The organism is Streptomyces sp. UW30, from assembly GCF_008042075.1.
Classification (GTDB): Bacteria; Actinomycetota; Actinomycetes; order Streptomycetales; family Streptomycetaceae; genus Streptomyces.
Genome location: NZ_RDBN01000027.1, coordinates 57,672 through 115,196 on the forward strand (window position 1 = coordinate 57,672; position 57,525 = coordinate 115,196).

Here is a 57,525-nt window from a genome sequence, read left to right on the forward strand (position 1 = left end):
CCGGCGCTTCGCCTTCACCTCGGCCGACCGCAGCGCGGTGGTGTGCAGCCAGAGTTTCGACGCCTCGCTCCTGGAGATCTGGCCGGCGCTGACCGCCGGAGCATCGGTCACGATCGCCGACGAGGAGGTCCGCAGGGACCCGCTCGCCCTGGCCCGGTGGTACGCCGAGCAGGGCGTCACCTTCTCCATCCTGCCCACGGCCCTGGGCGAGCAGCTGCTGAAGCTGCCTGCGCGCGACCAGCCGCCGCTGCGTCATCTGCTGCTGGGCGGCGACGTACTGCGCACCCGGCCGCGCCCCGAGGCTCCGTACGAGACCGTCAACGTGTACGGGCCCACCGAGACCACCGTCCTGTGCACCGTGGAGACAGTTGCCCCGCACAGCCAGGACTCCGCCGCACCGATCGCGATCGGACGTCCCGTCGACAACGTCCGGCTGAGCGTGCTCGACGAGTCGGGCAGCCCGGCCCCCGTGGGCACGGTGGGGGAGTTGTACGTCGGCGGCCCCGGTGTGGCCCTCGGCTATCTGCACCGCCCCGAGCTGGGCGCGGAGCGGTTCCTGCCGGACCCGGGAGTCGGCGAGCACGCCCGCAGATACCGCACCGGCGATCTCGTCCGCTGGACCGGCGACGGGAAACTGGAGTTCTGCGGCCGGGCAGACGACCAGGTCAAGGTCCGGGGTTTCCGGGTCGAGCCGGAGGAGGTCTCCCGCGTACTCAACGCCCTCGACGGCGTGCGCGAGGCGGCGGTACTGGCCCGGCGCAACGACCGCGGCGAGGCATACCTCGCCGCCTACGCCGTCCCCGCCGACCCGATCGGCGCGTCGGCCGACGACCGGCAGGCCCACGCCGACCTCCTGACCGAGGAGTTGGCGGCCCGGCTGCCGGAGTACCTCGTGCCGCGCGCCTGGCGCATCCTGCCCGCCCTGCCCGTGTCGGGCACCGGCAAGCTCGACCGGACCGCGCTGCCGGCACCCGACCTCGTCTCCACGGCACCCGGCCGCAGGCCGAGCGGCGGCGGCGAGGCGGAGGCCGGTCACCGAACCGGCATCGAGCGACGGGTCCGGGAGCTGTGGGCGGACGAGMTCGGCATCGACGCCGACGGCATCGCGGGGGACGCCTCGTTCTTCGACCTGGGCGGGCACTCGATCACCGCGATGCGGCTGGTGAACCGGGTCCGTGAGGAGTTCGGCACCGAGTACCCGATGCTGACCTTCTATCAGGACCCCACGCCGAGGGCCATGACGGACCAGCTGGCGGGCGGTGCCGAGCCGAGTCGGCCGACCGAGGCCGATGACGGACCGGGCAGCGTGGAATGCCGCGCGCCCGCCACCGCACAGCAGTCCCGCTTCGCCACGGTCCACGCCGACCACCTCCTGCCGCAGGTCTTCAACGTCGCCCTGCGGATCACCCTCTCCGGTGACCTGGACGTGGCGGCGCTGCGGACCGCCCTGACCCGGCTGGTCGAACGGCACGAGGGCCTGCGGACGCGCCTGGCCCGCAGCGGCGACGGCTGGGAGCAGCAGGTACTGCGGCCCGGCGCGGTGCAGCTGCCGGTCGAGGACCTCACCGCGCGGCCCGAGGAGGAGCGGCACGCCGCCGTGGAAAGGGTCAGCGCCGAGGCTGCCGAGACGCCCCTCGATCCCACCGAGGGCACGCCGATGGCGCTGCGCCTCCTGCGGACCGGCGAGAGCACCTGGGTCCTGCTCCTCGTCCTGCACCACTCCGCGTGCGACGGCTGGTCCGTCAGCCTCCTGCTGAAGGAACTGGCCGCGCTCTACGGGTCCGCCGCGCAGGGCGAACCCGACACCCTCCCGCCCGTGGGGTGCCAGCCCGTGGCCTACGCCCGGTGGCAGCTGGAGCAGGCCGACGAGGCCGCCGACGAGCGGAAGCTGGAGTTCTGGCTGCGCGAACTCGACGGGGTCCCGTTCACCGTCGACCTGCCGCTGGACCGGCCCCGGCCCGAGAGCCCGAGCGGGCGCGGCGGGGCCCTGGTATTCGGCGTGCCGGCCGAAGTGAGGTCCGGCATCGAGCGGTTGGCGAGACAGCGGGCGACGACGCCCTTCGTGGTCACGGCCGCGGCCCTCGGGCGGATGCTCGCGCAGAAGTCCGGACAGCCCGACGTGGTGTTCAACGTCTCCTACGCCAACCGGGAGCGACGCGCGTTCGAGTCCCTGCTGGCCTGCACGATCACCGGCTTCGCGCTGCCGGTGCGGGGCAGCGCCACCGGTTCCTTCGCCGCTCTGACCGACCAGGTCGCCCGGACCGCGGTGGAGTGCATGGACCGGGCCATGCCGGTGCGCCGGATCGCCCCGGCGATGCGGGAGCGGGGCGGCGTCGACGTACCGGACCGGCTGGACGTCGGCTTCGCCTACCAGAGCTCGCTGGAGGCGGAGGTCGAACTGCCGGGGCTGACCACGGCCATCGAGGACCTGGCGCCCGCCGCTGCCCGGGCCGAGCTCACCTTCGGACTGGTCCCGGCCGGGGACGAACTGCGCGGCTTCGTGGAGTACTCGTCCGACCTGTGGGACCACGCCACGATCGAGGGCTGGACCCGCGACTACGTCGCCCTGCTGCGTGAGGAGGCCGACCGGGCGTCGCGGAGTTGAACCCCGCCCGCGACGCCGCCCTGAGGCGCGCCGATGCCGGCGCGTCGCGCGGGACGGCGTCGCGGACGCTCACGCCGCGCTGCTGCTGCGCGGCATCCAGTGCCGGCACGTCAGCTCGTGCTCGGTGCCGAGGCTCGTCCACCAGCGCTCGCAGCACGCGGAGTCGAGCTCCGCCCGCACGATCGCGTCGGCGGCGTCGCCGCTGCTGCGTGAGGCCCGCGCGATCAAGTCCAGCAGAATCTGCCGCTGTTCGCCGATCACCGTCTCCCGTACGACGGCGATGACCGGCACGAGACTGGCGGCCGCGAACAGACAGGCGGCCCAGACCGGGCCGTAGCGGACTTCGAGGATCGAGGTCCAGGCGAGCCCCGCGCTCGTGGCGACGTAGAGGACACACAGCAGGCGGCTGGAGCAGTTCATGGGCGTACACCGTCCTTTGGGGCGGATCGAATCGCCCTGTCCAACTGCTCACCGCCCTCGGGGATTCGGGTGAATTATCCCACCGTGACTGACTGGAGGCGGTCCGCCGCCGACGACGGGGCGGCGTCGACCGTGGCCTTCCCCTGGAAAGCGGACCGATAGGAGTGCGGCGTCGTGCCCACCACCCGGCGGAAGCGCTCACGGAACGCCGTCGGTGAACCGAACCCCGCCTGGCGTGCGATTCGCTCGATCGGATGGTCGCTGTTCTCCAGCAGATACTGGGCTCGCCGCACCCTTGCCCGCAGCAGCCACTGCAACGGAGTCGTGCCGGTCTGCTCACGGAACCGGCGGCTGAAGGTCCGCTCACTCATCCCGGACCGCTCCGCCATCGCCCCCAGGGTGACCTCGCCGGCCAGGTTGTCCTCGATCCACTCCAGCAGGGGTTCCAGCGCCGAGCCGCGTGGCACGGGCGGGTGCTCGTGCACGATGAACTGCGCCTGCCCGCCCTCCCGTTCCAGCGGTACGACCGACATGCGGGCGGTGTGCGCGGCCACGGCCGAGCCGAGGTCGCGCCGGATCATGTGCAGGCACATGTCCAGTCCCGCGGCGGCTCCGGCGGAGGTGAGGATCTGCCCGTTGTCGACGTACAGCACGTCCGGCTCCACGTGGACGTCCGGGAAGCGCCGGGCCAATTCGTCGGCCGCCATCCAGTGGGTGGTGGCGCGCAGCCCGTCCAGCAGTCCGGCCTCAGCCAGGACGAACGCGCCGACGCACACGGACGCGATCCGTGTGCCGGCCTGCGCTGCCTCACGCAGGGCCGTCGCCACGCGGGCGGAGGGCGGTCCGGTCTCGTCGCAGCCCGGCACGATGATCGTGTCCGCGTCCGCCAGCCCGTCGAGCCCCCGGTCGATGCGCAGGGCGAAGCCCTCCGTGCGCACCTCGGGAGTCTCGGCGCACAGCCGGACCCGGTAGGGCCGGCGGCCGTCCGGCAGTCGCGTCCACCCGAACATCTGGAAGGGCGCCGCCATGTCGAACGGCACCACGTTGTCGAGAACCAGGATCGCCACGGTGTGCATGAGTGCCACCTTAGGCGGGTTCCCGCCATCATCAGAAGCCCAGGTCGCAGGAGTGGGCTTTGGCGTGGGGCCGGACAGGGATGGTGGCGGGAATCCGTTGGATCCTGTCATTTCAGCCCCTGTGCGATCGGCCGGAAGATCCCTAACGTGGGCGAGGCCGCCGCCCCGCACGAGCCGGGCCGCGGCCCCGATGCCACGCCGACCCGGAGACCGACACCCCCCGATGACCAAGATCCTTCTCATCCTTCACGTCCTTGCCGCCATCGTCGCCGTCGGCCCCGTCACCGTCGCGTCCAGCATGTTCCCGCCGGCCGCGCGCCGCGTCCCGGCGACGGACGGCGCCGTCGCCGTCGGCACCGTCCGGCTCCTGCACCGCATCTGCCGCATCTACGCGGCCATCGGCGTGTCGGTCCCCGTCCTCGGTCTGGCCACCGCCCTGGCGATGGGGGTCCTGGGCAGCGGATGGCTCATCACGTCCATCGCCCTGACCGCCGCGGCCGCCGGCATGCTGATCGCGTTCGTCCTGCCCCGCCAGGAGGAAGTCCTGGAGCAACTGGGCGCCGAACAGCCCGTGGAGCGCTCCGCCACCGTGCAACTCGCCATGGCCACCGGCATCTTCAACCTGCTGTGGGCGACCGTCACCATCCTGATGATCGTCCGGCCCGGTTCGACGACCGGAGCCTGAAGGCGGGCAGGTCGGCGGCCCGCGACCACGCTTCGGGGCCGTCATAGCACCCGTTCGTCGCCCGTGAAGCGCTCTGGCAGAATTCGTACTTCAGTGTGCGTCGGCGCCTAGACTCGACAGCCGTGCCCATATGCACACAGGGGCCACGACATGAAAGGCGCGTTGACGGGTGTTTCAGGATTCCCCCATTTACGACCGGCTGATCGCGGAACGCGGCGACATCCCCACTCAGGTGCGCAGGGAGGCCGAACGCGTCAGCCGGGACCTGGAGTTCGTGATGCAGCCGGGGCCGCCGCTCGGCCACGCGCCGGCTCCGGTACGTCCGACGCCTCCCCCTCCGACCTGGCAGCGCAGCGCTCTGCCGCCCGGTCCGCACGCCGGCTGAGCACGGTCAGACCACCCTCGCGCTCGCGCCGTTGACGTGGGACTCCTGCCCGGCGACGGGCCGGGCGAGCCACTCGGCGATGGTGCGTGCTATCGGCTGGCCCGTCTCCACCTCGACGAAGCCGAACTGGCCCGACTGGTTGCACTCCAGGAACCACCACATGCCGTCGGCGTCCTCGACGAAGTCGAAGGCGCCGTAGGACAGTTCGGCGTCCCGCAGGTACGCGCGGACGGCCTCCGCGACGCGCGGCGCGACGTCGACGGGCTCCCACAGCGCGTCGGACGTCGCGAAGCGGACGTCCACCTCGACCTCCGTACCGGTCGCCTTGCGAGCGGCCAGCAACCGGTCGCCGACCGCGGTGAGACGGATGTCGGCCCGCTTGGCGACGCGTCGTTGCAGCAGGGTGGGTCCGTACGCGACGGCGGAGAAGTCCGTGTCCGGGGCGACCCTGCTGGTCGGCACCGCGCGGGGCGGGTTCTGGGGATGCGCGCCGGACACCGGTTTGACCACCAGATCCGGGTAGCGCTCGGCGAACTCGCGGGCGGCCTGCGGGAAAGTCGTGATCAGCGTGGCCGGGACGGGCAGTCCGCAGCGCTGGGCCAGCCGCAGCTGCCAGGGTTTGTGCCGGGCCCGGCGGGCGGCGTCGGGGTGGTTCATCCAGCGGGCCTCGCTGCCGCGCAGCATGCCGTACAGCGCCTGCCCGGCCTCTTCCGTCAACCAGGTAGAGGGGCTGGCCGCCCGCTCGGCCGCGGTTCCCGGCCTGCGCAGCCAGACCGAGCGCAGCCCGGCGATGCTCACCAGGCGTCCCGCGGACGACAGATGGCCGCGGAACGCTCCGTGCACATATTCGCCCGACAGGGACACCCCGTCGGTCAGGTCGGCGGGGTCGAGTCGGAACACCGGAACGCCGGACGCGTTGAGGTGCACCACCACCATGTCCGCCGTCACGTCTTCTTCGCTCGTCAGAATCAAGACGGTCATTGTCGGCCGCCTGCGTTCAGTCGTCGAAGTGAGTCTTGGAGCCCGCTGTGGACGTCGTGGTGCCCAACTCCCGCATCAACGCGTGATCACAGGCGGCTATGCGGCCGTCACGGAGCACGTTCAACTGCATACCGGAGTCGTAGACGTACGGAGCGGTGAACTCCAACTCCGCTGCCGGCCGTGCATAGTTGAGCGCGAACGGTTGCATCGTCTCTCCCTTACAGGTGCAGCTCCGATCGAGCCTGGTCACCCGGCGGCGGCCCTCGGTCACCGACGCCGTTTGGTTTCCACTTACTTAAACGAATCGAACGAGTGATTGGTTTCGTTACTTTCCGTAATCAATGGCGTCCGGCGGTTCCGCCTCGGGAGAGCGGCGCAAGGTACGCAGTGCCAGCAAGAGCACGCCGATGTCGTCCAGATACACCGGATCGGGCAGCAGATCGGTCGGCAGCACGAAGTACAGGACGGCGCCCCAGAACACCCATCGCGGCCCGGTCGGCAGCCCGGAGCGGCGCAGCAGCCGGCGCGTCCGCACGAGCCGCGCCAGCACGCCGACGGCCACGGCGAGCACGACGGCCGCGAGGGCCGCGACGGCGATGATCACGGCGGTGGTGGACTCCACTGACCCTCCTCCTGCCGGTGTCGCGTGTCACACGCACTGTTAGTCGGATGCCCGCTCAGGTCGTGCATGTTGCATGACGACGGTCACCCGGCGGCATCACGTCACCCGTCAGGACGGAAGACGCACAAACGGCCCGGTCACCTGCTCGCCCCGCCCCACCGACGCACCGAACGGCACCCGCCCGACGCAGTAGTCCGCCCCCACGAAACCATCGCATCCGCAGTACGCGCCCCGCCTGCAGCCGCCCGGCTCCCGCGCCGCGCCGGCACTACCGGTCCGACGTCTCCCGCCGGACCTCGACGGCCCCGACGGCCTCGGGCGTCCGCTCGTCACCGGTGTCGGGCGAGGCCTTACGGGGCCGGGTCGAGCTCTTGAGGCGTTCGAAGGTGCGGGTCAGGTGCTGGAGGGGGGACGGTGCCGCGGTGGTGGCCGGCTGGGGCTGCCGCTCGGGTTCGGCGTCGGCGGACTCCCGGTAGGCGGCCAGGGCCGCGTGTGCCTGTTCGGCGGCCTCGCGGTACAGGTCGCGGGACTTGGTCATCGCCTCCAGGGCGTCCGCGTACATCGCCACGAGCTTGCGCTCGCGTGCGAGCTCCTCCTCCAGGGTCAGCAGCCGCCAGTCCTCCCGCAGGGCGGTCAGTGCCTCCCCGCCGCCCTCGGGCACCGGCCGCGGCAGAGCGGCGAAGCGCGTCACGGCGTGGATGAGTTCGGCCGGCTCCGAGCCGTCGAGAAAGACACTGCGTACGGCGAACCCGTCGGCGTCGTAGTCGGCCGGCGCCGGAGCGCCGGGCAGCACCACTGCGCCGCCGCGCGGCACCTGTACGCCGACGTCCCGCAGGGCCCAGTTCACGACGCGCAGTTGGCTGGGTGCGGCGCGATGCTCGACCACCCGGTGCCGCAGGCTCTGCGGCAGCATCCCGGCGAGCGGGACGCGCCCGCGCTGGTCGGTGGTCATGGCCTCGTGGACGACGACATGGATGCTCCACGTGTCCCGTGCGGAGTCCCGCAGCACGCGCCGTACGGCCTTGTCGTCCGAGGGGAGGGGGTTGATGTCCCGCAGGCGCAGACCCGTGACCGCGTCATGGTCCCAGGTCGACTCCGGCTCCTGCGGCCAGAACATCGCGGCCGGCGACGGCCACCGGGGATCCCACGGCGCCTCGGCCTCCGCGACCAGCACCCACTCCTGGCCGCTGTCGGCGCCGCGCTCGACGGTCAGCCGGGCGCGTACGGTCACCGACCGGGCGACCCGCCAGCGGGCCTCGAAGATCCACTCCTGGGCGGCCTCGTCCTCGGGCACTTCCAGGAAGTCGTCGATGGTCAGGCTGTCCTTGAGCCGTCGCAGGCCGGTCCGGACCGCGTCCTGCGGAGCCGGACCTGGGTGGCGGCCGCGGGCCGACCACACTGTCGGAGGAGTCGTGGGGCGGGTGCTGGAGGAGCTGGGCATGGGTCCATCTGTGGGCGGGGGCACGTGCTCGTACAAGTATCGTCGCCGCATATGGATGCCCACGGACCGGGGTCCGCACACGGGGTGTGCTCGATCCGCACCGGACGATGGACGCTCACCCGTGGCCCGCGCCCTGTCCCGTCATGACAATGACTCGGTGAGCAGGACCCGCCCACCATCCGCATTGGGGCGGGTCCTGCTCATCGGCGCGCGTCCGCTCAGTTGTGGTACCCGATGTAGCCGTTGCCGTCCCGGTCGTTCTGGGTCTTGGTGTAGGCGTGCGAGTCCGCCCCGGCGCCCGAGGGCTTGTAGAAGTAGATCGTGTCCTTGTCGTTGTTCCACATGAAGTTGCAGTTGTCGCGGTACACGACGTTGCTGCGGTCCGAGTCGGTGCCGTTGCCGCCGCGCAGCTTCACGTAGTCGCCGGGCTCGAGGTTGTGGTTGGCGGTGAAGGTGAACCGGTTGCCGGTCTTGTCCTTCACGACGTAGCCCTTGAGGTTGACCGTGGTACCGGACGAGTAGTTCTTGATCGTCAAGTATTCCTCGTCGGTGTTGCCGGTGCGGCAGTTGTTGGAGTCGCGGCCCGGCGCGTCGTACTGGATGCCGCGGATCTTCAGCGCGGACGAGTACTCGGTGGCCTGGGCGGGCGCGGCGGCGAGCGCGCCGAGCGTGCCGGCGGCGACGGTGATTGTGGCGAGAATGCGTATACGCATGGAGAAACATCCCCCCTGTGTGGTGCTTCTGTGAAGATCAGGAGTGTATCCACGTGAAACGGCAGCTGTGCCGACTTCACCGAAATGCGAGACGCGGGTGCGTCAGTGCGGGTAGGCCCGAGGTGGCCGTCGACGGGTGAGCTCGTCGCGGAAGTCCGAGATGACCGAGCTGATCTGACGCATCAGGGCGGTGTTCTCGAGCCGTTCGAGATAGAGGTTGTGCCGGGCGAGGGCGGGGGCGTCGACGCAGAAGTAGAGCGCCATGAGCGGGTTCACGAACAGTTCGCCGCCCTTGGTCCGCTCGGTGAACCTGACGTCGCCGAAGTCGCCGCGTACGGCGGCGGCGACGGAACCCTGCACGATGCTCGGATGGTCCGGCGTGCATGACTGCGCGTGCGCCACCGCGTCGAGATAGAGGCGCCCCTCGCGGCTGTCGCGCGGCAGCGAGAACGCGCCCAGGTAGCCGCCCTCGCGATCCAGTGCGGCGAGATTCTCCAGCACCAGGGAGTGGTTGACGCCGTGATACGCGTCCACCCCGAACCCGAGGCACGCCACCAGTCGCACGGCGACCTCGTCCAGCCCGGCCACGGCGCCCAGGCTGGCCATGTCCTCCTCCGGCGTGCCCAGCCCGTCCTCGTCCCCGCGCATCAGGATGTCGGTCCCGCCGTCCACCAGCACGACGGCGTCCACGCCGCCCAGATGCGTCAGGAGGGCACGGTAGGCGGCCCTGAGCGGCTGCACGCCCGTGCGGGCAAACGCGTACACCGTGTCGGGCAGGTCCTGCTCGGCGAGCCACCGCGCGAGGGTGCGCTCGGGGAAGTAGTCACCGCGCGCCGCGGTGTCCGGGCGTATCGCCGCTATGTCGTGGTCCACCCACACGTCGAGGTCCAGCCCGTACAGGTCCGAGAACGACAGGTTCGCCAGGTGGACCTCCTTGCCGGCTGCCCGCAGCGCGAGGGCGAGCGGTAGCCCGGCGTACACGTCGAAACCGCCGCCCGCGCCGGCGACGAGGACCCGCCGCGCGTCGCGCAGGCGGGTGAGAAAAGGGGGCTCAAGGAGTGAGAACACCGGGGGACGCTAACAGGCCGCGATCACCGGGGAGAGGGAAAAAACCCGGAGGGCCGGGGAATGAACCCCCGGCCCTCCAGGTCGGCGTCGGTCGGCGTGTTACGCGCCGCTCTCGCGGAGCATGTTCTCGCGCTCGACGATCTTCACGCGCTCACGGCCCTGCGGCTCGCCCAGCGCCTTCTCGGCGGCGTCGAGCTTGTACCAGCCGTCCCACGTGGTGAACCGGACGCCCCGCTCGGCGAGGAAGGCGTCCACGGCCTCCGGCTCGGGCGAGACGGGCGTCTGCAGACGGTCGTTCGCGAAGTCGTCCAGCAGGTTCGCCACCGTCTCGTTGGCGTCGCCCTTGGTGTGGCCGATCAGACCCACCGGACCACGCCGGATCCAGCCGGTGACGTACGTCGACTGGAGGCGCTCGCCGGACTCCTGGACGACCCGGCCGCCCTCGTCCGGGACCGTGCCCGAGTCGATGTCCCAGGGCAGCTTGGGGAGTTTGTCGGACAGGTAGCCGACGGCGCGGTAGATCGCGGTGAGGTCCCAGTCCTTGAACTCGCCGSTGCCCTTGACGTTGCCGGTGCCGTCGAGGGCGGTGCGCTCGGTGCGCAGGCCGACGACCTTGCCGTCCTCGCCGAGAACCTCGGCGGGCGACTCGAAGAAGTGCAGGAACAGCTTGTGCGGCCGGTCGCCGACGTCGCGGATCGCCCAGTTCTCCAGGGTCTTGGCGACCATGTCGGCCTGCTTGTTGCCGCGCCGGGTCTCGATCGAGCCCTCGTCGTAGTCGATGTCCTCGGGGTCGACGATGACCTCGATGTTGGGGGAGTGGTCCAGCTCCCGCAGCTCCATCGGGGAGAACTTCGCCTGCGCCGGGCCACGGCGGCCGAACACGTGTATCTCCAGCGCCTTGTTGGCCTTCAGGCCCTCGTGGACGTTCGGCGGGATCTCCGTCGGCAGCAGCTCGTCCGCCGTCTTGGCCAGGATGCGGGCCACGTCCAGCGCGACGTTGCCGACACCGAGCACGGCGACCTTCTCCGCCTCCAGCGGCCAGGTGCGCGGCACGTCCGGGTGGCCGTCGTACCAGGAGACGAAGTCCGCCGCGCCGTACGACCCGTCGAGGTCGATGCCCGGGATCGACAGCGCACGGTCGGCCGTGGCGCCCGTCGAGAAGATCACGGCGTCGTAGAACGCGCGCAGGTCGTCCAGGCTGAGGTCGGCCGGGTAGTCGACGTTCCCGAAGAGACGGATCTGCGGCTTGTCGAGGACCTGGTGCAGGGCCGTGATGATGCCCTTGATGCGGGGGTGGTCGGGGGCGACGCCGTAACGGATCAGTCCGAACGGCGCGGGCATGCGCTCGAACAGGTCGATGGACACGCCGGGCTCGGCGGCCACCTCGGACTTGAGCAACGCGTCGGCGGCGTAGATTCCGGCGGGGCCGGCTCCGACGATGGCTACCCGCAGGGGGCGGGGCATGATCAGGTTCCCTTCGAGAGGCGATAGATCGACTCGAACGGGAAGCCTAAACTAAGGCAAGCCTAAGTCGGTACGCGGGTCCAACCTATGAGCTCATAAATCAATTCTATGGGCTGGAGGAGGGGAAGGGGACCGGGGTCGTCGCCTCGCGCCCGCGCGAGGCGACGACCCCGGCTCTGTGTCAGTCGATGTGGAAGCTGTCCCCGTACACCTTCCAGTCGAGCGGCGTATTGAGGTCGAGGTTGCCGTTGCGCAGGAACACCCGCTGGGCCGTGTCGACCCGGCTGGTGTCGCTGTGGGCCTCCTCCTGCTTCATGGCCCACACCCGCGCGTCCAGGAAGGCGTTGAGGTACGTGACCTCGTCACCGCCCTGCGCCGGCGGCCGGGCCCGGTCCAGGGCGCGCCCCCGGATGTTGCGGAAGCTGGTGGGGTCGCTGCCGTCGCCGTGCATGACGATGGCGTCGTAGTAGGCGAACTGGCCGAGGACGCGCAGCCCGTCGGTCTTGCCCTGTTGTACGGCCGGGTTGAAGTACACCCGGTCGCGCTCGTCGTTCTGCGCCTGCTTGAACGCCTGGTCCTGTGCGGCCCGGGCCCAGTCGCGGGGGTAGTTCGGGTCGAGTCCGTCGTGCGAGTCGGTGCCGTCCACCCGGCGCAGCGCCGGCAGGTACGGGGCGAGGATGTTGCCGGGGCTGCGGTCGGCGTACAGCTCGACCAGGTCGAGCATGTCGCCCGTGCCGGAGCAGAAGCCGATGATGCCGGCGGTGTAGCCGCGGCCGTCGCCGATGTCCTCGATGTACTTGTACTGGGCCTTCCAGTCGAGCGAGGAGTTCTCCGCGCTCGACACCAGCTTCATGGCGATCTCCTTCTTCGCCGGGTCGTCGAGCCCCAACGCGGCGCAGAGTGCGGCGGCGTGCGGGGAGTTGAGGAGGGGGGCCGATACCACCGACGCGCCGATGAGGGCGAGAAGGGTGCGGCGTGAGGTGTGCGAGGGGTGCTTCACGGCGGCTCCAAGTGGAGGTGGGGGGTGGGGAGTTGGCCGTACGACACTGATAGGAAGGTTTCCTATCAGACGCCGCGCGTGAGGGGCACCGGTCGCGTCAAAGGTTCGTACCTACCTACAAGCCGGCCGCGGCTACGGCAGCGGCTGCTCCGCCCAGATCACCTTGCCCGCCGGGAGATACCGCGTGCCCCAGCGCTCGGCCAGCTGCGCGACCAGGAACAGACCGCGCCCGCCCTCGTCCGTCATGGCGGCGTAGCGCAGATGCGGCGAGGTGCTGCTGGCGTCGAAGACCTCGCAGATCAGACTCCGGTCGCGCAGCATGCGCACGCGGATCGGGTCACCGCCGTACCGGATTGCGTTGGTGACCAGCTCGCTGAGCATCAGCTCCGTGGCGAACGACAGCTCGTCCAGCCCCCATGCCTCAAGTGTCCGCGTCACCGCGGAGCGCAACTCGGCCACGGCCGCCGGGTCGGACGGCACATCCCATTCGGCCACGTGGTCGGCCCCGAGCGCCCGCGTCCGCGCCACGAGCAGCGCGATGTCGTCGCTCGGCCGGGCCGGCAGCCGTGCCTCGAGGACCGCCTGGCAGGTCTCCTCCGGCGAGCGGTCCGCCCCGGTCAGCGCCTCGCGCAACTGCGCCAGGCCCTCGTCGATGTCGTGGTCCCGGTCCTCCACCAGGCCGTCCGTGTACAGCACGAGCCGGCTGTCCTGCGCGAGCTCCAGCTCGGCCGACTCGAACGGCAGCCCGCCCAGGCCCAGCGGGGGACCGGCGGGCACCTCGGGAAACTCGACGGTGCCGTCCGGCCGGACCAGGGCCGGCGGCGGATGGCCGGCGCGGGAGATCGTGCACCGCCGGGAGACCGGGTCGTAGACCGCATACAGACAGGTCGCGCCGGTCACCGGGGCGCTGTCGCCCTCCTGGGCCTCGTCCTGGTCGATCCGGGCCACCAGCTCGTCCAGCAGCCCGAGCAACTCGTCGGGCGGCAGGTCCAGGGCGGAGAAGTTGTGCACGGCCGTACGCAGCCGCCCCATCGTGGCCGCCGCGTGCAGCCCGTGGCCCACGACGTCCCCCACCACCAGTGCGACCCGGGTACCGGACAGCGGCAGCACGTCGAACCAGTCACCGCCCACTCCGGCCTGCGCCGGCAGATACCGGTAGGCGATGTCGAGGGCGTTCTGCTCGGGGAGGCTGCGCGGCAGCAGGCTGCGCTGGAGCGTGACCGCCATGCTGTGCTCGCGCGTGTACCGGCGGGCGTTGTCGATGGACACCGCCGCCCGGGCGACCAGCTCCTCGGCGAGCGCCACCTCGTCGGCGTCGAACGGCTCGCCCTTCTGCGACCGCCAGAAACTCACCACGCCCAGCAGCAGCGACCCCGCCCTCAGCGGCACCGCGATCAGCGAGTGGATGCCGAAGTCCACCACCTGCGCCGAGCGCTCCAGATCCTGCGCCCGCCAGCCCGGCGCCTCCAGCAGCCGCGGCTCGATGACGGCATGCCCGTCGCTCAGCGCCCGGGCCTGCGGTGAGGAGTCGACGAACCGGATGTGCTCGCCCACCGGATACAGCGGCGCGGCCTTGCGTATCCCGCTGAACGCCGTACGCCGCAGCCGGGTCGTCGCCTCCGGCTGCCCGCCGCCCAGCACGGCGTCGAAGAGGTCGACGGTGGCGAAGTCCGCGAAGCGGGGCACCGCCAGCTCCGCCAGTTCCTCGGCGGTGCGGGTGACGTCCAGGCTGGTGCCGATGCCCACCCCGGCGTCGTACAGCATGTTGAGGCGCTCGCGGGCCTCCTCGGCGCGACCGGACAGGGCCCGCAGCTCGGTCGAGTCGCGCAGGGTGGCCACGCTGCCGGAGGGGCGGCCCCTGAGATGGGTGGGGCGCTGGTTGACGGCGAGGAGCCGGTCCTTGACCAGGTGCACCTCGTCGGTGGCCATCCGGCCGGAGTCCAGCAGCTCGGCGGTGTCGGCGGCGAGGCCGAGCTGGAGCACCTTGCGTCCCTCGGCGTCCTCGGGCAGGTCGAGGAGGCGGTGTGCCTCGTCGTTGGCGAGGAGCAGCCTGCCCTCGTCGCCGACGATGATGACGCCCTCCCGCACGGCGTGCAGGACGGCGTCGTGGTGCTCGTACATCCTGGTCATCTCGTCCGGCCCGAGGCCGTGCGTCTGGCGCAGCAGCCGTCTGCTGACCAGTGCGGTGCCGCCCGTGGACAGGGCGAGCGCGACAGCGGCGGCGCTCAGGACGAGCGGCAGCTGCCGGTCCGCGGTGCCGCCCACGGTGTCCGTCGTGATCCCGGCCGACACGAGGCCGACGACCTTCCCGTCCGGATCCTCGATCGGGACGACGGCCTGCACGAGCGGGCCGATGGTTCCCGTGATCTGCTCGGTCACCACCTTGCCCTCGAGCGCGGGCTCCAGGTTCCCGACGAAGTGCTTGCCGATGCGGTCGGGCTTGGGGTGGGTGTAGCGGATGCCGTCGGTGTTCATGACGACGATGAAGTCCACGCCGGTGGCCTCGCGCGCCGCCTCGGCCCGCGGCTGGAGCACGGCGGTGGGATCCGGGCTCTGCAGCGCCTCCCGGGTGCCCGGCGCGTTCGCGAACGACTCGGCCACCGCGACCGAGCGGTTGCGCGCCTCCTGCGTGCTGTCGTACCGCACCTGAAGCACCAGCGCGACCACCGCGGCGACGACCAGCAGCAGCACGATCACGACCTGGAGCAGGAACACCTGACCGGCGACGCTGCGCCCGCCGACGGTCGCCCGCAGCCAGCCGAGCGGGCCCTTGCGCGACCCCTCGTCGCCGGGATCGAACGGCATTCCCCGCTCGGGCACCACAGTGCCGCGGTCGGGCGCACGCCGGGTGCGCGGACCGCTGGGACGACGTGCCGACCGGGCCCCGGATCGACCCGATAGTCGGACCATGTGCCCATGTCTACACTGCTGCGCCGCCGGAGGCGAGGGACGTCACGGACCGTGACAGGAGCTGTTTCCCGATCCACACGACGATCACCGCCGTGATCCACCGAAACCGGGCAACTCCCGTCCCCGTCACGGCAGTACGACACCGAAGGCGCCGGGCACCGGCCCCTCACTTCCGGCGCAGCGGTGTGGCGCGCCGGGTGGCGAGCAGCAGCGCGATGTCGTCGGGGCGGTCCGCCATGTGCCGGGCCGTCGCGGTCAGCCGGTCCGCGAGGCTCGCCAGCGAGCGGCCGCCCGGGCGGGCACCGGGTCCACCGGCCCTCGCGAGCGCCACCCGCAGCGCGCTGATGCCGTCGTCGATGTCGACACCGGGCCGCTCGACCAGCCCGTCCGTGTACAGCGCCAGCACGGCACCGGGCTCCATCCGCAGCTCCTCCACCGGGTACTGCGCCTGCGGGTCCACACCGAGCACCACTCCGCCCGGCAGGTCCACGAGTTGCGTACGGCCGTCCGGGCGGCGCAGCAGCGGGCGCGGGTGCCCGGCCACGACCGCCTGCGCGACGCCGGTCGCGGGGTCCAGCCGGATGTAGCAGCAGCTCGCGAACAGACCGGGGTCGAGGTCGATGAGCAGGTGGTTGGTGCCGCTCATGACCTCGTCCGGGGGCCGGTCGCCGAGGGCGAAGGCACGGACGGCGCTGCGCAGCTGGCCCATGGTGGCCGCCGCCTGCACGCCGTGCCCCTGCACATCACCGATGACCAGCGCGAGAGCGTCCCCGGCGGGCACGACGTCGTACCAGTCGCCGCCCACCTCCATGCCCTGGGTGCCCGGCAGATAGCGCCCCGCGGTCTCCAGCAGCGGGTGCTCCGACAGCCGTCGGGGGAGCAGCGCCTGCTGGAGCCCGCGGGCGAGCGCGGCCTCGCTCTCGTAGCGCTGGGCCTTCTCCAGGGCGTGTGCGATCAGTCCGGCCATGGCGGTGAGCACCGCGCGCTCCTCGCCGCTGAAGCTGCGCGGCCGGTCGAAGCCGAGGATGCAGGAACCGACGGGGCGGCCGGAGGCGATCAGCGGCAGGAAGGCGCGGGCGCCCTCCGTCGCGTCCAGCGCGATGCCCGGGTAGGCGTCGGCGAGCTGCTGCATGTCGTCGAAGAACAGTGGGCGCCCGGTGGTGAGCGTCTCCACGCCCGGCAGCCCCTCGTCCAGTCCCACACCGTCGAACGGGGCGAGGAATCCCTTGGGGAAGCCCGTCTCCCAGGCCAGGAACAGATGCCGCTCCTGGAGCAGGTAGATGGCCAGCCGGCGGCCGCCGAACACGGGGAGCAGCTCCCGCATCACCACGGCGGACACCTGCCGGGGCGTGACCGCCTCCGTCAGTGCGATGGCGAGGACTATGGGGCGGTACAGGGGAGCGAGCGACTGCGCTCCGGCGGGCTCCGGCGTGCCGGGCGCGTCCGGGAGATCGGCGGGGGTGTCCGTGACCCCGTGCCCCGGGCGGATCGTGATGGTGAGCAGGTCGGGGCCGGGATACGCGGACAGGGAGAGCAACTCGTCCCCGAACGTGCGGGTGGCGGATTCGTGCTGGTCGTCGGACGGTTTGCGGACGTGGAAGTGCACCGGCTCCGGGGACAGCAGGGCCACCCGCAGATGGTCCTCGACGGCGGGCTGGTTCAGCCAGGGCACGCTCTCCCACAGAGTCCGGCCCAGCAGCTCGCCGCGCGGCACGCGCAGCAGCTGCGCCGCGTGCGGATTCGCGTAGACGACCGCCCCCAGCCGGTCCAGGCAGAACACCCCGTCCGGCAGCAGATCCGCCGCGACCTCCGCCACCGCGCCCGCCCCCGGGTCGAGCACGACACCGCGTACGTGCGCCGCACCGAAGGGAGCCGATTCGTCGTACGGCCCCCAGACCTCGACCAGTCGCGGCGCGCCGTTGGCCGCGCGCACATACAGCGGCAGGGCCGGTGGCCGCCCGCCCGCCGCCTCCCGCAGCGCGGCCAGAATCCGGTCCGTGTCACCCGGGGCGACGGCCCGCACGAACTCCTCCACGGTGGCGTGGGCCTCGCCCGGGACGGCACCCAGGACGACGTTCAGCCGCTCCTCGGCGGTGACGACGTTCGTCGCCGGGTCCCAGGCGAACCGGCCCAGGTAGCCGGAGGGCCGACGCCTGGCCGGCGGCCTTACGCACAGCGGCCCGCCGTCCCAGGACACCGCCGATGCGCCCTCGTCCTCCAGGGGCCGCAGCGCCGACCCCAGTTCCTTCGCCAGCTGGGCCATCCGCTCGCGCACGGGCAGCAGCTCCGTGGCGTCCTGCGCCGACGGCCGCAGCACGGTCAGCACACCGAAGATCGACGATCCGCCGGTCACGGGGACGTACAGGGATCCGAACTGGAACGGCAGACCGGCGGCGAACTGCGGGTAGCGGCGCATCGTCTCCGTCGCGTTCGGCAGCACCACCTCGACGCCCAGCCGGTAGGCGTCCGCGACGGGGAACGGCCGGTCCACATGCAACCGCCACCACGGCCGGAACAACGGCCCCGGCAGCCCTTCCAGCACCGCCAGACGGAGCAGTCCGGGCGTGCTGGAGCGCAGGTAGACCCCTCCCGCGTGGCCGCCGGCTGCGCTGATCGCCTCTGCCGAGGCATCGATCAGCAGCGCCGCCAGCCTGCCGGGCGTCCGCTCTGCGCCCTCGGCGCTCCCAGTCATCGGCCCTACCTCGTCAGTACGCCGTCACGCGCGCGACACAGCAAGAATGCGCCACGACGCACCTCGCCCGCACCTGGGCGGCGAAAGTCCGACGGCGCCCAGGGTGCCGCCGAGCCGCCGGAGCCCCGGTCATCACGGGGGAGAAGCCCGGTGGATCCCGGGCATCCACCCACTGCGGCCCGGCATGCACCACAGGCGAAAACCGGACGTCATGGCCAGGGGTACCGCGGTCGCCGTTCCACCAAGCCTCGTCCACCCGCGAGTACCCGCAACCGGCCCGTCCCCTCCCCGTTGTCTCTGCGGAACACTCGGAAGCAACCCGGCCGGTCCGGCACAGGCAGGAGAGCAGTCGCATGGAGTACTACGACCTCGGCACCCACACCCGCTCCGTCACCACATCCTGCGCACAGGCCCAGCTCTGGTTCGACCGCGGCCTGGTGTGGACGTACGCCTTCCACCACGAGGAGGCCGTCGCCTGCTTCGAGGCCGCCGCCGCGGCCGACCCCGACTGCGCCATGGCCTACTGGGGCATCGCCTACGCGCTCGGGCCGAACTACAACAAACCCTGGGAGTTCTTCGACGACCAGGACCTCGCCCGCACCGTCGACCGCACCCACGCCGCCGTGGAGCTGGCCCACGAGAAGGCGGCGCACGCCACGCCCGTCGAGCAGGCCCTGATCGCCGCACTGCGCGCCCGCTACCCGCAGGCCAAGGCGGTGGAGGACTGCTCGGTCTGGAACGCCCCCTACGCCGAAGGCATGCGCGCGGTCTACGAGCTCGCCCCTGACGACCTCGACGTCGCCACCCTGTACGCGGACGCCCTGATGAACCTCACGCCCTGGCAGCTGTGGGACCTCAGGACCGGCGAACCGGCCGAGGGTGCCCGCACGCCGGAGGCCAAGGCCGTCCTCGACCGGGCCCTCGCCCGCCGCGCCGGGCGCGATCACCCGGGGGTGGTCCACCTGTACATCCACCTCATGGAGATGTCCCCGACCCCGGAGGCGGCCCTGTCCGTCGCCGACCGGCTGCGGGGACTGGTGCCGGACGCCGGGCACCTCAACCACATGCCCTCGCACCTGGAGGTGCTCTGCGGCGACTACCGGCGGGTGGTGTCCGACAACACGGCGGCGATCGTGGCCGACGAGAAGTACCACGCGCGGGCCGGGGCGATGAACTTCTACACCCTGTACCGCTCGCACAACTACCACTTCAGGATCTACGGCGCGATGTTCCTCGGCCGCTCCGACGTCGCCCTGGAGACCGCGGCGCAGCTGGAGGCGTCCATCCCCGAGGACCTGCTGCGGGTGCCGAGCCCGCCCATGGCCGACTGGCTGGAGGGCTTCCTCGCCATGCGCGTCCACGTGCTGATCCGCTTCGGCCGCTGGGACGACATCCTGGACCTGCCGCTGCCCGCCGACCCGGAGCTGTACTGCGTCACGACGGCGATGCTGCACTACGCCCGCGGCGTCGCCCTCTCCGCGACCCACCGCGTCCCGGAGGCGGAGGCGGAACGCCGGCTCTTCCTCGCGGCCGTCGCCCGGGTCCCTGAGACCCGCATGCTCTTCAACAACACCTGCGCCGACATCCTCGCCATCGCCTCGGCGATGCTCGACGGCGAACTGGAGTACCGCAAGGGCGACCACGCCGCCGCCTTCGCCGCACTGGAACGCTCCATCGACCTGGACGACAACCTTCCCTACGACGAACCGTGGGGCTGGATGCAGCCCACCCGGCACGCCTACGGCGCCCTCCTGCTCGAACAGGGGTGCGTCGAGGAGGCCGAGGCGGTGTACCGCGCCGACCTCGGCCTGGACGGCAGCCTCCCGCGCGCCCTCCAGCACCCCGGCAACGTCTGGTCCCTGCACGGCCTCCATGAGTGCCTGATGCGTCTGGGCCGGACCGGGGAGGCGCAGCTGGTGGCCCAGCAGCTGCGTCTCGCCGCCGCGCTCGCGGACGTACCGATCGAGGCCTCGTGCTTCTGCCGGCTCGACACGACCGCCCAAGGGGCCGCTGAGGGCGGCTGCTGCGCCGACTGAGCGGTGCGTCCGGTCAGCGGTCGCCGGGCGTGCCGGGCAGGGGCTGCTCGAACCAGACCACCTTGCCCGTGCTCACCCTGGTCGCGCCCCAGCGCTGAGCGAGCTGGTCGACCAGGAACAGTCCGCGGCCGCCCTCGTCGCTCAGCTGGGCGTGCCGCATCCTCGGGACCACCGGCGAGTCGTCGCCGACCTCGCAGCGCAGCACGTCCGTGTGGAGCAGCCGCAGGGTGATCGGCCGGGAGGCGAAGCGCACCGCGTTCGCCACGATCTCGCTGACCAGCAGCTCGGTGGTCTCCACCAGGGCGTCGAGCCCCCACTCGCCGAGTGTCCTGCGGGTCAGCCGACGGGCCTGTCCCGCGGTCTGCGGACGCGGCGCCATGTACCAGTACGCGACGGTCTCCGGAAGGATGCCCTCGAACCGGGCGGCCAGCAGCGCGATGTCGTCGTCGCGCCCACCCGACCCCAGTGTGCCGAGGGCCGCGTCGCACAGTTCCTCCAGCGACGGGGGAGCGGATCCGCGGGCGGCCGCACGCAGCCGTGCGCACAGCCGCTCCACCCCGTCCAGGACGTCCGAGTCGCGGGACTCGACCAGGCCGTCGGTGTACAGCAGCAGCGTCGCCCCGGCGGGCGCGTGCGTCTCGACGGACTCGAAGCCGCCGTTGCCGACACCGATCGGCGCTCCGGGCGGGACGTCGAGCACCTCCACGCTGCCGTCGGGACGCAGCAGCACCGGCGGCAGATGGCCGGCGTTGGACACCAGCAGCCGGTGCAGCACGGGGTCGTACATGGCGTACAGGCAGGTCGCCGTGTGCTCGCTGCCCAGCCGGCCCGCCTGGTCGTCGAGGTGGTGCAGCACCTCGTCCGGGGGCAGATCGAGCCCGGCGAGGGTCTGCACGCTGGTGCGCAGCTGGCCCATGATCGCGGCCGAGGTCATGGAGTGGCCCATCACGTCGCCGATGACCAGGGCGACACGGTTGCCGGGCAGCGGGATCGCGTCGTACCAGTCGCCGCCGACCTGGGCGGTGCGCGAGGACGGCAGATAGCGGCTGGCCATCCGGACGCCGGGCGTCTCCGGGAGCGACGGCGGGAGCATCGTGCGTTGCAGGGTGTTCGCGATGGAGGCCTCACGCTCGTACAGACTCGCCTTCTCCAGCCCGAGCGCGGTGTGGGTGGCGAGCTGGGAGGCCACGATCAGGTCATCGGCGGTGAAGTCCGCCCGGCCGGGTTCACGGACGACCACGACGCTGCCCAGGACGTGGCGGCGACCGTGCAGCGGGGCGATGATCAGCCGCCGCCCGGGACGCTGCTGCGGCGTCCCGAGCAGCTCGGCCGCGGCGGCGGCGACGCGCTGGGTGTCGCCGAGCACCGGCCGCCCCTCTTGGAGCAGACCGGCGAGCGGGCTGCCGGGGGCCGGGCGCAGGACCTCCGCGGCCGCGGTGGCGGGCGGGCCCGTCGAGGGCGGTTCGGTGGCCGGGGCTGCACCGGGCGCCGGACGTACGGAGCGGTCCGAGCAGTGCAGCCGCAGGACACCAGGGTCGGTGACCGTCTCGTCGCCGACCGGCAGCGGGGCGTAGAGGTGGACGAACGCCCGGTCGGCGAACGCCGGGACGGCCGCTCGGCACAGTTCCCACAGGGTCTCGTCGAGGTTCATGCCGCGGGCGATGCGGCGGGTGGCGGCGTCGAGGTAGCGGAGCCGGTCGGTGAGCGGCTGGGCGAGGTGCGGCCCGTCGCCGGGCGGGGCCGCGGGAGGAGCCTGTGCGGACGGGGGAGACGGGTCGGGGTGCTGCGGGCGTTGCGCCGGAGCAGCACGTTCACGCATGCCGGGTGTGTGCTCCCGGATGCCGTCACCACCTCCGAGCTGTTCGGCCATGCCCGTCCTCGTGCCTGCCTTTCCGGCTGTGCGGCCCGCGTCGGAGCGCGCGGATCAGAAGTCGCTCAGGTCCGCCGTCCGCACCGCAGGAAGATCTGCACCTCGGGCTGGATGTCGGCGGCCGCCGGCGCGTAGGTGTACGAGGACTCCCCGACGATCTCGAAGCCCGCTTTGTCGACGACCTCGCGCAGCTCGTCCCCCAGATAGCCGGAGACGCGGATGGTCCTTCCGATGAACGGGATCGCGAAGTCGTCCACATCTGCCTCCACCATCGACAGCGCGAACAGACCCCCCGGAACCAGCAGGTGGCGGACGGTCCGTAGGGCGAGGGGGATCTCGGCGCGCGGCAGCATGAGCAGCGAGAAGAAGGCGGTCACCGCGTCGAAGCGGCCGAGGTCCAGGGAGCCCGCGGGCCGCAGATCCGCGATGTCCGCCTGATGGAACACCGCGCCCGGCACATGGCCGCGGGCCAGCTCGATCATGCGGTCCGACAGATCCACACCGACGACCTCGAAGCCCGCCCGAGCCAGCTGGCGCGCGGTCGGCAGCCCGGTGCCGCAGCCCAGGTCCATGACCCGGGCTCCGGCCGGCAGGGATCCGATGAGCCATTCGGCGGCCGCGACCTGGCCCTCCTTGTGCGGGAAGGCCTCGTCGTAGCGGTCGCCGATCGCGTCGAAGGCCGCGGCCTGACCTGTGCGGTCGAGCCGTAGGGCTCCGTAGTCGAGCTCGTCGGCGGGGTTGCTCACAAGGATTCTCCTCGGAGGCATTATGGTCTATTTCTTGGATTTCCTATAGATGTGACCCTGTCCATACGGACATGACCATAATGCCGGACCTTGCCCTCGGTCCGCCGCCGGGATCCCCTGGATCCCGGCGGGACCGTCGCCTACGGTGCCACGTCCTCCAGCTGTCGTCCGGTCGTCTCCTCCGCGGCCACCGCCGCCGTGACCGCCCCGAGCAGGGCGACCGCGGCGAGCGTCACGAAGACGGTGCCGAGCGCGCCGCCCGCGTACACCGCGCCGACGACGATCGGGCCGAGGATGACGCCGAGGCGGTTCACCGCGCCGCCGAGGCTCGTGCCGAGGGCGCGCATCCGGGTCGGGAAGAGCTCGGGCGTGTACAGGTACAGGCAGATGTTGGCGCCGAAGAAGAACACCGCCGACAGGGACGTCCAGATCAGCACGCTGCTCGCCGAGTCACCGGCGAAGAGGCCGAGGAGCAGCAGGCTCAGGGCGGCGCCGCCCAGGCACCAGGTGACGGTGTGGCGGCGGCCGACGCGGTCCACGGTCAGGGCCACGGCGAGGCAGCCGAGGAAGCCCGCGCAGGACGTCACGGTCGAGTACAGCAGCGCGTCGGACAGGTCCAGGAGGAAGCGGGTGCCGTAGATGGTGGGCAGCCAGGACGAGATGCCGTAGTTGACGAAGTAGCCGCTGAACCACAGGGCGCAGACCACCAGCGTGCGCTTGCGGTAGCGGCCGGAGAGCAGCTCGCGCAGCCCGCCCCTGGCGGCGGGCTTGCGGGTGACGGGCGCCGCGGGTGCCGGCTGCGGCAGGGGCTCGCCGGTGATCTTCTCCACCTTCGCCTCGATGGACGCCATCGTCGCGAGCGCCTCCTCGTGCCGGCCGTGGTCCGCGAGCCAGCGCGGCGACTCGGGCACACGGCGGGCGACCAGGACGCACAGCACGCCGGGGATCGCGGCGAGGCCGAACATCCAGCGCCAGCCCAGCAGCGGCATCAGCCACCAGGCCAGCACGGCGCACGCGGTCAGACCCGCCGGGAAGACCAGCTCGTACAGCAGGACGAACCGGCCCCGTTTGTGGGCGCGGGTGATCTCGGCGATGAAGGTGGCGGCGACCGGCACCTCGCCGCCGATCGCGAGACCCTGCACGAAGCGCAGCGCCATGAACGGCCCCGGTGACGTGCACAGCGTGAGCAGCAGGCTGCACACGCCGGACAGGGCGATGCACAGCGCGATCACCTTGACCCGGCCGATGCGGTCGGCCAGCCGGCCGGACAGCAGCGCGCCGACGAGCATGCCCACCGACCCGACCGTGATCAGGGAGGTGGTCTGCCCGGTGGTCAGCTGCCACTCGGCGCGCAGCGCGGGCAGGGCGTAGGCGATGAGCAACTGGTCGAAGGCCTCGAAGAAGGTCACCGCGCCGATGATGAGCCGGACGGTGACGTGCCAGCGGCACAGGGGCAGCCGTTCGAAGCGGGCGCCGATCGCGGCGACGAGTGTCGCCGTGTCCGCGGGGCGGCCCGCGGTGGCATGGGGAGTGTCGGTGGTCATGGAGGGGTCCTCCGGACCCGCGCACTGGTGCTGTGAAAGGCACAGGATACGCACGGGAGGGTTCGGGCCGGTCGGCGACGGCCGCAGGGCCGCACGCCGGCTGGGCGGCAGAGGGGGACGAGGCCAGCTGGCTAAGCGCTAAATCTCTCAGCGCTCAAGCTTTATCCCCTCTGCGAAGCGGGCAGTCAAGGGTTCGTCCTCACGTCGGTCAAAAAAACTTTGCCGGGTCCTCTTGCGGCAGAAATATTTAAGCCCTTAGATATTGAGCACTTCGATACACGTCCATCCGGAGGTTCTGCCATGTCGCGCACACCAGTCGACGAGATCCTCATCGCGGGGTGCTTCAGACGCGGCACGGGCGCGCCGATCGTGACCGTGAACCCGGCCGACGGCCGCCCCATCACCACCGTCCATGCCGCCTCGCCCGCCGATGTCGACGAGGCGGCCCGCACCGCCGCCGAGGCCGTCGCGGCACCCGGGTGGCGGGACCTGCTCCCGCACCGGCGCGCCCGAGTCCTGCACCGGATCGGCGACCTGATCGAGGAGCACGCCGCCGAGCTGTCCGCCCTCCAGAGCGCCGACACCGGCAAGACCCTCGCCGAGACCCACGCCCTAGCACTGAGCGCGGCCGGCACCTTCCGCTATACGGCGGCAGCGCTGGAGACCGCCGAGGACTCGATCACCCCCGCACGGGGGCCGTACGTCACGATGAGCGTCCACGAGCCGATCGGCGTCGTCGGCGCGATCAACCCGTGGAACTCGCCGATCGCCTCCGACGCGCAGAAGGTCGCCCCGGCCCTCGCCGGTGGCAACGCGGTCCTGCTCAAGCCCGCCGAGTGGACCCCGCTCGTCTCCCTCGCCTTCGGACGCCTGGTTCACCGGGTGCTCAGCGAGGAGGGGCTGCCGACCGCGCTGCTGTCCGTGCTGCCCGGCAAGGGGCGCGTCGTCGGGGACGCGATCGTCCACCACCCGCTCGTGCGGCGCATCGGCTTCACGGGCGGCACCGCCACCGGCCGCGCCATCGCCCGCAGTGCCGCCGACAAGCTCGTCCCGGCCTCGCTGGAGCTCGGCGGCAAGTCGCCGACGATCGTCCGGGAGGACGCCGACGTCGAGCAGGCCCTCGCGGGCGTGATGTTCGGGGTCTTCTCCTCCAGCGGGCAGTCCTGCATCGCCGGCTCCCGGCTCTTCGTGCACCGGTCGCTGTACGACTCCTTCGTCGGCGAGCTCGTCGAGCGCGTGCGCAAGCTGCGCGTGGGCCCGGGCACCGACCCCGACACCCAGGTCGCCCCGCTCGTCCATCACCGGCACCGGGACGCGGTCGCCGCGTACGTGGACCTAGCGCGAGAGGAAGGCGGGCGCGTGCTGTGCGGCGGCGCGATCCCGGCGGAGGAGGAGTACGCCGCCGGCGCCTACTACCTGCCGACCGTCATCGACGGCCTGCCGAACTCGGCACGCACCTGCCAGGAGGAGATCTTCGGACCCGTCCTCGTCGCGCTGCCCTACGACGACGAGGACGACCTGGTCCGGCAGGCCAACGACAGCGTGTACGGCCTCGCCTGCGGCATCTGGACCCGCGACGCACGCGCCGCCTGGCGGCTCGCCCGGCGCATCGACGCGGGGACCGTCTGGATCAACACCTACAAGCAGTTCTCCATCTCCACCCCCTTCGGCGGGATGAAGGACAGCGGCCTCGGCACCGAGAAGGGCCGCGACCTCATCCGCTCCTACCAGCGGCAGAAGTCCCTGTACTGGGGCACCGACTCCACGCCCCTGCCCTGGGCCCACTGACGCACACCCCGGAGACCCTCACCATGACGCACCCCCCGATAGCCAGGCTGCGCGCACTGCGCTCGGTCGAGCTGCTCACCCCCGAGTTCACGCAGGCCACCGACTTCTACGAGGAGGTCTGGGGACTGGAGGTCGTCGAGGCCGAGCCCGGCACGAGCTGGCTGCGCGGCACCGGCGAGGAGCACCACGCCCTCCAGCTCACCCGCGCCGACCGGATCGGCCTGGGCCGCCTCGCCTTCGCCGTGGCCGCCCCCGCCGAGATCGACGAAGCCGCCCGGCGACTCGAAGCGCGCGGCATCACGCCGGTCACCGGGCCGGGGCCCCTCGACCAGGTCGGCGGCGGGTACGGCCTGCGCTTCCACGACCTCGACGGACGGCTCGTCGAACTCTCCGCCGACACCTGGGCCGTGACCGCCCGCGGACGCGACGCCGCCGTACCGGTCGGTGTCACCCATGCCGTCCTCAACACCCCCGACATCGACGCCTCGGTCGCCTTCTACCGGGACGTCCTCGGCATGCGCGTCTCGGACTGGTCCGAGCACCAGATGGCCTTCCTGCGCTGCAACCCCGACCACCACTGCATCGCCTTCAACCAGGCGCCGTGGGTGTCCCTCAACCACGTGGCCTACGAGATGAGTTCCGTCGACCACTTCATGCGCGGCCTCGGCCGGCTCCGGCACCACGGCGTCACCCCCGAGTGGGGCCCAGGGCGGCACGGGCCGGGCAACAACACCTTCTCGTACTTCACCGACCCCACCGGCCTCGTCTGCGAGTACACCTCCGAGGTCGCCCAGGTCGTCGAGGACGCCTGGATCTGCAAGGTGTGGCGGCGCACCCCCGAACTCTCCGACGTCTGGGGCACCGCCGGCCCGCCCTCGACACGCATCCGCGCCCACATGGCGGGCACGCCCGACGGCAGCCCCGTCGCCGCGCCCGTCGACGCCGAAGCCGCTGCCGAAGGAGTCCCCGCATGACCCGCTCCACCACCCGCCGAGTCGGCCTCATCGGCTGGGGCGCCATCGGCCGCGTCGTCGGCGGCGCCCTTGCCACGGGCCGGATACCCGGCGCCGAACTGGTCTGCGTGGTCGACAACCGGCCGCTCGGCGACTCGGTCCCGGCCCCGCAGCGCACCCTCGAACAGGCCCTGGAATCCTGCGACCTGATCGTCGAGGCCGCCGGGCAGGGCGTCGTACGCGAATGCGGCGCGACGATCCTCGCCTCCGGCACGGACCTGCTCGTCGCCTCCACCGGGGCGCTCACGGACGAGCAGTTGGCGAAGGAACTCCTCGACGCGGGGCCGGGCCGGGTGTACTTCACCGGCGGCGCCGTCGGCGGACTGGACCTGCTCCAGGCCGTACGCGCCATGGGCCGCCTGCACGAGGTGCAACTGACCACCACCAAGCTGCCGTCCACCCTCGAACAGCCGTGGATGGACGCAGAGTTGCTCGACCGGATGCGGTCGGCCACAGCGCCGGTGGAGGTGATGGCCGGCACCGCGCGGGACGTACCCGTGAAGTTCCCGAAGTCCACCAACGTCGCCGCGTCCGTGGCCCTCGCCGTCGGCGACCCGGACGCCGTACGGGTCAGCGTCGTCGCCGACCCCGCGGCCCGGCACACCTCCCATGTGATCGAGGCGAGCGGCACCCACGGCTCGTACCGCTTCGAGATGCGGCACCTGCCCGACACCGCCAACCCGGCCACCAGCCAGGTCGTCCCGTACGCGGTGCTGCGCTCACTGGCCGCCCTCGCCGGACGCACGGGGCAGATCCTGTGACCGCGTACGACCCGGCCGGGCTCCACCTGGAGGAGGCCGGCGACAACGGCCCGCTGGTGCTGTGCCTGCACGGCATAGGCTCGTCCTCGGCGGCCTTCGCACCGCAGTTCGCGGCGCTGAGCGGGTCGTACCGCATGCTCGCCTGGGACGCGCCCGGATACGCCAAGTCGGCCGACCCGACCGGCCCGTTGACGATGGACGACTACGCCGACCTGGCGGCGGACGTGATCCGCGCCCGGGGCGACGGCGCCCACGTCCTCGGCGTCTCCTGGGGCGGCGTGATCGCGCTGCGGCTGGCGACCCGGCACCCCGACCTCGTCGACTCGCTGATGGTCGTCGCCTCGACACCCGGCTCCGGAACCGACCCCGACAAGGCGGCCGCGATGCGGGCCCGCACCGGCGAACTCGCCCGGCTGGGCCCGGACGCTTTCGCCGCCGCCCGTGCCCCACGCCTGCTGTCCCCCGAAGCACCCGCGGACCTCGTGGAACGCGTCACCGCCACCATGGCCGCCTCCGTTCGGCTGCCCGGCTACGGCCACGCCGCCGACGCCATGGCCGGCACGGACCTGCGCGGCGAACTGCACCGCGTCACCGCGCCCACCCTCGTCCTGTGCGGCGACCAGGACCGGATCACCGGTCCCGACGCCTCACAGGTCCTGGCCGGCGGTCTGCACCGGACCGCGTACGTGATCGTCAAGGACGCCGGTCACCTGGCCAACCAGGAGCAGCCCGAGCACGTGAACGCCTGGCTCGCCTCCCATCTGCACATCGCCACCCACCGCTAGAAGGGCCCCTCCCATGCCTCTGACCAGCACCGAGTACGACAACAACGGCGACCTCGCCAAGTACACCGACTCCCTGATCGCCACCAAGGACTCCCGCGACCCCGACTGGGGCACCCTGTCCTTCCAGGAGAAGGCCGGCCCGCAGTTCAAGCGCGCACAGATCCGCTACGTCGGCTCCGGCGCCACCGGCAACCACGAGAACGACAACCGCATCCTCCCGTCCGGCGGCTTCACCTTCTCCAACATGCTGCTGCCGCCCGGCGCGGAGGGCCCGGCCCACACCCACCACGACGTCGAGGAGGCCTTCTTCGTCCTGGAGGGCCAGGTCCGCGTCGGTATCCACCGCGGCCCCGACGAGGTCGAGTACCGCACCCTCGGCTACCGCGACATGATCGTGGTGCCGGCGGGCGTCACCCGCTCCCTGAAGAACGAGGGCGACACGGACGCGCTGTTCTGCGTGATCATCGGCACCCAGAAGCCGCAGGTGCCGACCTACCCCGAGTACTCGCCGCTGTACGGCGTCACCCGTGACTGAGCAGCCGGGCACTGTCGTCGTCACCGGCGGGGGCCGTGGCCTGGGGGAGGCCATGGCCCGCCGGGCGGCCGCCGACGGATTCCGGGTCGTGGTCGCCGAGCTCAACCAGGAATGGGGCGAGCGCACCGCCGGCCGGATCCAACAGGAAGGCGGCACGGCGGAGTTCGTACCGCTCGACGTCGCCGACCCGGAGTCGGTCACCGCGCTCGCGGACCGGCTGGCCGCGACCGGCCCCGTCTACGGCCTGGTCAACAACGCGGCCCTCGCCAACGGCGTGGGCGGCAAGGAGTTCCAGGACATCGACATCGAGACCTGGGACCGGCTCATGGCGGTCAACGCACGCGGGCCCTGGCTCGTCGCCAAGCATGTGCTGCCGCTGATGACCGACCCCGGCCGGATCGTCAACATCGCCTCGGACGCGGCCCTTCACGGCTCCCCGCGCCTCGCCCACTACATCGCGTCCAAGGGCGCGGTCATCTCCCTCACCCGGGCCATGGCCCGCGAACTGGGGGAGCGCGGCATCACCGTCAACGCCCTCGCCCCCGGCCTCACCGAGGTCGAGGCCACCGAGAGCGTCCCGCCCGAGCGGCACGCGCTCTACGCCGAGCGCCGCGCCATCTCCCGGCCGCAGCAGCCCGGCGACCTCACCGGCCTCGTCTCCTTCCTGCTCGGCGAGGAGTCCCGCTATCTCACCGGCCAAGTGATCGCCGTCAACGGCGGCTTCACCATGCACTGAACCACCCCATCTGCAAGGAGTACGTCATGGATCTCGGCCTCGCCGGCCGCACCGTCCTGGTCACCGGCGGCAGTTCGGGCGTCGGCCTGGCCACGGTCCGCGCCCTGCTCGACGAGGGTGCCCGCGTCGCCACCTGCGGACGCGACCCGGAACGGCTCGCCAAGGCCGCCGCCCGCCTGGGGGTCGGCCCCGACCGGCTGTACACGGGCACCTGCGACGTCCGCGACGCGGATGCCGTACGGCACTTCACGGAGGCAGCCGCCCAGCATTTCGGCGACGGGCTCGACGGTCTGGTCAACAACGCCGGCCAGTCCCGTATGAAGCGCCTCGACGACACCACCGCCGAGGACTGGCGCGACGAGCTGGAGCTGAAGTTCGCGGGGGTCCTCAACCCGCTGTCCGCCGCCCGGAGTCACCTGCGCGCCTCGGACACCGCCGCCGTCGTCAACGTCAACGCGGTCCTCGCCAAGCAGCCCGAGACCCGCCTGATCACCACCAGCGCCGCCCGCGCCGGCATCCTCAACCTCTCCAAGTCCCTCGCCACCGAACTGGCCCCCGAGGGCATCCGTGTCAACTCCGTGTGCCTCGGCCTCGTCGACACCGGCCAGTGGACCCGGCGCCACGCCGCCGCGGACAGCCAACTGACCTACGAGGAGTGGCAGGCCGAACTCGCCGCCGACCGCGGCATCGCGCTGGGGCGGCTCGGCCGTCCCGAGGAGGTCGCCTACGCGATCGTCGCGCTGCTCTCGCAGCGCGCCTCGTACATCACCGGAACCAGCATCGACGTCTGCGGCGGAGTCGGCCGCGGCATCCTGTGAGGAGTCTGCCCATGCGGTACGACAACGGGGGCGAGCTCCTCGTCGCCCATCTGAAATCCCTCGGCATCGACACCGTCTTCGGCATCGTGTCGGTGCACAACCTGCCGCTCGTGGAGGCCGTCGACCGGCACCTGCGCTTCGTGCCCGTCCGGCACGAGGCGACCGCCGTCAACGCGGCCGACGGCTACGGACGTGCCCGCGGCTCGATCGGCTGCGCCCTCACCTCCACCGGCACGGGCGCCGGCAACGCGGCCGGTTCGCTGATCGAGGCCCTGTCGTCCGGGACGGCTGTCCTGCACGTCACCGGGCAGGTCGAGTCGCGGTACCTGGGCAGCGGGCGCGGGTTCATCCACGAGACCAAGGACCAACTCGGCATGCTGGACGCGGTATCGGCGTACGCCGACACCGTCACGTCCGCCCGTGACGCGGGACGCGTCCTGCGCGAGGCGAGCGCGGCGGCACTCGCCACGCCCGGCGGGCCCGCCAGCGTCGAGTGGCCCATCGACCTCCAGTACGCGGCACAGGAAGACGCCGGCGAGGCGGCCCAAGTTCGCGAGGCTCCCTCCCCGGACGCCGCCGAACTCGCCGCAGCCCAGGGGCTGCTGGGCACCGCTCGGCGCCCGCTGATCTGGGCCGGCGGCGGCGCCTGCCACGCCCGCCCGGAGGTCGCCGCGCTGCTGGAGGCGACCGGCGCCGGACTGCTCAGTTCCAACTCCGGGCGCGGCTCCGTGCCCGAGGACCACCCCCTCGTGATCGGCAACTTCGCCACCACCCCCGCCGTGCGCGCCCTGCTCGCCGACGCCGACGTCCTCGTCACGATCGGCACCCACTTCCGCTCCAACGAGACCGCCGACTACAACCTGAAACTCCCCGACGCGCACATCCAGATCGACGCCGACGCGGCCGCGCTCGGCCGGGTCCACCCGGCGCGCCACGCCCTGCACGGCGAGGCGGCCGCCGTCCTTCCCGCGCTGACCCGGGCCGCAGTCCGCGCCGACGCCGACTGGTCGGCCCGGGTCACCGCCGTGCGCGACGAGGTCCGGGCCGCCCTCCACGACGACATCGGACCGCAGGCCGCCCTCTGCGACGCCCTCGCCACTGCCCTGCCGCGCGGCGCGGTGGTCGCCCGTGACGTCACCATCCCGTCGTCCTCCTGGGGCAACCGGCTCCTGCCGATCCACGACCCGCGCGCCAACGTCTTCCCACGCGGCGGCGGCATCGGACAGGGCCTCGGCATGGGCATCGGCGCGGCACTCGCCCGCCCCGACGAGCCGACCGTGGTGATCGCGGGCGACGGCGGCCTCGCCGTGCACTTCGGCGAACTGCTCACCGTGGCACAGGAACGCCCCCGCCTGACCGTGATCGTCTTCAACGACGGCGGCTACGGCGTGCTGCGCAACATGCAGGACAAGTACGGCGAACGGCGCTCAGGCGTCGACCTGTTCACCCCTGACTTCGGCTCGCTCGCCGCGGCCTGCGCCCTGCCGTACGCCCGCGTCGCCGCCCCGGAAGAGGCCGCACCCGTCCTGGAAGCGGCCCTCGCCTCCGACGGCCCCACCCTCGTCGAGGTCGACCTCGCCGCGCTCGGCCCGATGAAGAACCCCTTCACCCCGCCCGTCAAGATCCCCACCGCGTAGGGAGGCCGCCGCCATGACCACTGCCGACGAGCACGAACTCGACCTCCTCGTCCGCCGGATGACCTGGGAGGCGGACGGTGTCCTCTCCGTCGAACTGGCCCGGCCGGACGGCAAGCCGCTGCCCGGCTGGACCCCGGGCGCCCATCTGGACCTGCACGTGGGCGGGTTCGTCCGCCAGTACAGCCTGTGCGGCGACCCGGTCGACCCGACGACCTACCGCATAGGCGTGCTCGACGAGCCGTCCTCGCGTGGCGGTTCACGCCATGTGCACACCAAGCTGCGTCCCGGTCAGACGGTCCGCGCGGTCGGCCCGCGCAACCACTTCGCGCTGGAGCCCGCCGCCTCGTACGTCTTCCTCGCGGGCGGCATCGGCATCACCCCGATCCTCACGATGGCCCGCCAGGCCGACCGTGACGGCGTCCCGTACCGCCTGGTCCACGGCGGCCGGACCCGGGCCTCGATGGCCTTCGGCGCCGAGCTGTCCGCCCTCACAGGCGACGTGACCTTCGTGCCGCAGGACGAGCGCGGCCACCCCGACCTCGCGGCTGCTCTGCGCGACCTGCCGGCCGACGCGCTGGTCTACTGCTGCGGACCGGAACCTCTGCTCAACGCGGTCGAAGAGGCCTGCCCCGCAGGGCAGTTGAGGGTCGAGCGGTTCGCCGCGCCCGTCGTCGAACGCGACGGCGACGACACCGCTTTCGAGGTCGAGTGCCGCAGATCCGGCGTGACCCTGACCGTCGACGCCACCACCTCCGTCCTGGAGGCCGCCGAGAACGCGGGCCTGTCCGTCGCCTCCTCCTGCCGGGACGGCATCTGCGGCTCCTGCGAGACCCGCGTGCTCGCCGGCACCCCCGACCACCGTGACTTCCTGCTCAGCGAGGCCGAACGCGCCACCGGCGAGACGATGATGCTCTGCGTCTCCCGCTGCGCCTCCGACCGTCTCGTCCTGGACCTGTGAACCGTACGGAGACCTGCATGACCACCGAAGCCACCACCACTTGGCCCTACCTCGCCCCGCACCAGACCCGCGAGAACGAGCCCACCCCCTACGAGCTGAAACTCGCCCGGACCCTTGAGGAGATCTTCACCCACGACGGCCACGACCTGGCCGACGTCGTCGCCGGGCTCAACGCCCGCCAGGTCCGCACGCCGTCCGGGGAGCCCTGGACCGAGGAGACCTTCCGCACCGAGATGCACCGCCTGGGAGCCTGAGATGCCACTTTCCGTATCCGACACCGCGGCCCACAGCTACGCCCACGGCCTGCGCAACCAGTGGCACCCGGTCGTCCCGTCCGACTTCGTCGCGCCCGGCGGACTGCGCAAGGTCACCGCCCTCGGCGAGAACTGGCTCCTGTTCCGCAAGGCCGACGGCACCCTGTCGATGCTCGCCGACCGCTGCCCGCACCGCGGCGCACCCCTCTCCCTGGGCAAACACCTCGGCGACCGGGTGGCCTGCTGGTACCACGGCGTCGAGGTCGACGGCTCCGGCACCGTCACCTCCGTGCCCGGCCTGCCCGGCTGCAACCTGGAGGGCAAGACACTCGTCACCTCCCTGCCGGTCCGCGAGGTCGGCGGCGCGATCCTCGCCTACTTCGGCGACGAGGAGCACCCGGAGCCGGTCGATCTGACCCTCCCGGAACCGCTCACCGACCCTGCCGTCTCCGCCTTCCTCTGCTACGCCGAGTGGAACGTCCCGTGGCGGTACGCCATGGAGAACCTGCTCGACCCGATGCACGGCGCGTTCCTGCACCACGAGTCGCACACCATGTACGACGGCGACACCCGGGCCAAGTTCCGCATCCGGGAGACCGAGCGCGGCTACTTCTTCGAGAAGACCGACCAGCGGGGCGTCAACTTCGACTGGGTGGAGCTGTGCCGGACCGGCGTCGACTGGGTGGACCTCTCCATCCCGTACCCGCCGTCGGCCGGACCGGGCGGCCCGTTCGGCATCGTCGGAATGGCCTGCCCGGTGGACGCCGAACGCACCGGCGTCTTCTTCTGGCGCTACCGCAGGGTGGCCGGCTGGCAGCGGGACACCTGGCGCTTCCTCTACAGGACCCTCATCGAGGAACGCCACTGGCAGGTCCTCGAACAGGACCGCGTCATGCTGGAGGCCATGCCCGACGACGCCGACCAGCGGGAGAACCTGTACCAGCACGACCTGGGTGTGGTCCGCCTTCGGCGCCTGTACCAGGCCCAGGCGACGGAGCAGTCCAGGGCGGTTGCGACGGTCTGACGCCGGGGGAGGGGAGGGGCGGGCCGCCTGTCAGCCCGCCGCGTCCTCCTCCGCCGTGTCGGACTCGACGATGGAGTGCTCCAGCCCGGACAGCAGCCGGGCGAGCTGACGGCGCTCGGTGAGGGAGAGCCCGCCGAGCATCCGCCGCTCGTTCGCCAGGTGCTCGGCGAACACCTCGTCCACCTTCTCCAGTCCGGCGTCCGTGAGCCGCGAGTAGACGACGCGACGGTCGACCGCGTCGCGCTCGCGCACCAGGAGCCCGTCGTTCTCCAGTCGGTCGAGACGCAGCGTCACTCCGGCCGACGAGATCAGTCCGGAGGCGGCCAGTTGGCCGGCCGTGAGCCGGTAGGGCGCCCCGGCCCGGCGCAGCGCCGTGAGAACGTCGAAACCCGCGACGGACAGGCCGTGCTTCTCTATCTGCGCGGTGAGCCGCGACTGGTACTGGAGATAGGCGCGATGCAGCCGGGCGAGCACCTCCAGCGGCGAGGTGTCCAGCCCGGGGCGCTCACGCGCCCAGTCCTCCACGATGCGCGCCACGGCGTCCGGCCGCTTCGCCCTGCGCTGAGCCATGTCGTCCCTTCACGGCTGGTCGTGTCGTGAAACGCGGGCTCCTGGCCCTGCGCAACCCCGGAGAAATCTTAGCCCTGAAACAACACACGGCGAACATCCACGTCATGTGCGGGGGGGGGGCCGGGTGGAAGGGCTCAGAAGATGCCCTGACCCGGGACCAAGATGCCCCGCGGGTCGTACGTGCGCTTCGCCCGCTCCAGCCGTGGCCACACCGGGCCGAAGTGGGTGCGCCAGTCCGCGCGCGTGAAGGGGACGCTCCCGACCGGGTACTGGGTGCCGCCCGCCGACGCGGTGACCTCGTAGGCGGCACGGTTGGCGGCCAGGAGCCGCTCGACGGTGGCGGTGTCGTCGGGCGGGGTGGCGCGCAGCACGGCGAAGAGGTAGGGCGTCGCGTCGTCGGGGGCGCGCAGGAGCGGGGTGGTGAGGCGGTCGCGCCGGACCGGGTAGAGCAGCACGACGCCGGGGCCGAGGTCGGCCGGGGTGAGGGCGTCCAGCATCCGCGCGGCGAGGGCGGGCGTCGACTTCCCGGGGAGGAGCAGGTTGAGCCAGGGGTGGGCGTACGCCCAGAGGCCGGCCTCCTTCAGCGCGGCGACCGCGGGGGCCAGCCGGTCGAGGAAGTCGTAGTAGGCGAGGTCGGCGCGCTGGACGCCGGAGGTGTTGTGGCGCAGACCGCGCAGCAGGTCCGTGTCGTCCGGTGCGGGGCCGGCCGGCGGGCCGTAGGCCACCGCCTCCAGGGTGTGGACGCGGAAGGAGCCTTCGGAGTCCGGCGAGATCTGGCCCTCGACGTAGTCGAAGCGTCCCTCGCGCACCAGGGTGCGCTGGTCTTCGAGGAAGGTCTCCAGATCGTCGTAGGGCAGCAGGTAATGGCGTACGGTCTGCGGCGCTCGGACCAGGCGGACGGTGGCGCCGACGATGACGGCGCACTGGCCGAGTCCGGCGAGGACCGCGTGGAAGAGGTCGGCGCGCCGGGACCGGGAGCAGCGCACGAACTCGCCGGCTCCGGTGACGACCTGGAGCTCGGTGACGTTGTCGACCTGGGCGCCGTGCCGGTGGGTCTGGCCGCCGAGGCCGCCGACGCAGAGGGTGCCGCCGACGGACAGTTCGAGATAGTCGGTGAACACGGGCGGGGTGAGGCCGTGGGCGATCGTGGCCTTCGCGAGCTCGCTCCATCTGATGCCGGCGCCGACGGTCACGGTGGTGCAGTCCGGCCCGAGCGGGCCGATGTGCGCGAGGGGTGCCGTCTCGATGACGAGGCCGCCCGCGACCTGCGCCTGTCCGTGGGTGGCGTGTCCCTGGCCGCGCGGTGCGACCGGCAGACGGTGCGTGTTGCAGAACCGGACCATGGTCACGACGTCGCGGACGGACCCCGGGCGCAGCACGGCGACCGGGCGGCGGTGCACGATGTGCCCGAAGTCGTCGGACGCGGCCGCGAGCGACGCCTCGTCCGTGCTCAGCGTCCCGTCCAGCGGGGGAATCCCCACCAGGTCCGGTACGTCGGCGTCCGCGGTCGTGGCCCAGCCGCGGGTGGCGGGAGCGAAGCCGATCACGGCCACGCCGGTGGCCGTGAGTCCGCGCAGAACGTTACGTCGGGACGGCGTATGGGACATGTTCGGCCACCTCACGAACCATCTGGAATCGCCAAGACCGGGTCATCCTAGGAGAGTTGAGCTCGCATCGCAGGGGCGAAACGCCGGGCGATGCGCGCGCCGCGCGGTCCTGGCCACCGCTCGGGCGCCTCGCGGAGCGGCCTCGGCCGGGCCGGACTCACCGGTGCGCAGGCCCTGGAGGGCCGCACCTCGCATGCGGCCCTCGCCGCCCGCGTCGCCGAGGCGCTGGTGCGTCTCACGGTGCCGCGCGGACACGTGGTGCAAGGCGAAGTCTGAGCGGGCAGCCACTCGGCCCGGGCGCGGGCGCTGCTCCGCCAGTACGGTGGCGCAGCGCCCCGCGCGGGGTCGTGCCGAGTTCAGGGCAGCTCGGCCCGGGCCGGGCTGTCGTCGAGGAAGCCACCCGACTGGTGCTGCCACAGCTTCGCGTAGGCACCGTCCGACGCCAGAAGCTCGTCGTGGCTGCCCTGCTCGACGATCTGGCCGCGGTCGAGCACGACGAGCCGGTCCATGGTGGCGACCGTGCTCAGCCGATGCGCCACCACGAGCGCCGTCCGCCCCTCCATGAGCCGCCACAGCGCCTCCTGGACGAGGATCTCGCTCTCCGAGTCCAGGGCACTGGTGGCCTCGTCGAGCAGCAGGATCGGCGCGTCGCGCAGGATCGCCCGGGCGAGGGCGACCCGCTGGCGCTGACCGCCGGACAGTTTGATGCCGCGCTCGCCCACCATGGTGTCGAAGCCGAGCGGCAGCGCGTCGGCGAACTCCGTGACGTGCGCCGCCTCGGCCGCGCGGCGGACCTCGGCGTCGTCCGCGTCCGGTCGGCCGAACGCGATGTTGTCCCGCAGCGAGCGGTGGAACATCGCCGGGTCCTGCGGCACATAGGCCATCAGGCCGCGCAGGTCGGCCTGGCGCAGCCGGCTGATGTCCTGACCGCCGATCAGGATCCGTCCGGCGTCGATGTCGGTCATCCGCAGCAGCAGCCGGGTGAGCGTGGTCTTGCCGCCGCCCGACCGGCCCACCAGGCCGATCCTCGCCCCGGCAGGCACCTCCAGGTCGAGCCCGTCGAACAGGGGCCGGCCCCCGGCGTGGGCGAAGGTCACCTTCTCGAAGCGGACGTCGCGGGCCCCCGGCAGCAGCGGTTCCGGTGACGGCGGGTCGAGCACGGTCGGCGGGTTCAGCAGCAGCTCGGTGAACTGCGCGGCCTCCGTCATCGAGCTCTCCAGCCGACGGTAGATCTGGTTGAACTCGAACAGGATCCGCGTCGCGTTGCTGTAGTAGGTGAAGGCGACCACTATCGCCTCCACGCCGAGCTTGCCGCCGCCGAGCGTGACCGCGAGCAGCAGGCCCAGCGCGTTGGTCAGCACCGACATCGGCGCGACCAGGGTGTCGATGCGCAGATTGCCGTAGTCCCACGACTGCAGCGTGAGCCGCCGGGACGTGGCGACACGGGAGCGGTGCTCGGCGGCCTCGCGCCTTTCGGCGGCGAACGCCCGCACCGTGTCCATGTTCATCAGGCTGTCGGCGACATGCCCCGACACCCGGGCGATCGCCTCCTCACGCTGGTCGACCAGCGCCTGCCGGCGCCGGATGAGCGGCACCACGCACACCGCCGTCACCGTGATCATCGCCAGGAGCCCGACGACCAGCAGCGGTTCGTAGCGCCACAGCACCACCGCTCCGAATGCCAGCGGCACGAACATGCCCACGATCTGGAACGTCAGCGTGTCCACGAACTGCTCGAAGCGGGCGGCGAAGCTGAGGACTCGTTTGGTGAGTGACCCGGCGAAGTTGTCGTGGAAGAACGAGGCGTCCTTGGCGAACAACTCGTCCATTCCGACCACGTACAGATGCTCGATGCCCAGCGCGTCCAGGCGGTTCAGGCAGTGCAGCGCGACGCGCCACAGTGCCTCCGACAGCAGGAGCACCCCGACGAAACCGAGCACGTACGGGAGCGCCGAGGCGACGGTGACGCCCGTGTCGTCGGCGATGTCGCCGACGAGCTTGGCGACGATCAGCGGCGCGACGTAGTTGATTCCGATGTTGCCCGTGGCCGACAGCAGCATCGCCGGCAGCGCCAGCCGGCGCAGACGGGCCAACTCCCGTCCGTAGTAGCGAAGTGCGAGAAGCACCGACCGTTTGCCCGGCAGAACCCTGCGTGCTTCTGGCTTTCCCATCCCACCCCTGTGATGTTCCGCGGCTGCCCGCTACGCGCTCCCGCGGGCAGGGGGCATCGCCGCAATGATTACGTGGAGTCTCGATTCGGATACGCAGTGTCCCGCGAGGGCGGCGGCGCAGTCCAAGCGTTTTCCGGGCCGATGGGAGCGCATGGGGGGCGTACGGCTCAGCCGGAGCCGCGACTTCCCTGTACCACAAGTAACATGATCCACTTTTCTCTCAGGTGCACTTCCCGGTCACCTCGGCGCCCGCTCAGCCGCGCCCTCTTCTTGTCGACCACTCCGAGGACTTCCATGTCGTCTCAAGGCGATGCCCTTCAGCAGGCACACACCGACTACGAACAGCACATGCGGACCTGCCGGCAGTGCTATGCCGACAACGCGCACTGCGCGGTCGCGAAGCACCTGCTGCGCCTGTACAACAACGCCCGAAGAAGCGGCGCCCGACAAGGCGTCCGTGACCGCTGACGGTCGGCTCACGGCCATGCCCCGGTGTGCCGCGGGCCGGGGCCGCACGGTATGCAGGGGGTACCCGAGACTCAACTCCCCTGGCCCGTGGAGGACTTCGTGCCACTCATGCCCCGCTCGCCGTCCGGCTGGACCATGGCCGTCTTCGGCGTCCTCGCCGCCGGACTGGGCGTGGTGGGCCTCATCGCCCCGGACGCCCTGCTCACGCTCATGGGCTTCACGCCCGTCGCGGACTCCCGGCGTGCCGAAGGGGACCACACGACGGTCTTCGTGACGGCCTCTTCCATGGCGGCGCTCAACATGGGCGTCTACTACGTGCTGGCCGCGCTCGCCGACTGGAAGGCCTTCTTCCGCTGGACGGTCCCCTTCCGCCTGCTCACCTGCGCGGTCTTCACGCTCGCGGTGATCGGCGGCCGGGCCCCGTCCGGCTTCCTCGGCGTGGGGCTGTGGGAGGGCATCGGCGCGCTCGTCACGGGAGCCACGCTCCGCTACGAGCAACGGGGCGCACGCGCCCAGGGTGCGCAGGCGGGCCCGGTCACCTAGCGCCCGGGTCCCGGCCCGTCACTTCAGGACGGTCTCCCAGGTGTCCACGGCAAAGTGCACGGACATCCCGTGCCGGGCGTACAGCGCGGGCGCTCCCGTGGCGTTGGAGGTGTCCACGCCGAGCCCCACCGTCTCCCGCCCGCGCCCGGCGAAGGCGGCGAACGCGTGCCTCAGCAGCAGGCCGCCGAGACCGGAGCCCCGCGCTTCACGCAGCACGCCTATGCTCCGGATCCAGCCCATGGCCTCACGGTCGTCGCGCGACATGAGGAACCCGGCGTCGCCCAGGTCGTCGGTGCCGGCGATCCACACCATGGACCAGTCGAGGGCGTCCCCGTCGACGTCGTGCAGCCACTGGTCGTACGTGCGCGGCTGGAAGTCGAAGTGCTCGGCGAAAGTCGACTGGTACAACGCGTGGACGCGTGCACGGTCTTCCTCGTCGGCGCATGCCCGCAGCCGTACGCCGGAGGGAAGTTGCGGCACGAGGTCCTCGGCGGCGTCCAGCGGCCGTTGCAGCACGTGATAGCGCCGTACGACGGACCAGCCGCGGCCCGTGATCAGGTCCGTGTCGAGGGTCGGCTCCGTGTTGAGGTGCAGATGCACCACCGCCCTGGCGGCGCCGTTCTCGCGGGCCTTCTCCAGGGCTCGGGCCTCCATCGCGTCCAGGATCAGCTCACCGGCGCGCTGGTGGTCGGGGAGTACATAGTGGTCGACGTCGACGCGCTCGCCCCCCGAGTCGTCCCACAACAGGCCGTACGCCACCAGCTGTTCGCCGTCGAAGGCCAGCCACGAGTCGCGTTCCAGGGCGATGTCGGGCCGCTTCAGATCGGCCTCGACGGTGTGCAGGTCGGTCTCGGGCCGGCCGATCTCGATCCGGTCGACTTCGTTGAGGAGCTCGGTGACGGCGGCCGCGTCGGCGAGGCCGGCCGGACGAAGGGCGTAAGGCATGACCACAGGGTCCGGGGGAGTGCGCGGCGGCCGCAACGGATTTTCGACGGCAGCCCCGCCCTCCCCCGACCTGCCTGCCGTCAGCAGTCGGGCACGCCCTCGATCTTCTCGCCGCCCCGGATGTAGAGGTTGTTCACCCACGCGATGTCGCTGCCGGCGAACTCCTGCACGGCCGTCCACCAGCTGTTGCCGCCGACGGCGGGGTCATACACGTACTGCCCCTGGGTCTGGCACACGGCGTCCAGCCAGTACTGCGAACGGACCGCGAGCCGCGGCGAGTCCTTGGACGGCTGACTGCGCAGATTGACGTCGGTCGCCCAGATGTAGACGTCGGTCAGGGTCGGGTCGCCGTTGTTCGCGGCCGCGACGGCGGAGCTGTCGGCCCCGGGCGCGGCCTCGGCGGCCGTGGCGGCGAGGGTGCCGACGGAGAGTGCGGCCACCGCCAGGACGGTGGCGTAGCGACGCAGCTGTGTCTTCATGTGTGTCCCCCGTACTCGTGAAAGGTGATGGTGGTCAGCAGGTCGCGGAAGCGGGCAGGTCGCCGTACTCGTTGCCCTTGAGGTAGACGGCGCTCACATAGCCCTCGACGAGCTTGACCCACACGTCGTTGGTGTAGCCGTGGTCCCTGATGGTCTCGCCGTGCACCCAGCAGTACGCGCCGCGCGGCTGGTTCGCCGTGACGCTGCCGACCTTGTCGAAGGAACGCGCCGGGCCGGAGCGGACGTTGACCGTCTCGTACGACACGACCACGTACGGTGCGGCCATGATGCGGGCGCCGCCCTGGTCCGTGTCGGAGGCGGCGACGGCGGTCGCCGCGGTGAGCGGACCGAGCAGCGCGAGCGCGCCGGCGCCGACGAGCGCGGCCCGGGCGAAAGTGCGAGTGGGCATGAGAGGTTCCCCCTGTGGTGAACGGGTCACTTGTGCGGCACGGGGCCGACACTCGCAACCCTAGGGAGACGCCAGGTCAAAGGGACCCTGACTCTTGTCAGGTACCGCAGGCGCGCGGCGGCCCGTACGGTCCTGGCGACAAGTGGTGCCAAACCGGATGACGGCAGGCAGCACAGCTCGATGAGGACACCACCGAACCATGAAAGAGGACCGCATGCGCCGCCGATCGCTCCAGACCCTGCTGGCCACATCGGGCGCCGCCGTGATGCTGGCGCTCACCCCGGTCACCGCCGACGCCGAGCCGTTCTCGGGCGGCAACTACGGGGCCTACGGATTCGAGGGCCAGTACCCGACCGTCGGCGGCTGCACCGGCAGCTTCAGGCAGGTCGGGCCGACCAAGACCGCCTCGGGCATGTCCCTGAAGTACTTCTACTCCGACAGGTGCGGTTCCTACGCCCGCATCGACAACTCCCGCGCCAACTGCGCCGCCCTCATCGAGCGCTCGAACTCCGGGGCGGGGCGCGCCGACGGCTGGGTCTCGGAGACCGTCGACGCGGGCATCAACTACGCCTACACGAAGATCGGCAACAACCTCAGCGGCCGCGTCTCACGCGCCCTGCTGACCTGCGACGGCCACGTCCTGACGAACACGAACTGGTACTGACCGCCAAGCCGTGCCGCGGTCGGGCACCGGCGCCCCGACCGGCCCGCGCCGGGACGCCCTCCACGGTCAGGACGAGTCCCCGTAGCGGGCGGCGATCGCGGCGGCGCGGTTGCGCAGGGAGGTGCGCAGCGACTGCGGGGCCAGGGCTTCCGCGTCCATGCCGAGCTGCCAGAGCGCCCATTCGGCGTGTCGTGAATCCTGGAAGGTCACCTCCAGCCGCAGCCAGCCGTCCGCGTCGGGTTCCTCCGCGCGGACGGCCAGCGCGGTGTCCAGCAGGTCCTCCCGCCGCGCCGGGTTCACCCGTACCAGCACGGCGATGTGCTCGCCGCCGGAGAGGAACTGCGCGGAGCGCTCCTGCCAGATCCGGTCCAGGTCGACCCGGTCCGGCCGCTGTGCAGGTTCGGGGAGTTCCTCGGCTGCCAACACCCGCGACAGGCGGTAGGTGCGGTCCGAGCCGGATCTCGTGGCCAGCAAGTAGCCCCGGTCGCGCACGGTGACGAGTCCGATCGGGTCCACCGTGCGCCACTGCGCTGTCTGGCCCGTGGCCGCGTAGTGGATGCGCAGCTTGTGTCCGGCGAGCACCGCACGCCGGACCTCGATCATGGTGGTGTCGGGTACCTCATCGGCGACCAGCCGGCGTGAGAGCAGGTCGGTCTGCGGGTCGACGAGAAAACGCTGGGCCGCGTCGCTCGCGGTGGCCCGGTGGCCTTCGGGCAGCGCGTCGACGACCTTCCGCATGGCCGAGGCGAGCGCCGAGCCGAGACCGAACACCTGCTCGCCGCGCCCGGATCCGGCGGTCAGCAAGGCGAGGGCCTCGTCGTGGTTCAGTCCGGTGAGCTCGGTCCGGAAACCGGGCAGCAACGCGAAACCGCCGTGCCGGCCACGCTCGGCGTAGACCGGGACGCCGGCCGCCGCCAGCGCCTCGATGTCGCGCAGCACGGTGCGGGTGGACACCTCCAGCTCGCGGGCCAGCGTGTCCGCGGTCAGCCGACCGCGCTGGCGCAGCAGGAGCACCAGCGAGACCAACCGGTCGGCGCGCATGCAAGAACTCTAACGAAATACATGACTAAGGATGTCGTGATTCTTTGGAAGGCTCACTGACACGACGTCGACGTCGGCGGCTGGCGAGCCGGCGGACGTACGTACTCCCAATGAATCGAATGGAGTAGGCGTGGCAGTGGAACGAACGGCGGTCAACCCGGTGCCGTGGTCGGTGGAGATGGGGTTCAACCAGGGTGAGGTCGTCTCCGGACACACCCGGACCCTGTACATCTCGGGGCAGACCGCGATGAACGCGGACGGCAAGCCCCAGCACGAGGAGGACATGGCGGGGCAGTTGACGCTGAGCATCGACAACCTGGAGGCCGTGCTCAGTGAGGGCGGCATGTCGCTCGCGAACCTCGTCCGGCTCAACGTCTACACGACCGACGTCGACCTTCTCTTCCAGCACTACGGCGTGCTGGCGGCGCGGTTGGGTGCCGCCGGAGTGTCGCCGACCACCACGATGCTCGGGGTGACGCGACTGGCGATCCCCGGCCAGATGGTGGAACTCGAGGGAACCGCCGTCGCGTAATGCGACTTGGCCGCCCCTGCCGCTCGTGCCGGTTCGACCGGCACGAGCAGCAGGGGGCGTGTGATTTCCGCCCGGGATGATCTGTGCGTGAACTGCTCACGCCCGGTGCTCGTCCTATGAGTCATGTTCACCGCAAGCAACACCGGCCCCTTGGGCACCTCGCTGCGCCAGCTCTTCGAGTTCGCGTGGATACAGACCCGGTCCTGCGCCTTCGCCATCGCCCTGATGTCCGGCGTGGCAGCGTCCACCCTGCTCCCCGGCCTGCCCGTGGCCCGCTACGACCTGCTGGTCGTCTACGGGGTGCTGCTGACGCTGCTGTTCTGGCTGCGCGGCTGGGAGCACGGGCGGGACGTCGCTGTGATCGCCGTCTGCCATGTGATCGGCCTGGCGTTCGAGCTGGTGAAGGTGTCCCTGGGCTCGTGGAGCTATCCCGAGCCGGCCGTGCTGAAGTTCGCGGGCGTCCCGCTGTACGGAGGATTCCTGTACGCCGCTGTTGGCAGCTACGTCTGCCGTGCCTGGCAGCTGTTCGACCTGGAGCTGGTCCGCTACCGCCCCCGCTCGACGGCCCTGGTCGCCGCGGCCATCTACGTGAACTTCTTCAGCCACCACTGGCTGCCCGACGTCCGCTGGCTCCTGGCCGTAACTCTGCTGGCCGTCACCGCCGGCACCTCCGTGCGCTACACCGTGCGCGGCGTACGACGCCGGATGCCGCTCGCGCTGTCGTTCGTCCTGATCGGCTTCTTCCTGTGGGTCGCGGAGAACCTCGCCACCTACGTCGGCGCCTGGCGCTACCCCTACCAGCTCGACGGCTGGCAGCCCGTGGGAGTGGAGAAGATCGGCGCCTGGTCCCTGCTGATCAGCGTCACCTTCGTACTGGCCGCCGTCGCCCGATCGCGCCGGGCGCCCGGGAAGGAGTGACGGCGGGGGCAGGGRCCGGCCGGACCCTGCCCCCGCCGCCGATCGCTCTTCGCTACTCGCTCTTCGGCCCCGCCTGCTGCACGACCTCGAAGGACCACAGCGTGGACCCGCTCGCCGCCGGCTTGGGCCGCTCGCCCTCCTTGGCGCCGCCTTGGTGGGCCGCCTTCATGGGCCCCTCCATCCAGGCCTGGAAGGACTCCTCGTCCCGCCAGCGCGTGTACACGAGGTAGGTGTCGGTGCCCTCGACCGGCCGCAGGAGTTCGAACCACTCGAACCCGTCGGAGTTCTCCACGGCGTGGGCACGGGAGGCGAAGCGCTTCTCCAGCGTCTCGKGCTGCTCGTCCGGGACGGTCAGTACGTTGATCTTGACTACGCTCATGGTGCTCATCCTGCCGCACGGCCGTCGGCCGACGTGCGGCGGCTCGTGCGTCACGGCACCGGACACCCGGCAGGGAGGAACGGTCGGGCCGGGGATCGCCGCGAACCGCCCCTCCCCACTCCGGATCAGGCCGTGTGCAGGGTCAAGCCGTAGCGGCCGAGGATCTCGTTGACGGGCTGGAACCAGGTCTCCCCGCCGCCGGAGCAGTTGCCCCAGCCTCCCGAGGTGACCCCTTGCGCCTGGTCGCCGCTGATGAAGGAGCCGCCGGAGTCACCGGGTTCGGCGCAGACGCTGGTCTTCGTCATCTGGTGCACCGCGCCCTGGCTGTAGTTGACGGTCTCGTTCTTGGCCAGGACGGCGCCGCAGTGCCAGTGCGTCGTGGAGCCGGACCGGCAGATGGAGGTGCCGACGGGTGCCTCCGCCGAGCCCCGCACGAGCTGGTCCGGGATCGTGCCCCAGCCCAGCACGACCGGTACGGTCCACCAGCCGCTGCCGACGTTCACCCAGGCGTAGTCGTTGTCAGGGAACGAGGAGCCCTGGAAGTTCCCTATGTAGCTGCCGTCCCAGCCCCGGACGCCGGCGCCCGCCTGCCCGCAGTGCCCCGCGGTGATGAAGCCGCCGCGCACCGAGAAGCCTATGGAGCAGCGGACGTTGCCGGTGTAGTAGGGGTCGCCGCCGACCGTGCCCGCGGCGAAGGTGCGCGGGGCGGCGGGGACCGTCTCGACGGTGACGGGGCCGGTCGCGCGAGCACGGGAGACGAAGCCGCGGACATCGTTGTCAGCACGCTTGCCGTCAACGACGTTCACGACGACGGTGTTCGCCACAGGGTCGACATGCCAGCCGCTGACACCCGAAGGCGCGGAGAGACGGTCGATGCGTGCCTTGGTCGCGTCGAGTTCCCGCGCGCTGTGCGTGACGGTGCGCACGGTCGCTCCGGTGGCCCGGACCTCCCGTGCGGTCGTGGCGGGGGCGTCCGAAGTCACGGCCACCGTGAGCCGTTCGCTCTTCGGGTCGAACCACGAGCCGCCGTAGGCGGATCCGGCCGCCTTGCGCGCCCTCGGTGTGAGGTCCATGGCGGTGCGTTCCGCCGCGAGGCGCGTCTCGGCCTGCTCCTTCGACAGGCCGAAGTCGCGCTGCATGGCCTGGAGCAGTCCGGCGGAGGCCGGCGCGGCATCGGCCGTCGTGGGGGAGTCGTCCGCCGCGGCCTGCCCGGTGCCGCCCGCGGTCAAGCCGCCGAACAGCAGGAGTGCGGCCAGGCCGGCGTACTTGAGTCTGCTGCGTCTCAAGGGAGTTGCCCTTCGTCGTTCCAACAAGGTGGGGTGGAACAACCGCAAGCTGAGAGCGCTCTCAATCGGGGTCGGCCAGAGCATAGCCAGGGTGGTGTGTCAGGTCCATACCAAAAGTCCGTCGGATATTCCGGCCGAACGGCCCGCCGAGACGCAGCGCACCCCGGACGCCGTCGGGCGTCCGGGGTGCGCGAAGGAACTGTGCGGCTCGGGCCTCAGCCGAGTTGGCCCGTCCGGGCATCCCGCCACAGGTCGACGCCGCCGTCGGTGGCGTACTTGTCGATCTCGGCGAGTTCCTCGTCGCTGAAGTCGGCGTTCTCCAGAGCGGCCACGTTCTGTTCGAGCTGCTCGGTGCGGGAGGCGCCCATCACCAGCGAGGTCACGCGCCGGTCGCGCAGGGCCCAGGCCAGCGCCATCTGGGCGAGGCTCTGCCCGCGCCGGGCCGCGATGTCGTTGAGCGCGCGCAGCCTGCGCAGCATGTCGTCCGTCAGCCAGGTCTCGTCGAACGACTTGCCCTGCGTGGCCCGGGAACCGGCGGGCACGCCGTCGAGGTAGCGCCCGGTCAGCAGCCCCTGGGCGAGCGCGGTGAACCCGATGACCCCGAAGCCCTCCTGCTCGGCGGCGTCCAGCAGACCGTCGGTCTCGATCCAGCGGTTGAGCATGCTGTACGACGGCTGGTGGATGAGCAGCGGCGTCCCCAGCTCGCGCAGGATGGCGGCCGCCTGCCGGGAGCGCTCGGCGTCGTAGGAGGAGATGCCGACGTACAGGGCCTTGCCCTGGCGGACGGCCGTGTCGAGCGCGCCCATCGTCTCCTCCAGCGGGGTGCTCGCGTCGAGCCGGTGGGAGTAGAAGATGTCGACGTAGTCCAGCCCCGTCCTGCGCAGCGACTGGTCCAGGGAGGCGAGCACGTACTTGCGGGAGCCGCCGCCCTGGCCGTAGGGGCCGGGCCACATGTCCCAGCCGGCCTTGGTGGAGACCACCAGTTCGTCCCGGTAGGGCGCGAGGTCCTGCTTCATGAGGCGGCCGAAGTTGATCTCGGCGGCGCCGTAGGGCGGGCCGTAGTTGTTGGCGAGGTCGTGGTGGGTGATGCCGAGGTCGAAGGCGCGCAGGGCGATCTCGCGCTGGGTCTCGAAGGGCTTGTCGTCACCGAAGTTGTGCCAGTACCCCAGGGACAGCACGGGCAGGTCGAGTCCTGAGCGACCGGTGCGCCGGTACCGCATGGTGCCGTTGTAGCGCTCGGGATCAGCGACGTGGTTCATCGAGTGTTCTCCGCAAGGTGCAGTCGGGGTGGTTCGGTCCGGGTGAGGACCTGCTCACTGTGCTCCAGCCTGATTCTGACGTCCAACGCATCCTTTTCATCGGATTCAGCGACACCGTTTCTGAATGCCGGTGCCGCTCCTCCTCAGGACCGGCCCACCGTCGCGGTGGGCACGTTGTGGCCCTCCACCCGCACGGCCGGCCTGCCGGACGCGAGGGAAGCGGCAGGCCAGGACAGCGTGAGGGTCCGAGACTCGCCGGGCAGCAGCCACAGGTAGTTGTCGCTGTACAGCGTGGGCAGCACCCGGTGACCCTTCTCGCCGTCCAGGAGCGAGACGCGCACCATGGCCGCCACGGTCGTGCCACGGTTGCGCAGGCGCGCCGTGAGTCCATGGCGGGCACCCGCGCGGTCCGTGTCGGTGATCTCCACCGACACCCTGGTCCGCGCGACCTCGTTCAGGGCACGCATGTGGCCGGCCTCCCGGTACCGCCAGTACGTGTTCTCGGCCAGCAGCTCGCCGTCCGCGTCCACCAGCCGCAGCCGCAGCAGATGGAAGTCAGGCAGATCGTCCGTCCTGCCCGCGGTGAAGGCCGGCGTGGTCGACGACGTGGCGATGTCCACCCTCGCGCGCTGCTCGGATCCGAGCCGGCGCCCGGAGAGGTCGTAGCGGTGCGCGGTGAGCGTGGCGCCAACGACGCGCCGGGGCGTGTGGTTGACCGCGATGACCTGCCCGCTCACGGGATCGGCCTGCACATGGACGGGCTCGCTCGCCTTGCGGGAGCCGTAGTAGGCGCCGTTGACGTCGAAGTCGTAGTCGTACGTCTGCCACACGGTGCTGTACCAGGCGGGGTGGGACATCCACAGCAGCAGCCCGCTCGCGTCGTCCCACAGACGGGCGTTCCACGCCTCGAACATGGCGCGGAAGTTCTCGTAGTTGACGAACTGCGCCTTGCGGCAGAAGTCGTCGAGGTCCTTCGCCTCGCCGAGCCTCGCCTCGATCGCCGCCCGGTAGTTCTGCGGTGCCTGGTTCCCGCGCGTGCTCCAGTCGTGGTAGTACCAGGCGCCCTTGACGGGCCACTCGGGCTCGTCGCCGACGAGCCTGCGCATGGTCTGTGCCGTCGGCAGCACCGGCATGCCGATCTCGGTGTGGAAGCCGAAGCTGCCGCTGCCGTAGGTGCTCGCGGAGGAGTAGCGCTGCGGTTCGACCCAGCCGTACGGGCCGCCGCCGGAGACGATGCCGCCCGCGGAGTTGTTCTGGTACAGCAGATCGGGCGCCTGAGCCCGGACCGCCGCGCGCATGCCGTCGTCGACCGGGCCCGGCGGGTTACCCTCGTTGGCGCCGCACCACACGACGATGCTGGGGTGGCTGCGGTAGCGGCGCACGGTGTCCTCGGCCAGGCTCAGGAACGCCTCGTGGTGCGGCGGGTCCATGGCCCACGCGTTGGGGAAGTCGTTCCAGACCAGCAGCCCGTGCTCGTCGCAACTGGCGTAGAACTCCTCGCGGTTGCTGCTCCCCAGCCAGTTCCGGATCATGGTGAAGTTCATGTCGCGGTGCATGCGTACGGCCGCGTCGATCCGCTCGGCGGGCATGCGCCGCAGCAGTTCGTCCCAGCCCCAGTTGCCGCCCCGGCAGAACACGCGGACACCGTTGACGCTGATCTTCAGCGGCACGGTGGAGTTGTCGACGGACTTCACGTCCGTCCAGTCCTCGCCGTCGTCGGAGACCTGAATGGTGTACGTCTTCGCGTACGCCTGTTCCCAGACGATGACGACCCGGTCGAAGGTCACGCGGTCGCCGAGGTCGACGTGGAGCCACTGCTCGTCCTCGTAGGCCGAGGACCAGCGGGTGCCCGGGTCACCGTCCACGGCGTTGGCGGCCTTGCTCCCCGAGCCCTCCTCCGAGGACGCGGTGGCCGCCTTGCGCAGGGCCAGATCGGTGCCGGGGGAGGAGCTGTCGACGACCGACATGCTCCACATCGACGCGCCCCAGCTCGTCGCACGGCTGTGGCAGAGCACCCGGATGTGGCGCGCCGTCCGCGCCTCGAACTCCACGTTCTGAAGAGCCGCCGCACCCGAGGTACGGAAGGGCAGCGGAGCCGCCGAGTTGTCGACCGAGGCGGCCTGACGCCACTCGGTGCCGTCGTCGGAGACCTGGATGGCGTACGTCTTCGCGTACGCCTGCTCCCAGGTGACCACCACACGGTCGAAGGACACCTCGGCGCCGAGGTCGACCTGGATCCACTGCTCGTCCTCGAACGCCGWGGACCAGCGGGTCTTCGGATCGCCGTCCGTGGCGTTGCCGGGCCGGTGGGCGGGGTCGTCGACGGACGACGACGTGGCGTCCCTGCCCAGCGCCAGGTCGCTGCCGGGCGAGGAGCTGTCGACCACCGACAGACCCCACATGGACGAGCCCCATTCCGTGGCCCGGGTGCGGCACAGGATGCGTATGTGCCGGGCCTTCTGCCGGGCGAAGTCGACGGTCTGCGCGTAGGCGTCGCTGCCCGACTGGAAGGTGAGCGGGACGTCGTACTCGTAGCCGAACTGCCGGATGCCGAACCGGGTCGTGCGCCGGTCGCTCTCCTCGCCCGCGACCGACGCGGTGAGCGTCAGCGGGTGCAGCGCGGGGTCTCCGTAGCCGTTCGGCCACCACAACTTCGGGTTGCGCAGCCGCAGTTGCGGATGATCGGCCGGGGTGAAGGTGACGTCGGCCGTCTCGCCACCGGGCACTGTGACCGTCCGGGTCAGCCGTACGTCGTCGAAGGCGGCGGAGGCGGTGATGCTCCGGCTGTCGGAGTCGGCGTTGCGCACCGGGACCACGAGGGTCAGCTCGGCCGTGCCGGTGTCGGGCAGGTCGGGCAGCCGGGTGTCCACGCGGGGATCGCCGAGGACGGCGGCGCCCGTGGAGCGGAGCCGGACGTGGTTCCAGATGCCGGCCGCCCGGTCGCGCACCGCCGGCATCCAGTCCCAGCCCGAAGCGGCCAGATACGTCGGCGAGTTGCGGTTCATCATGTTCGCCCCGGCATCCACGAAGGCCAGGCCGGCCGGGCCCTTGTCGCCCGGGCTGCCCGGGTACGGCATCGGCGTGATCCGCACGGCCAGGGCCTGATCGCCCGTGCCGGTGAGGAGCTTCGTCACGTCGAAGGCGGCACGGGCGAAGGGGAAGGTGAGCGTGCCGACCCGGCTGCCGTTGAGCCAGACCTCCGCCTCATGGTTGACGCCGTCGAACTCCAGCCAGACGCGGCGCCCGGCCCCGGTGCGCAGGCCCTTGGGCACACTGAACCGGCGTCTGTACCACCAGGAGTGGCGGGAGAGGGCCTCCGGCACATGCAGGTTGTTGAAGCCGGCGACCGGGTCGGGCAGGTGCCCCTGGTCCACCAGGGAGGTGAGCACGGTGCCGGGCACGGTGGCCGGGAGCCAACGGCTGGTGTCCAGCGACGGCTTGGACAGCTCGGCTCCCTCCCCGCCGGCCCAGTCGTCCATCGTCAGGTCCCAGCCGGACTCCAGCGGCACGGTGCCGTCCGCGGCGACCTTCAGCGCCGGGGGAGTGCGGTGCCGCACGCCCCAGTCCGTCCAGCCGGTGACAGCCGGGCGGCCGGCGGCGCAAGTGCCGTACACCTGAAGGCCGCCGAGGCCCAGCGGGTTGGCGTTGGAACGCTCGTGGACGCTCATGCGCACCCAGCGCGCGGCGACGGGCCGCGGCAGCGCGATCTCGACCACCCCGCCCCGGCCGGAGTCCGTGCGGTACACGGACGTCCATGACTTCTGGTCGCGGGAGGTCTCGATCACGAAGCCGACCGCGCAACTGGACAGGATCTCCTGCCCCGTGGTGTTGTCCCGCGGATTGCCGCCGGGAGCGTCGACGTAGGGCGGGTCGTCCACGGTCGCCTCGAAGGTGAGCCGCAGCGACTCCACCTCGCACAGCGCCTGCAGGTCGACGCTGATCCACTGCGGATCGCCGGCGGCGGCACGCCAGCCCGTCCCGCGTACGCCCACGGTGTCGAGGCCGTCCACGGCGAACTCGGCCGGTGTCGGGGCGTAGTCGGTGGAGGAGACCGTGACCGGCCGGTAGGCGGCGAGTTCGCCACGGGTGGGAGCCTGGCGCGGATGGCCGATTCCGGCCGCGGCGGCGCCGGGTGGCAGGCTCATGCCGATCCCGAAGCCCGCGAGGAGAGTGGACCCGGCGGCGAGTACGGTGCGGCGGGACGGCACAGAAGGCTGATCCGGCATGGGACAACGGCTCCGATCAGGGATGTCCGGTGAACGAGGAGACCTGGGACCAACAGCTGACAACGTTGCCTTGCATGACCTCTGACAACGTTGCCAAACCCTGCATCGCCGACGTGAGCCCGTCAAGACCTCCGACATCCCCAGCCTCTTGTTTCTGTAAATTAGTAATTAATATTGACAGGGTTCCGGCCGCGCGCCACAGTCTTCGCCGTGACGCCGAAGGCCCCGGCCCCCGCGCGGCCCGCGTCACACCTCCTCCTGCTTCCCAACCTCCGGGAGAGGCACGTGACTTCACTCGCCCTCGCGACCGCGATCTCCGTGGTCCTCACCGCTTCCGCGGCCCCTGCCGCCACCGCGGGCACCACCGCGGACCAAGGAGCGCCCGCCTACTACGACAGCGGTCTCGCGCCGACGCCGTACATGGGCTGGAACACCTACTACGGGCTCGGCGCGCCCACCGAGAAGGAGGTCCGCGCGGTCGCCGACAAGCTCGTCAGCAGCGGCCTGCGCGACAGCGGCTACGACATCGTGTGGCTGGACGGCGGCTGGCAGGCCGACAACCCCCGTGACGCGCAGGGGCGGCTCGCGGCCCACCCGGACCGCTTCCCCTCCGGCATCCCGGACCTGGTCTCCTACCTGCACCGACGCGGACTGAAGGCCGGCATCTACACCGACGCCGGCGCCTACGACGGCGGTAAGACCTGCGGGCTCGGCAGCCGCGGCCACTACACCGAGGACGCCCGGCAGTTCGCCGACTGGAAGATCGACGCCATCAAGGTCGACTTCCTGTGCGGCATCGGCGCCAAGCTCGATCCGGGGCCCGCGTTCAAGGAGTTCAGCGACGCCGTGGCCAAGTCCGGGCGCAGGATGCTGCTCAACCTCTGCAACCCACTCACCGACGACTGGGGCCTGCCGCACACGCCCGAACAGGACGCGCACAACACGTACGCCTACGCCCCCACGATCGCCGACTCCTGGCGCACCGGGACCGATATCGCCTGGGGCACGCCGAGCCCGGGCCAGTGGCCCAACGTGCTGCGCAACATGGACGCCAACGCCTGGCACCCCGAGGCGCAGGGGCCCGGCCACTACAACGACCCGGACTACCTCATCCCCACGCGCCGCATGGCCGACGGCTCTTTGGAGCTGACCGAGGAGGAGTCCACCACGCAGTTCGTGATGTGGGCCCAGATGGCCTCGCCGCTGGTCCTCGGCTCCGATCCCCGTACCTTGTCCGCGTCCATGATCAAGGTGCTGCGCAACCCGGAGATCATCGCCGTGAACCAGGACCCGCTCGCCGTCCAGGGCGTCCGGGTGGCCACCGACTCCGTCGGTGACGTCTACAGCAAGGTCCTCGAAGGACACGGGCGGCGCGCGGTCGTGCTGCTCAACCGCTCCGACAAGCCGGCCCAGCGCACGGTGAACTTCGCCGACGCCGCGCTGGGCGGGGCCGTCAAGGTGCGCGACCTGCGGGCCCGCGCAGACCGCGGCACGCACACCGGGTCGTACACGGTGGAGGTCCCCGCGCACGGCACCGCCTTCCTGAAGCTCACCGGCGAGGACGCCCTGCCCGGCGCGAGCCTGGGCGAGAAGGCCACCGCGAGCCCGGCCGTGGTGCGCGACGGCGACTCGCTCAGCACGTTCTTCCGCGGGCCGCGCGGGAACCTCGTCCAGCACACGGCGGCCCCGGAGGGTGACGGCACGCCGCGTACGAGGGACCTCGGAGGACCGGCGGGCGGCAGGATCCTCGGCCAGCCGGCCGCCTATGCCTCCTCGGGCGGCCGGATCGATGTCTTCGTGCGCGGCACCGACTCCCGTGTGTACCGCCGGGTGTTCGCCGGTGGCGGCTGGGGTGCCTGGCAGAACCTGGGCGGGCCGGTCACCGATGCGCCGTCGGTGGCGTTCACCGACCCGGCGCACTGGACCCTCGTCGCGCGCGGCGCGGACGGTCGGGTCGTGCAGCGCGGCCCGGAGTCCGACTGGTCGTCGCTGGGTGCCCCGGGGGACCGGCCGGTCTACGGCAGGCCGTCCGCCGTCGTCGATGCGCAGGGGCGTGTTCATGTCGCCGTGCGCACCTCGGCCGACGACGTGTGGACGCGGTCACGGGACGCCTCGGGGGAGTGGTCGGGGTGGACCTCGCTCGGCGGGACCGTGAGCGGCAGCCCGACCCTCGTGACCGGGGGGGACGCGGTGGTCCTGTACGCGCGAGCCGGTGACTACACGCTCTGGCAGCAGCGCTACGAAGGCGGCGCCTGGCAGGGCTGGACGAAGCGGCAGGAGTTCCCCAGTGCCGCCTTCGACGGTGCGCTCGGGGCGGTCGCGGGGCCGGGCGGCGTGGTCGACGCCGTGTTCCGCGGGGTCGACGGGGTCGTCCACCGGACCCAGTTCAAATAAATTAGTAATTAATCTTGACGTGGTGGAAGCGCCACGCGAACCTGGATCCGCCGCGCGGATCCACAGGGAGCCCTCCATGACGAACCCTCACCCAAGCCGTCGGCGCTTCCTCGCCGGAGCCGGCGCCGCCGGGACGGCCGCGCTGCTCAGCGGCTGCGTCACCTCGACCTCGTCCGCGAAGTCCTCCTCCGAAGGCGCGGTCACCCTTCAGTCCAACCTGTCCGCGCCGCAGGCCAAGGCGGCGATGGAGGACCTGGTCGCCGCCTACGGCAAGAAGGACGCCGGCGACGTCAGCCTCAACACGGTCGCCGCCGAGACGTTCCGCACCCAGCTGCCGACGTACCTGACCTCCGCCAACCCGCCGGACGTCTACACCTGGTACCCCGGATCGGTGGCGGACGCCTACGCCAAGAAGGACCTGCTGCTCGGCCTCGACGACCTCTGGGGCTCCGCCGACCTCAAGCGCTACTCCAAGGCGCTGAACTCGCTGTGCACGTCGAGCTCCGGCAAGAAGGTCTTCGTCCCGGCCACCTACTACTGGTGGGGCATGTTCTACCGGAAGTCCAACTTCGCCAAGTGGGGCGTGAGCGAGCCGAAGAGCTGGGACGACTTCCTCGACCTGTGCGACAAGCTCAAGAGCAAGGGCGTCGCCCCGATCGGCCTGGGCGCCGGCGGCAACACCGCCTGGGTGGCGTCGGCCTGGTTCGACTACCTCGACATCCGCATCAACGGCGCCGGGTACCACCGTGAACTGCTGGCCGGCAAGCACCGCTTCGACGACCCCGAGGTGCGCAAGGTCTTCGACCGCTGGCAGGAAGTGCTGCCGTACTTCGACCCGAACGGCACCGCGGGCGCCTTCCAGGACGCCACGACCGCCCTGCTCAACGGCCGCAGCGGCATGATGCTGATCGGGACGTTCTTCGCCGACGCGGCCCCCAAGGACGCCCTCGACGACATCGACTTCTTCCGCTTCCCGGTCATCGACCCCAAGGTCCCGCTCGCCGAAGAGGCCCCCACCGACGGCTACTTCGCCAGCGCCCGCACCGGACGCCGCGACGGCGTGCTCGATCTGCTCGGCTACCTCGCCACCGCCGAGGCCCAGGAGATCTACATCAAGGGCTCCTCCGGCACCGTCCTGCCCTGCCACCCCGACGCCAAGGACGCCGGCACCCCGCTGGTGAAGAAGGGCCGCGCGCACATCGAGGAGGCGGCCGAGATCACCCAGTTCTTCAACCGCGACTCCAGCGACGCCCTCCAGCCCACCGCCGACACCGCCCTGACCAAGTTCCTCGCCAGACCCAAGGAGATCGGCAGCATCCTCACCGACTGGCAGCGCGAGGCCGAGAAGATCTGGAAGGCCTGACATGGCCGTCCTGACCGCCCCCCACCGCAAGGCCCCGGTCCCGACGCCGTCCCGTGGCGGCCGGGGCCGGGGACCCCGGCGCACCCCGCCGCTGGTGCTCGCCTTCGTCCTCGTCCCGCTGCTCGTCGAGGCCGTGTGGGTGTTCTGGCCCGCGCTCCAGGGCTTCTACCTCGCCCTGACCAGCTGGGACGGGGTCTCGGCGCCCAAGTTCGTCGGCCTGGACAACTTCCGCGAGATGGCGAGCGACGACACCTTCCGCGGCGCCGTCGGCCACACCGTCCTGTGGCTGGTCCTGTTCGGCGGCCTGTCCGCCCTGCTCGGCCTCGCCGCGGCACTGCTGCTCCAGCAGGAGCGCCGCGGCGTCGGCCTCTACCGCGCCGCCCTCTTCCTGCCCGTCGTCTTCTCGCTGGTCGCCACCGCCCTGGTCTGGCAGGCCATCTACCAGCCGGACGGCGTCCTCAACCAGCTCCTGGAGTCCGTCGGCCTCGGCAGCCTGCGGCACGCCTGGCTGGCCGATCAGGACACCGCCCTGTACGCGGTCATCGTGCCCGCGCTGTGGCGGCAGATCGGCTATGTGATGGTCCTGTACCTCGCCGGCCTCAAGGGCATCGACCCGGCCCTGTACGAGGCGGCGAAGGTCGACGGCGCGAGCGCCTGGCAGCGCCTGCGCCACATCACCCTGCCCCAACTGCGCAGCGTCAACGCGGTCGTTGTGTCGGTCATCATCATCGACTCGCTGCGCTCCTTCGACGTCGTGTGGTCGCTGACCCGCGGCGGCCCCTACCACTCGTCCGAACTGCTGAGCACCTACATGTACTCGACCGCCTTCCAGTCCCTGCGGCTCGGCTACGGCTCCGCCCTGGCCGTCGTCATCTTCCTGCTGGCGTTCGGCGTCATCGCCTCCTATCTCATCCGTGCGTTCCGGGAGGCCGACTGATGTCCGCCAACTCCACGGCGGTGCGCCGCAAGCGGGCCGCGACGGCCGGATTCCATCTGAGCGCCGGCGCTCTGGCCGTCCTGTGGCTGCTGCCCATCGCCCTGGTCATCGTCACCAGCCTGCGCTCCTTCGACGACATCGCCGCGAACGGGCTGGGCAGCCTGCCGCACTCCTTCACCCTGGACAACTTCCGGCTGGCCTGGGTCGACGGCGGCCAGCAGCGCGCCCTGATCAACAGCCTGATCGTCACCGTCCCCAGCGTCCTGGTGACACTGGCCCTCGCGGCCATGGCCGCCTTCGCCCTCAGCCGCTACGAACTGCCCCTGCGCCGCGTCCTGTTGCTGCTCATGCTCGGCGGCAACCTGCTCCCGCCGCAGATCCTGCTCATCCCCGTCTCCAAGCTCAGCGAGCTGATGGGCGTCTACGACACCCTGCCCGCGCTGATCGGCGTGCAGATCGGCTTCGGCGTCGGGTTCTACGTCTTCGTCCTGCACGGGTTCATGCGGGCCATCCCCGCCGAGATCCAGCAGGCGGCCGTCGTCGACGGCGCCGGACCCTGGCAGATCTTCTGGCGGATCATCCTGCCGCTGACCCGGCCCGCCCTCGCCGCGCTCAGCGCCCTGTCGTTCACCTGGATCTTCAACGACCTGCTGTGGGCGATCACCGTGCTGCGCAGCGACACCAAGATGCCGATCACCGCGGCCCTCATCGGCCTCCAGGGCCAGTACGTGTCCATGTGGAACGTGATCGCCGCCGGCTCCGTCATC

General features: G+C 71.5%; 51 protein-coding genes (2 of these 51 running past the window's edge). 25 read left to right on the forward strand and 26 right to left on the reverse strand.

Annotated elements, in window-relative coordinates; genetic code table 11:
• Positions 1-2,605, forward strand: the end of a protein-coding gene (locus tag EAO75_RS14285; RefSeq protein ID WP_261989285.1) for a MupA/Atu3671 family FMN-dependent luciferase-like monooxygenase. The gene continues 4,703 nt to the left of window position 1, outside the view; only the last 2,605 of its 7,308 coding nucleotides appear in the window; its start codon lies off the left edge, out of view; its stop codon occupies positions 2,603-2,605.
• Between the two features lie 69 nt (positions 2,606-2,674).
• On the opposite strand, the gene EAO75_RS14290 is transcribed toward EAO75_RS14285, so the two are convergent.
• Both EAO75_RS14290 and EAO75_RS14295 read right to left on the reverse strand, forming a co-directional pair.
• A complete protein-coding gene (locus tag EAO75_RS14290; protein ID WP_147995430.1) occupies positions 2,675-3,025 on the reverse strand; it encodes a hypothetical protein in 351 nt (116 codons plus the stop codon).
• 74 nt (positions 3,026-3,099) lie between these two features.
• Complete coding sequence (locus EAO75_RS14295; RefSeq protein ID WP_147995431.1) at positions 3,100-4,110, reverse strand: GlxA family transcriptional regulator; 1,011 nt, start codon at positions 4,108-4,110, stop codon at positions 3,100-3,102.
• Between the two features lie 214 nt (positions 4,111-4,324).
• Here EAO75_RS14295 and EAO75_RS14300 point away from each other — a divergent pair, with 214 nt between their 5' ends.
• Positions 4,325-4,786 carry a DUF2269 family protein gene (locus tag EAO75_RS14300; RefSeq protein ID WP_147995432.1) on the forward strand — a complete coding sequence of 154 codons (462 nt, stop codon included), beginning with the start codon at positions 4,325-4,327 and terminating at the stop codon, positions 4,784-4,786.
• Between the two features lie 169 nt (positions 4,787-4,955).
• Positions 4,956-5,171, forward strand: a complete 216-nt coding sequence (locus EAO75_RS14305; protein ID WP_147995433.1) for a hypothetical protein — start codon at positions 4,956-4,958, stop codon at positions 5,169-5,171.
• A 6-nt stretch (positions 5,172-5,177) separates the two neighbouring features.
• Here the strand turns inward: EAO75_RS14305 and tgmB are convergent, their stop codons facing one another.
• The 10 genes from tgmB to EAO75_RS14355 all read right to left on the reverse strand — a co-directional run bounded on the left by tgmB (position 5,178) and on the right by EAO75_RS14355 (position 18,062).
• Complete coding sequence (gene tgmB / locus EAO75_RS14310; protein ID WP_147995434.1) at positions 5,178-6,152, reverse strand: ATP-grasp ribosomal peptide maturase; 975 nt, start codon at positions 6,150-6,152, stop codon at positions 5,178-5,180.
• Positions 6,153-6,168: 16 nt separating this feature from the next.
• Positions 6,169-6,360 (reverse strand): putative ATP-grasp-modified RiPP, encoded by a 192-nt coding sequence (gene tgmA / locus EAO75_RS14315; protein ID WP_147995435.1) that lies wholly within the window; start codon positions 6,358-6,360, stop codon positions 6,169-6,171.
• A gap of 117 nt (positions 6,361-6,477) precedes the next feature.
• The gene (locus tag EAO75_RS14320; protein ID WP_147995436.1) at positions 6,478-6,774 is read right to left on the reverse strand and encodes a DUF1232 domain-containing protein; all 297 of its coding nucleotides are present in this window, start codon (positions 6,772-6,774) and stop codon (positions 6,478-6,480) included.
• A 268-nt stretch (positions 6,775-7,042) separates the two neighbouring features.
• Entirely contained in the window at positions 7,043-8,215 is a 1,173-nt protein-coding gene (locus tag EAO75_RS14325; protein ID WP_147995437.1) for a hypothetical protein, read from the reverse strand.
• A 218-nt stretch (positions 8,216-8,433) separates the two neighbouring features.
• Positions 8,434-8,928: a lamin tail domain-containing protein gene (locus EAO75_RS14330; RefSeq protein ID WP_147995438.1), complete on the reverse strand. Its 495-nt coding sequence runs from the start codon at positions 8,926-8,928 to the stop codon at positions 8,434-8,436.
• A 102-nt stretch (positions 8,929-9,030) separates the two neighbouring features.
• Positions 9,031-9,996 carry a DUF1152 domain-containing protein gene (locus tag EAO75_RS14335; protein WP_147995439.1) on the reverse strand — a complete coding sequence of 322 codons (966 nt, stop codon included), beginning with the start codon at positions 9,994-9,996 and terminating at the stop codon, positions 9,031-9,033.
• Positions 9,997-10,095: 99 nt separating this feature from the next.
• Complete coding sequence (locus EAO75_RS14340) at positions 10,096-11,460, reverse strand: FAD-dependent oxidoreductase (RefSeq protein ID WP_147995440.1); 1,365 nt, start codon at positions 11,458-11,460, stop codon at positions 10,096-10,098.
• A gap of 181 nt (positions 11,461-11,641) precedes the next feature.
• A complete protein-coding gene (locus tag EAO75_RS14345; protein WP_147995441.1) occupies positions 11,642-12,460 on the reverse strand; it encodes a chitosanase in 819 nt (272 codons plus the stop codon).
• Between the two features lie 132 nt (positions 12,461-12,592).
• On the reverse strand, positions 12,593-15,370 hold the full coding sequence (locus tag EAO75_RS14350; RefSeq protein ID WP_147995442.1) for a SpoIIE family protein phosphatase/ATP-binding protein: 2,778 nt from the start codon (positions 15,368-15,370) through the stop codon (positions 12,593-12,595).
• Positions 15,371-15,536: 166 nt separating this feature from the next.
• Positions 15,537-18,062, reverse strand: coding sequence for a SpoIIE family protein phosphatase (locus EAO75_RS14355; RefSeq protein WP_147995443.1), 2,526 nt, complete (start codon positions 18,060-18,062; stop codon positions 15,537-15,539).
• A gap of 353 nt (positions 18,063-18,415) precedes the next feature.
• Between EAO75_RS14355 and EAO75_RS14360 the strand changes: the two genes are divergently transcribed.
• On the forward strand, positions 18,416-20,098 hold the full coding sequence (locus EAO75_RS14360) for a hypothetical protein (protein WP_147995444.1): 1,683 nt from the start codon (positions 18,416-18,418) through the stop codon (positions 20,096-20,098).
• A gap of 13 nt (positions 20,099-20,111) precedes the next feature.
• On the opposite strand, the gene EAO75_RS14365 is transcribed toward EAO75_RS14360, so the two are convergent.
• The 3 genes from EAO75_RS14365 to EAO75_RS14375 all read right to left on the reverse strand — a co-directional run bounded on the left by EAO75_RS14365 (position 20,112) and on the right by EAO75_RS14375 (position 24,258).
• A complete protein-coding gene (locus EAO75_RS14365; RefSeq protein WP_147995445.1) occupies positions 20,112-21,968 on the reverse strand; it encodes a SpoIIE family protein phosphatase in 1,857 nt (618 codons plus the stop codon).
• A gap of 65 nt (positions 21,969-22,033) precedes the next feature.
• Complete coding sequence (locus tag EAO75_RS14370; RefSeq protein WP_261989287.1) at positions 22,034-22,714, reverse strand: class I SAM-dependent DNA methyltransferase; 681 nt, start codon at positions 22,712-22,714, stop codon at positions 22,034-22,036.
• A 140-nt stretch (positions 22,715-22,854) separates the two neighbouring features.
• Positions 22,855-24,258, reverse strand: a complete 1,404-nt coding sequence (locus EAO75_RS14375) for an MFS transporter (RefSeq protein ID WP_147995447.1) — start codon at positions 24,256-24,258, stop codon at positions 22,855-22,857.
• Between the two features lie 300 nt (positions 24,259-24,558).
• On the opposite strand from EAO75_RS14375, the gene EAO75_RS14380 reads away from it, so the two are divergent.
• The 11 genes from EAO75_RS14380 to EAO75_RS14430 are packed head-to-tail and all read left to right on the forward strand — an operon-like array spanning position 24,559 to position 34,567.
• Positions 24,559-26,046: an aldehyde dehydrogenase gene (locus EAO75_RS14380; protein ID WP_147995448.1), complete on the forward strand. Its 1,488-nt coding sequence runs from the start codon at positions 24,559-24,561 to the stop codon at positions 26,044-26,046.
• Between the two features lie 23 nt (positions 26,047-26,069).
• Positions 26,070-27,020 (forward strand): VOC family protein, encoded by a 951-nt coding sequence (locus EAO75_RS14385; RefSeq protein ID WP_147995449.1) that lies wholly within the window; start codon positions 26,070-26,072, stop codon positions 27,018-27,020.
• The gene (locus tag EAO75_RS14390; RefSeq protein WP_147995450.1) at positions 27,017-27,820 is read left to right on the forward strand and encodes an aspartate dehydrogenase domain-containing protein; all 804 of its coding nucleotides are present in this window, start codon (positions 27,017-27,019) and stop codon (positions 27,818-27,820) included. The genes EAO75_RS14385 and EAO75_RS14390 overlap by 4 nt, the downstream gene beginning before the upstream one ends.
• Complete coding sequence (locus tag EAO75_RS14395; RefSeq protein WP_147995451.1) at positions 27,817-28,605, forward strand: alpha/beta fold hydrolase; 789 nt, start codon at positions 27,817-27,819, stop codon at positions 28,603-28,605. Before EAO75_RS14390 ends, EAO75_RS14395 begins: the two co-directional genes overlap by 4 nt.
• Positions 28,606-28,618: 13 nt before the next feature.
• Positions 28,619-29,140: a cupin domain-containing protein gene (locus EAO75_RS14400; protein ID WP_147995452.1), complete on the forward strand. Its 522-nt coding sequence runs from the start codon at positions 28,619-28,621 to the stop codon at positions 29,138-29,140.
• Positions 29,133-29,876 (forward strand): SDR family oxidoreductase, encoded by a 744-nt coding sequence (locus tag EAO75_RS14405; RefSeq protein WP_147995453.1) that lies wholly within the window; start codon positions 29,133-29,135, stop codon positions 29,874-29,876. The genes EAO75_RS14400 and EAO75_RS14405 overlap by 8 nt, the downstream gene beginning before the upstream one ends.
• A 26-nt stretch (positions 29,877-29,902) precedes the next feature.
• Positions 29,903-30,694, forward strand: coding sequence for an SDR family oxidoreductase (locus EAO75_RS14410; RefSeq protein WP_147995454.1), 792 nt, complete (start codon positions 29,903-29,905; stop codon positions 30,692-30,694).
• A gap of 11 nt (positions 30,695-30,705) precedes the next feature.
• Entirely contained in the window at positions 30,706-32,331 is a 1,626-nt protein-coding gene (locus tag EAO75_RS14415; protein WP_147995455.1) for a thiamine pyrophosphate-binding protein, read from the forward strand.
• 13 nt (positions 32,332-32,344) lie between these two features.
• Positions 32,345-33,289, forward strand: coding sequence for a PDR/VanB family oxidoreductase (locus tag EAO75_RS14420; RefSeq protein ID WP_147995456.1), 945 nt, complete (start codon positions 32,345-32,347; stop codon positions 33,287-33,289).
• A gap of 17 nt (positions 33,290-33,306) precedes the next feature.
• Positions 33,307-33,543, forward strand: a complete 237-nt coding sequence (locus tag EAO75_RS14425; protein ID WP_147995457.1) for a recombinase-like helix-turn-helix domain-containing protein — start codon at positions 33,307-33,309, stop codon at positions 33,541-33,543.
• Position 33,544: 1 nt separating this feature from the next.
• Positions 33,545-34,567: an aromatic ring-hydroxylating oxygenase subunit alpha gene (locus EAO75_RS14430; RefSeq protein WP_147995458.1), complete on the forward strand. Its 1,023-nt coding sequence runs from the start codon at positions 33,545-33,547 to the stop codon at positions 34,565-34,567.
• Between the two features lie 30 nt (positions 34,568-34,597).
• Here EAO75_RS14430 and EAO75_RS14435 read toward each other — a convergent pair whose 3' ends face one another.
• A complete protein-coding gene (locus EAO75_RS14435; RefSeq protein WP_147995459.1) occupies positions 34,598-35,137 on the reverse strand; it encodes a MarR family winged helix-turn-helix transcriptional regulator in 540 nt (179 codons plus the stop codon).
• Positions 35,138-35,271: 134 nt separating this feature from the next.
• Entirely contained in the window at positions 35,272-36,744 is a 1,473-nt protein-coding gene (locus tag EAO75_RS14440) for an FAD-binding protein (protein ID WP_147995460.1), read from the reverse strand.
• A 90-nt stretch (positions 36,745-36,834) separates the two neighbouring features.
• Here EAO75_RS14440 and EAO75_RS14445 point away from each other — a divergent pair, with 90 nt between their 5' ends.
• The gene (locus tag EAO75_RS14445) at positions 36,835-37,020 is read left to right on the forward strand and encodes a hypothetical protein (RefSeq protein WP_261989288.1); all 186 of its coding nucleotides are present in this window, start codon (positions 36,835-36,837) and stop codon (positions 37,018-37,020) included.
• Positions 37,021-37,100: 80 nt separating this feature from the next.
• Here the strand turns inward: EAO75_RS14445 and EAO75_RS14450 are convergent, their stop codons facing one another.
• Entirely contained in the window at positions 37,101-38,915 is a 1,815-nt protein-coding gene (locus tag EAO75_RS14450; protein ID WP_147995461.1) for an ABC transporter ATP-binding protein, read from the reverse strand.
• A gap of 294 nt (positions 38,916-39,209) precedes the next feature.
• On the opposite strand from EAO75_RS14450, the gene EAO75_RS45845 reads away from it, so the two are divergent.
• Positions 39,210-39,383, forward strand: a complete 174-nt coding sequence (locus tag EAO75_RS45845; RefSeq protein ID WP_187284436.1) for a hypothetical protein — start codon at positions 39,210-39,212, stop codon at positions 39,381-39,383.
• A 108-nt stretch (positions 39,384-39,491) separates the two neighbouring features.
• The gene (locus EAO75_RS14455) at positions 39,492-39,926 is read left to right on the forward strand and encodes a hypothetical protein (protein ID WP_261989295.1); all 435 of its coding nucleotides are present in this window, start codon (positions 39,492-39,494) and stop codon (positions 39,924-39,926) included.
• 18 nt (positions 39,927-39,944) lie between these two features.
• On the opposite strand, the gene EAO75_RS14460 is transcribed toward EAO75_RS14455, so the two are convergent.
• The 3 genes from EAO75_RS14460 to EAO75_RS14470 form a co-directional block, all read right to left on the reverse strand.
• A complete protein-coding gene (locus tag EAO75_RS14460; protein ID WP_147995463.1) occupies positions 39,945-40,871 on the reverse strand; it encodes a GNAT family N-acetyltransferase in 927 nt (308 codons plus the stop codon).
• A gap of 80 nt (positions 40,872-40,951) precedes the next feature.
• Entirely contained in the window at positions 40,952-41,350 is a 399-nt protein-coding gene (locus EAO75_RS14465; protein WP_147995464.1) for a peptidase M23, read from the reverse strand.
• Between the two features lie 34 nt (positions 41,351-41,384).
• Positions 41,385-41,759, reverse strand: coding sequence for an SH3 domain-containing protein (locus EAO75_RS14470; RefSeq protein ID WP_147995465.1), 375 nt, complete (start codon positions 41,757-41,759; stop codon positions 41,385-41,387).
• A gap of 214 nt (positions 41,760-41,973) precedes the next feature.
• On the opposite strand from EAO75_RS14470, the gene EAO75_RS14475 reads away from it, so the two are divergent.
• Positions 41,974-42,423 carry a hypothetical protein gene (locus EAO75_RS14475; RefSeq protein WP_147995466.1) on the forward strand — a complete coding sequence of 150 codons (450 nt, stop codon included), beginning with the start codon at positions 41,974-41,976 and terminating at the stop codon, positions 42,421-42,423.
• A gap of 66 nt (positions 42,424-42,489) precedes the next feature.
• Here the strand turns inward: EAO75_RS14475 and EAO75_RS14480 are convergent, their stop codons facing one another.
• Positions 42,490-43,464 carry a helix-turn-helix transcriptional regulator gene (locus EAO75_RS14480; protein WP_147995467.1) on the reverse strand — a complete coding sequence of 325 codons (975 nt, stop codon included), beginning with the start codon at positions 43,462-43,464 and terminating at the stop codon, positions 42,490-42,492.
• A gap of 136 nt (positions 43,465-43,600) precedes the next feature.
• Here EAO75_RS14480 and EAO75_RS14485 point away from each other — a divergent pair, with 136 nt between their 5' ends.
• A complete protein-coding gene (locus tag EAO75_RS14485) occupies positions 43,601-43,996 on the forward strand; it encodes a RidA family protein (RefSeq protein WP_147995526.1) in 396 nt (131 codons plus the stop codon).
• Positions 43,997-44,119: 123 nt separating this feature from the next.
• Positions 44,120-44,914: a DUF817 domain-containing protein gene (locus EAO75_RS14490; protein ID WP_187284437.1), complete on the forward strand. Its 795-nt coding sequence runs from the start codon at positions 44,120-44,122 to the stop codon at positions 44,912-44,914.
• A 52-nt stretch (positions 44,915-44,966) separates the two neighbouring features.
• Here EAO75_RS14490 and EAO75_RS14495 read toward each other — a convergent pair whose 3' ends face one another.
• The 4 genes from EAO75_RS14495 to EAO75_RS14510 all read right to left on the reverse strand — a co-directional run bounded on the left by EAO75_RS14495 (position 44,967) and on the right by EAO75_RS14510 (position 52,064).
• Complete coding sequence (locus EAO75_RS14495; RefSeq protein WP_147995468.1) at positions 44,967-45,293, reverse strand: antibiotic biosynthesis monooxygenase family protein; 327 nt, start codon at positions 45,291-45,293, stop codon at positions 44,967-44,969.
• Between the two features lie 125 nt (positions 45,294-45,418).
• Positions 45,419-46,579 (reverse strand): S1 family peptidase, encoded by a 1,161-nt coding sequence (locus EAO75_RS14500; RefSeq protein ID WP_147995469.1) that lies wholly within the window; start codon positions 46,577-46,579, stop codon positions 45,419-45,421.
• A 215-nt stretch (positions 46,580-46,794) separates the two neighbouring features.
• On the reverse strand, positions 46,795-47,838 hold the full coding sequence (gene mgrA / locus EAO75_RS14505; RefSeq protein ID WP_147995470.1) for an L-glyceraldehyde 3-phosphate reductase: 1,044 nt from the start codon (positions 47,836-47,838) through the stop codon (positions 46,795-46,797).
• Positions 47,839-47,981: 143 nt separating this feature from the next.
• Positions 47,982-52,064 carry a discoidin domain-containing protein gene (locus tag EAO75_RS14510; protein ID WP_147995471.1) on the reverse strand — a complete coding sequence of 1,361 codons (4,083 nt, stop codon included), beginning with the start codon at positions 52,062-52,064 and terminating at the stop codon, positions 47,982-47,984.
• A 285-nt stretch (positions 52,065-52,349) separates the two neighbouring features.
• On the opposite strand from EAO75_RS14510, the gene EAO75_RS14515 reads away from it, so the two are divergent.
• From EAO75_RS14515 to EAO75_RS14530, 4 genes are all read left to right on the forward strand, one after another.
• Positions 52,350-54,458, forward strand: coding sequence for a glycoside hydrolase family 27 protein (locus EAO75_RS14515; RefSeq protein ID WP_261989289.1), 2,109 nt, complete (start codon positions 52,350-52,352; stop codon positions 54,456-54,458).
• 76 nt (positions 54,459-54,534) lie between these two features.
• Entirely contained in the window at positions 54,535-55,821 is a 1,287-nt protein-coding gene (locus EAO75_RS14520) for an ABC transporter substrate-binding protein (protein WP_147995472.1), read from the forward strand.
• Position 55,822: 1 nt separating this feature from the next.
• Positions 55,823-56,758 carry a carbohydrate ABC transporter permease gene (locus EAO75_RS14525; protein ID WP_147995473.1) on the forward strand — a complete coding sequence of 312 codons (936 nt, stop codon included), beginning with the start codon at positions 55,823-55,825 and terminating at the stop codon, positions 56,756-56,758.
• Positions 56,758-57,525: the 5' portion of a carbohydrate ABC transporter permease gene (locus tag EAO75_RS14530; RefSeq protein ID WP_147995474.1), read on the forward strand. 81 nt of this gene lie beyond the right edge of the window; 768 of the gene's 849 nt are visible here — the first part of the coding sequence; it begins with the start codon at positions 56,758-56,760; the stop codon falls past the right edge of the window. The genes EAO75_RS14525 and EAO75_RS14530 overlap by 1 nt, the downstream gene beginning before the upstream one ends.

Coding starts and splice junctions, on each gene's coding strand:
- EAO75_RS14290 (WP_147995430.1), bottom strand. CDS start 3,025: ATGAACTGCTCCAGCCGCCTGCTGTGTGTCCTCTACGTCGCCACGAGC.
- EAO75_RS14300 (WP_147995432.1), top strand. CDS start 4,325: ATGACCAAGATCCTTCTCATCCTTCACGTCCTTGCCGCCATCGTCGCC.
- tgmB (WP_147995434.1), bottom strand. CDS start 6,152: ATGACCGTCTTGATTCTGACGAGCGAAGAAGACGTGACGGCGGACATG.
- tgmA (WP_147995435.1), bottom strand. CDS start 6,360: ATGCAACCGTTCGCGCTCAACTATGCACGGCCGGCAGCGGAGTTGGAG.
- EAO75_RS14325 (WP_147995437.1), bottom strand. CDS start 8,215: ATGCCCAGCTCCTCCAGCACCCGCCCCACGACTCCTCCGACAGTGTGG.
- EAO75_RS14330 (WP_147995438.1), bottom strand. CDS start 8,928: ATGCGTATACGCATTCTCGCCACAATCACCGTCGCCGCCGGCACGCTC.
- EAO75_RS14350 (WP_147995442.1), bottom strand. CDS start 15,370: ATGGTCCGACTATCGGGTCGATCCGGGGCCCGGTCGGCACGTCGTCCC.
- EAO75_RS14355 (WP_147995443.1), bottom strand. CDS start 18,062: ATGACTGGGAGCGCCGAGGGCGCAGAGCGGACGCCCGGCAGGCTGGCG.
- EAO75_RS14360 (WP_147995444.1), top strand. CDS start 18,416: ATGGAGTACTACGACCTCGGCACCCACACCCGCTCCGTCACCACATCC.
- EAO75_RS14365 (WP_147995445.1), bottom strand. CDS start 21,968: ATGGCCGAACAGCTCGGAGGTGGTGACGGCATCCGGGAGCACACACCC.
- EAO75_RS14375 (WP_147995447.1), bottom strand. CDS start 24,258: ATGACCACCGACACTCCCCATGCCACCGCGGGCCGCCCCGCGGACACG.
- EAO75_RS14380 (WP_147995448.1), top strand. CDS start 24,559: ATGTCGCGCACACCAGTCGACGAGATCCTCATCGCGGGGTGCTTCAGA.
- EAO75_RS14385 (WP_147995449.1), top strand. CDS start 26,070: ATGACGCACCCCCCGATAGCCAGGCTGCGCGCACTGCGCTCGGTCGAG.
- EAO75_RS14390 (WP_147995450.1), top strand. CDS start 27,017: ATGACCCGCTCCACCACCCGCCGAGTCGGCCTCATCGGCTGGGGCGCC.
- EAO75_RS14400 (WP_147995452.1), top strand. CDS start 28,619: ATGCCTCTGACCAGCACCGAGTACGACAACAACGGCGACCTCGCCAAG.
- EAO75_RS14410 (WP_147995454.1), top strand. CDS start 29,903: ATGGATCTCGGCCTCGCCGGCCGCACCGTCCTGGTCACCGGCGGCAGT.
- EAO75_RS14415 (WP_147995455.1), top strand. CDS start 30,706: ATGCGGTACGACAACGGGGGCGAGCTCCTCGTCGCCCATCTGAAATCC.
- EAO75_RS14420 (WP_147995456.1), top strand. CDS start 32,345: ATGACCACTGCCGACGAGCACGAACTCGACCTCCTCGTCCGCCGGATG.
- EAO75_RS14425 (WP_147995457.1), top strand. CDS start 33,307: ATGACCACCGAAGCCACCACCACTTGGCCCTACCTCGCCCCGCACCAG.
- EAO75_RS14430 (WP_147995458.1), top strand. CDS start 33,545: ATGCCACTTTCCGTATCCGACACCGCGGCCCACAGCTACGCCCACGGC.
- EAO75_RS14435 (WP_147995459.1), bottom strand. CDS start 35,137: ATGGCTCAGCGCAGGGCGAAGCGGCCGGACGCCGTGGCGCGCATCGTG.
- EAO75_RS14440 (WP_147995460.1), bottom strand. CDS start 36,744: ATGTCCCATACGCCGTCCCGACGTAACGTTCTGCGCGGACTCACGGCC.
- EAO75_RS14445 (WP_261989288.1), top strand. CDS start 36,835: ATGCGCGCGCCGCGCGGTCCTGGCCACCGCTCGGGCGCCTCGCGGAGC.
- EAO75_RS14450 (WP_147995461.1), bottom strand. CDS start 38,915: ATGGGAAAGCCAGAAGCACGCAGGGTTCTGCCGGGCAAACGGTCGGTG.
- EAO75_RS45845 (WP_187284436.1), top strand. CDS start 39,210: ATGTCGTCTCAAGGCGATGCCCTTCAGCAGGCACACACCGACTACGAA.
- EAO75_RS14455 (WP_261989295.1), top strand. CDS start 39,492: ATGCCCCGCTCGCCGTCCGGCTGGACCATGGCCGTCTTCGGCGTCCTC.
- EAO75_RS14460 (WP_147995463.1), bottom strand. CDS start 40,871: ATGCCTTACGCCCTTCGTCCGGCCGGCCTCGCCGACGCGGCCGCCGTC.
- EAO75_RS14465 (WP_147995464.1), bottom strand. CDS start 41,350: ATGAAGACACAGCTGCGTCGCTACGCCACCGTCCTGGCGGTGGCCGCA.
- EAO75_RS14470 (WP_147995465.1), bottom strand. CDS start 41,759: ATGCCCACTCGCACTTTCGCCCGGGCCGCGCTCGTCGGCGCCGGCGCG.
- EAO75_RS14475 (WP_147995466.1), top strand. CDS start 41,974: ATGCGCCGCCGATCGCTCCAGACCCTGCTGGCCACATCGGGCGCCGCC.
- EAO75_RS14480 (WP_147995467.1), bottom strand. CDS start 43,464: ATGCGCGCCGACCGGTTGGTCTCGCTGGTGCTCCTGCTGCGCCAGCGC.
- EAO75_RS14490 (WP_187284437.1), top strand. CDS start 44,120: ATGTTCACCGCAAGCAACACCGGCCCCTTGGGCACCTCGCTGCGCCAG.
- mgrA (WP_147995470.1), bottom strand. CDS start 47,838: ATGAACCACGTCGCTGATCCCGAGCGCTACAACGGCACCATGCGGTAC.
- EAO75_RS14520 (WP_147995472.1), top strand. CDS start 54,535: ATGACGAACCCTCACCCAAGCCGTCGGCGCTTCCTCGCCGGAGCCGGC.
- EAO75_RS14525 (WP_147995473.1), top strand. CDS start 55,823: ATGGCCGTCCTGACCGCCCCCCACCGCAAGGCCCCGGTCCCGACGCCG.